The following is a 48,503-nucleotide window of genomic DNA, read 5'->3' as shown; positions in this document are numbered from 1 at the left end:
AAGATCAGGGAGGAACTTGGCTACGCCGACGTAGTCGATGAGAAGCTATCGATGATCCAGCTCGCCTCTTCAGTTGCAGGCTGAGCTACGGTCGCGCCATAGCCGACCTTCTGGAATCCACCCACTTCCGGTCATTCCCGGTAACCCGGAGTGCGCCCGATAGCGGACATTCCCGATTGCTTTGCCGCCCTCCCCGCCAAGACAAGCCCTGCTCTCGCTCCGCCAATGTGCTGCATCTGCGAAGCAGCGGTTTGACGCAGGCGGCTTTGGCTCTATGTCTCGCGCGATGGAATCGCGCTCCTGTCTTCCTGCCCCGCCGCGGCTGGCAAGCCTGCTGGTGGAGAGCCGCCTGGCGTTGTTCCTCGATTTCGACGGGACGCTGGTAGAGATTGCCGATGGTCCGGATGCGATTGCCGTGCCGCACGCGCTGGCGGAGCGGCTCCAACGCCTCGCTGCACGGGTGAACGGCGCGCTGGCGCTGGTGAGCGGGCGCAGCATCGCCAACCTCACCGATTTTCTCGGCCCGCTGCCGCTGCATCGTGCCGGGTCGCATGGCGGCCATGTGCTCGGCCCTGACGGCGCGCCGCTGCGCGAGGCCGAACCCCTGCCCGCGCCGGTTGTCGATGCGCTGGGCGCGTTCGCGCAGGGCAACGGCTTGCTGCATGAACGCAAGCCCCACGGCGGCGCGCTGCATTACCGCGCACGGCCTGATCTCGAAGACGAGACACGCCGCTTCGCCGATACACTGGCGAGCGAACACGGCCTCGCCACCAAATCGGGCAAATGCGTGATCGAACTGGTCTGGCCCGACGCGGACAAGGGCGGCGCGGTCGATCTGCTCACCGGCAGCGCGCCATTCGCAGGCGCGCTGCCGGTGTTCATCGGCGACGACGTGACCGACGAGGACGGCTTTGCCGCCTGCGTCCGGCACGGCGGCTTCGGCATTGCCGTGGGCGAGCGCGAATCCGCCGCCGCCCGTTATTCTCTCCCAAGTGTAAAGGACGTCCACGCGTGGCTGGAACTGTGACCCCCGATCTCGAACTCTGGCCGATCGGCAATTGTCAGGTCAGCGCGCTGATCGACCGCGAAGGCGCGGTGGTGTGGTCTTGTGTGCCGCGGGTCGATGGCGATCCGGTGTTCTGCTCGCTGCTCAACGGCGACCAGCGCGAAGCGGGCATTTGGCGGTTCGAACTGGTCGGGCAGGTCAGCGCGACGCAGGAATATATCCGCAACACCCCGATCCTCGTCACCCGGCTCGAAGCGGAGGACGGCAGCGCGGTTGAAGTGCTCGATTTCTGCCCGCGTTATGAACACAAGGGCCGGATGTATCGCCCGGTTGCGATCAGCCGGATCGTGCGCCCGGTGGCGGGCCATCCGCGCCTGCGTGTCGTCATGCGGCCGCTGCGCGATTACGGCGCGGCGCTGGCCGAGACCACCCATGGTTCCAACCACATCCGCTATCTGGTCGGGCTGCAAGCGCTGCGTCTCAGCACCGATGCGCCGGTCGGCTTTATCCTCGAACAGCGCACCTTCCGGGTGGAGGAGGACATGCATTTCTTCCTCGGCCCGGATGAGCCGTTCATGGGCAACCTGCGCGAGGAAGTGCGCCGGATGGAGCAGGCGACGCGCAAATACTGGCAGCATTGGGTGCGCAGCCTCGCCACTCCGTTCGAATGGCAGGAAGAGGTGATCCGCTGCGCGATCACCCTGAAGCTGTGCCAGCACGAGGAAACCGGCGCGATTGTCGCTGCGCTCACCACCTCGATTCCCGAAGCCCCGCATTCGGAACGCAATTGGGATTACCGCTACTGCTGGATTCGCGATTCCTATTACACGGTGCAGGCGCTGAACCGGCTCGGCGCGCTGGATGTGCTGGAGAAGTATCTCGCCTATCTGCGCAACATCGTCGACAATGCCAAGGGCGGGCAGATCCAGCCGCTCTATTCGGTGATGGGCGTGGCCGAACTTAGCGAGACCACCGCCAGCTGGCTCGCGGGTTATCGCGGGATGGGACCGGTGCGGCGCGGCAATGCCGCCTATCACCAGATCCAGCACGATTGCTACGGCCAGATCGTTCTCCCGACGGTGCAGGGCTTCATCGACCGCCGCCTGTTGCGCATGGCCGACGATCGCGATTTCGAAAGCCTGGAACAGGTGGGCGAAATGGCGTGGGCGATGCACGATCAACCCGATGCCGGGCTGTGGGAATTCCGCACGCGACAGGAAGTCCACACCTATTCGGCGGTGATGAGCTGGGCCGCCTGCGACCGGCTGGCGACAACCGCCGACTGGCTGGGCAAGGAAGATCGCGCAGCTCTGTGGCGGACACGCGCGGATGCGATCCGGGCCAAGATCGAGGCCGAAGCGTGGGTCGAGAATGGCGAAGAGGGCGGGCATTACGGCGCGAGCTTTGAAAGCGATTACCTGGACGCCAGCCTGCTGCAGATGGTCGAACTGCGGTTCCTCAGCCCCGACAATCCGCGCTTTCTATCGACCTTCGCGGCGGTGGAAAAGCACCTCAGGCGCGGCGACTTCATGCTGCGCTATGCCGCCGAGGACGATTTCGGCGCGCCCGAAACCGCCTTCAACGTCTGCACCTTCTGGTTGATCGAGGCGCTGCATCTGGCCGGGCGCAGTGAAGAGGCGCGGCGGCTGTTCACCACCATGCTCTCTCACACCACCGCATCGGGCTTGCTGAGCGAGGATCTCGACTACAACAATGGCGAATTGTGGGGTAACTTCCCGCAGACCTATTCGCTGGTAGGCGTGATCAACTGCGCAGGGCTATTGTCGAAACCGTGGAGTGAAGTGCGATAGAACGACTGGTCGTCATCTCCAACCGCGTGGCCGTGCCCAAGGCGCGCGGCGCGGCCGGTGCGCAGGGCGGTCTGGCGGGCGCGCTCAATGCCGCACTGAAGGATCATGGCGGCATCTGGTTCGGCTGGTCGGGGCAGGAAGGCGATGATACCGATTGCAACATCCACCTACAGCGCAGCGACGGCGTCACCACCGCCACCATCGACCTGTCGAGCCGCGATATCGACGAATATTACAACGGCTATGCCAATGCGACGCTGTGGCCGCTGTTCCACTACCGGCTCGACCTGACGCAATACGAGCGCGAGACCGCCAAGGGTTACGAGCGCGTCAACGAATTGTTCGCCGAATGCGTCAGCCCGCTGATCGAGCCGGACGATCTGATCTGGGTTCATGACTACCACCTGCTCCCGCTGGGCGAGCGGCTGCGCGCGCGCGGGATCAAAAACCGGATCGGGTTTTTCCTCCACATTCCCTGGCCTCCCACCCGCCTGTTCGTCTCGCTGCCGTTTCACGAGCGGCTAGTGCGCACCATGCTGGATTACGACCTGATCGGCTTCCAGAACGACGAGTGGCGCGAAAGCTTCCTGCATTACTGCCGCAAGGAACTGGGCGCGGAAGTGGATGATGCGAGCGGCACAATCCGCTTCGAAGGGCGCACCGCGATTGCCCGCGCCTATCCGATCGGGATCGACTGGGATCACTTTCAGGCGCAGGGCCGGACCGATGAAGCCGCGCATGCCGAACAGCGCCTGCTATCGTCCACCCGCGACCGCACCGCGATGATCGGGGTCGACCGGCTCGACTATTCCAAGGGTCTGCCCGAACGGATCGACGGTATCAGCCGGTTCTTCGACCAGCACCCCGAATGCGTGCGCGATCTGGTGTTCATCCAGATTGCCCCGCCCAGCCGCGAGGATGTGGAGAGCTATCAGCACATCCGGGCGCTGCTCGAACAGAAGGCCGGACAGATCAACGGCGCGCGCAGCGAAGTCGATTTGGTGCCGATCCGCTACGTCAATCGCGGCTATTCGCACGCCGAGCTTTATGGCTTTTTCCGTGCCGCCAAGATCGGATTGGTGACACCATTGCGCGACGGGATGAACCTCGTCGCCAAGGAATATGTCGCGGCGCAGGACCCCGATGATCCGGGCGTGCTGATCCTGTCCCGCTTTGCCGGGGCCGCGCAGCAGCTCGAAGCGGGCGGGGCCGGTGCAGTCATGGTCAATCCCTACAGCCCGGATGACATTGCCCAGGCAATCGGCCTTGCGCTGGACATGCCGCTACAGGAACGCAAGGCCCGTTACGCAGCGATGATCGGCACGATCCGGGCGGATAATGTGCAGGCTTGGACCGATCGCTTTTGCGCCGATCTCGCCGCGAGTCGGCCGGACTGAGCAAGGCCCGCGCGCCTTCGGCGATGTGACGAAAGCGATGGCTGCCGCATAGTCGGCTTTGTGCGATCTATCGCAGAAAACGGAAACGCAGCTTCCGACCCGATTTCGGTCGTCCAAAAAGTGTCAGGTCCTTGGCATACAGGACCAGATCGATTGGCGCTGCACCGGGTCGGCGCTCAGGTTCCGAACGGTGCGACGAGCTGCTGCGCGGACGCTTCGGCGATCAGCTTACCGTCGTCGCTGCGGAAATCAGCACGAACTGTAAGTAACTGCTTTGTTGTCGCCACGACCCGAGCTTCGATCGACATGGGGTGTGCCCTGCCGACCCTGATGAAATTGACCTGAAGGTTGATGGTCCGAAAAGCGGCATCGGGCGGCACCATGGTCATTGCAGCAAACGCGAGTGCTTGGTCAGCGAGGGCAGCTATGTAGCCGCCAAACAGAGAGCCATCGGAATTCAGCAGCTCAGGCGCTGGCGTCCAGTCCTTCTTGATCCACCCTTCGCCCCATTCCCGAAGGGTGCCAAGCCGCAGCGTCTCTACGACCGGCGGAGTAATCGCCGTGCCCGCAACAAGTGCGTCCAACCGCTCCATTGCCCAAGTCATCATCATCTCCCTTCCTCGACTTCGACAACGATATGAGCAAAGCTCCGCTTTTCTTACTCCAGTTCCAAGAGGGGCAAGGCATCGCGAGTATGAACGAACAAGTTGTTCCAGAGCAGAGGGTTAGCCCGCGCCAGCAGCGCTCAATGGCAACCGTGGACGTGATTATTGAGGCGGCGGCTCAGGTTCTGGAGATCGCGGGTGAGGCCGGATTCAACACCAACGCCATAGCTGAACGCGCCGGCGTGGGGATCGGCTCAATCTACCGCTATTTCCCGGACAAACATGCGATCCTTGTAGAGATGGGCAGGCGCGAGATGGCGCGCGTGGGCGCGGAACTCAGAATCGATCCGGGGCCCATAGCGGGCCGCCTTGCTGCCGACCGACAAGCGATCCGAACCTTTCTGCGCGCCTTCGGCGAACGAACACGTGCGCGGCGGGTGGTGGTGTTGGCGTTGTTGGGCCAGTTGTCAGCTGAAGAGTTGCAGACGGCCTTTGCCCAGGCTGAAGCGGGCCTGGCGAGCCGCATCGCAGCTCCGCTTGATCGGATCCAGCTTTTTGTGCTGAGCCGTGCCCTGCTTGGTGCGATGCGAGCTGCCGTGTTGGAAGATGCCGACTTCCTGTTGTCGCAAAAGTTCGAGGATGAACTCGTCCTGCTTTCCCGGACTTACGCCAGTGCTGCCAGTGGCAGACTCTCGGACTGATACGAGAGATTGCTGTCCTTCAGCAAACCACCCATCATCAGCCATCCACGCGGATCACCCCCGCAGCCCGAAAGCAGCCGCGCTACTGCGTCCAGCCTTCGCCCATCGCATCGGCCAGCACGGCGGCGCGCAGGGCGGCGATGCCCATGCCCTTTTCGGCGCTGGTCAGATGGATTTCGGGGTGCGCGGCGACGTGCTTCTTGGCTTCGGCGGCGGTTTTTTCGGTCACTACGGCAAGGTCGCTCGCCTTGATCTTGTCGGTCTTGGTCAAGACGATCCGGTATCCGACCGCGGCCTCATCAAGCATCTTCATCATCGCCCGGTCGACATCCTTCAGCCCGTGGCGGCTATCGACCAGCACCAGCGTGCGGCTGAGCACCTGCCGTCCGCGCAAATAGGAGTTCACCAGCGCCTTCCACTTGTCGACCACCTTGATCGGCGCCTTGGCAAAACCGTAGCCGGGCATGTCGACCAGCCGGAACAGCGGCAGCGCGCCCTCCTCTTCCGGGCGGCCCACATCGAAGAAATTCAATTCCTGCGTGCGTCCCGGCGTCACCGAGGCGCGCGCAATCGCCTTGCGGCCCGTCAGCGCGTTGAGCAGCGAGGATTTGCCAACGTTCGAGCGTCCGCAGAACGCGATTTCGGGCACCGCCGGTTCGGGCAGGAACTTCAGCTGCGGCGCGGACAGCAGGAAGTCCACCGGCCCTGAAAAGAGGCGGGATGCGGCTTCCTCGCGTGCGGCCTGCTGGATTGCGTCGATCTCGTCCACGCTAGCTCTTTGCCGCCTTCTTGGTCTCGGCCTTGTCCTTTTCCTTCGCGCTCGCTGCCTTCAGCTGTGGGTGCTTGGAGTAGAGGTAGCTCTGCTGGGCCAGCGTCAGGAGGTTCGACGTCACCCAGTACAGTAGCAGGCCCGCCGCGAACGGCGCCATCACGAACATCAGGATCCACGGCATGATCGCGAACATCTGCTGCTGGATCGGGTCCATCGCGGTCGGGTTGAGCCGGAAGGTCAGCCACATCGTGATGCCGAGCAGGATCGCCAGAGGACCGATCGCCAGGAAGCCGGCGACCTCGAACGGCAGCAGCCCGAACAGGTTGAGGATATGCGCCGGATCGGGCGCGGACAAATCGCGGATCCACAGCGCGAAGGGCTCGTGCCGCATCTCGATCGCCAGCACCAGCACCTTGTAGAGCGCAAAGAAGATCGGGATCTGAATCAGCATCGGCAGGCACCCGGACAAGGGATTGACCTTCTCGTCCTTGTACAGCTTCATGATTTCCTGCTGCTGGCGCTGCTTGTCGTCCTTGAAGCGTTCCTGGATCTCTTTCATCTTCGGCTGGACGGCCTTCATCGAGGCCATCGAGGCAAAGCCCTTTTGCGCGATCGGGAACATCAGGGCGCGGATGATCACAGTGAGCAGGATGATCGCCACGCCGAAATTGCCGACCAGCCCGTTGAGGGTACGCAGCAGCCACAGAATCGGCTTTTCGACGACTTCGAACCAGCCCCAACTGATCGCCTTGCCGAAATAGGTGATCCCTGCGTCCTCGTAGGCATCGAGAATTTCGCTGTCCTTCGCCCCGGCGTACAGACGGGTGGACTGCGTTACGCTGCCACCGGCCGGCACGGTGTCGGCAGCATAGATGAGATCGGAACGGAACAGGTTGTCACCCAGTGCGCGGAATCCGACACTGTCGGTTTCGCCGCTCGCCTGCCCTGCGGCACCGGGCACCAGCGCGCTCAGCCAATACTGATCGGTAAAGCCGAGCCAGCTGGCCGCACCTTCCGGTGTTTCGCGCCCGAGTTCGGCGAGTTCGCTGTAGGAATGGGGATCCCACAGCGTGCCGCCGAACACACCTACCGGGCCGGCATGGGCCACGAACTGATCGGGCGTGGCGTTGCGGTCGGTGCGCTTGATGAGCGCAAAGGGCTGGATGATCGCCGCAGTGCCGCTGGTGTTGGCTGCAGTCTGGGTGGCGGTAATCATGTAATTTTCGTCGACCGCAAAGCGGATCGAATAGGTGATCCCGTCGGGACCGGTGCGGGTCAGGGTGACGGGGCTTTCGGGCGTCAGCCTGCCGCCATCGGCCTGCCAGCGCGCATTGGAGGGCTGGCGCACTCCGCCAGTGACGAAGCCGAACTCCGCGAAATACTGATCCGGCGTCGCTTCTGGCGCGAACAGGCGGACGGGGCCGGAATCCTTGTCAACCTCCTGCCGGTAATCCTTGAGCACGACATCATCGATCCGTGCGCCCACAAGGTTGATTGAACCGGCGATGCGCGGCGTATCGATCGCCACCCGATCCGGGCTGGCAAGCGCGGCGGACAGATCGACTGCCTGCGCCGGTGCGGCATCCCCGCCCAGATCGCCCGCGACCGTGGTGGTGCCCGGCGCGCCCGCAGCGCTGGTCTGCGCGGCCGGATCCGCCTCGTCCATCGGGGCGGTCAACGAAGCCTGAGGATAGAAATACCCTACCCCGACTTCCCAACCGAGCAGGAGCAGGCCGGAAAGCACGACGGCGAGCAGGAGATTACGCTGATTGTCCAAGATAATGCCCTGAAAAAGTACGAGACGAGGTGTATTATGGGATTAGAACGGTTCGATTTCCAGCCCCAAGGGTCTGGCTACGGCACCGGATCGTGCCCATGCCCGCCCCAAGGGTGGCAGCGCATTAGCCGCTTAAACGCCATCCATCCACCCATTGCCGCACCATACTTGCCAATCGCCTGAATCGCGTATTCGCTGCACGAGGGTGCGTAGCGGCAGGAGGGCGGCAGAATGCGCGAAGGGCCAAGCTGCCAGCCGCGCGCGATGAGGATAAGAACGCGCTTCACCGCCCGCGATTCCCTTTACGCGGCCGCCGCCCGCCCGATGGATCGCCCTTGCCGTCGCGTGCGCGTTCCAGGGCGCGGCCAAGTTCTTCGGCCAGCAGCGCGAAATCGCGCTCCACCCCGCCCGCGCGGCCGATCAGCACATGATCGTGATCGGGCAGGCCTTGCGTCGGCAGCGCGGCGCGCAGCAGTTCGCGAAACCGCCGCTTCATGCGGTTGCGCACCACCGCGTTGCCGATCTTCTTGGTGACGGTGATGCCGAAGCGGATCCCCTGCCCGCCATTGGGCCGCGTCAGCAGCACAAACCCGGACCGCGCATTGCGGATGCCGGAATTGGCGCTGAGAAAATCGGCGCGTTTGGTCAGCGTCTTGATCGATGCAGTCGCGCTTGCCGTCTGAGTCATTTGTTTACGCCCTCAAACGCCGGGCGGCGAACATCCGTCCGCCTTGGCTTCGGCCTACCGGCCGGCGCGTCGTCACGCTTGCGAACCGCTGCGCGGTTCGAATCGGTCTGCCCATCGGTACCATAAACGCAAACGGGCTCCCAAGGGGAGCCCGCAAGCGCGACTGCGCGCCCGCAGCGACGCGGCCTTCAGGCCGCATGAGCGAGGAAATCGCACCCGCGGAGGCGGGTGCGGAACAAATTAAGCGCAGAGCTTCTTGCGGCCGCGGTTGCGGCGGGCACGCAGCACCTTGCGGCCACCGGGGGTCGCTTTGCGTGCAAAGAAGCCGTGGCGACGGGCACGCACGAGATTGCTGGGTTGGAACGTCCGCTTCATATCATCCTCGAAAAACTGGAGCCGGGAGTCCGGCGCGCGGCCACCGCAGGGCAGCCGGTATCAGGTGGGCGCGCTTATGGGAAAGCCGTGGGCGAGTCAAGCAGCGCAAATGGCGCAAGGGCAAGGCGTGGGGGCGGATCGGCCCAGAAATCGATAGCGGCAAACCATGGCAGCGCAGCCACGTGCTCGGCAACCAGCGCCAACGCAGCCTGCGCATCTTCGCCCAGCACGCAATGGTCGGGCAAGGCGGCGAGCAGCACAGGCTCCGCCAGCAACGGCTCAATCTGACTGGGTTCTTCGGTCGCCGGGACTGCTTGCGGCGCGATCCAATGCGCCATTTCGCTGCCCTTCAGCCACAATGCACTGGCATGCGGCACCGAATTGGTCATCGCGTAAAAGGCGCGGGCCTCTTCATCACTCATGCCCATTTCGGCATAGTAATCCAGATAGAGCCGGTTGGCGGGCGCATCGGAGGCGAAATCGGCGGGTTCGCGCCCGGCTTCGTCGCGCCAGGAATGCACCGCGAACAGCGCGCCCGGAGCCATGCTCCGACGGGTCCCGGCAAGGAACAGTTCGACCGCACCCGAGCGCGCCGATCCGCCTTCGGGCACATGGGTCGCCAGCCCGGCGGCGCGGATGGCCCGGCCCAGCTTGAGATTGGCCAGATCGTTGCGGGTACCGGGCGCATCGAGAAACTCGATCACCTCAAGCCCCGGATAGGCTGCCAGCATCGCGGCGAATGCTTGCGGCGAGCCAACGCTGGTCGAATCGACGAGCGCAGCGCGCCGTTGATCAAGCACGCTAAACGGGCCGAATTGCGCAAGACCCAGCTCCGCCGCCGCGCGCGGCACCGGACGGGCGATGAAGCGCACCGGCTCCTCGATCACGGTTTCGGTGACGGTCACTCCATCTGCATGAGTTTCCGCGCGGGTGACGGTGGCGGTGCCCAGATACGCCGCCGGAACGATGCTGGCGGGGCTTTCGTCCACCCGCACCCAACGTTCCGTCGCCGGATCCCATTCCTCGACCCAGCTGATGCGCTCCACCACCCGCGCTCCCGATTGGGCGAGCGCTGGCGCAGTGGGCAACAGCAGCGCGCAGGCGGCAAGGATCAAGGCAAGGGCGCGGTTCATGGCGGCACACTGGGCCTGCGCGCGTTCCGAAATTGCCAAGATTTATGCTTTAAAAAAGCCTTACCGACCGCCCCAAGCCGCTCGACAAGCCTCTCTGAAGGCTGCACTAACGCGGGCCGGGGGGGAATAGGGGGCAAGCAAATGGTCGCGCTGGTCAGAACCGTAGCCTATCTCGGGCTGGAGGCGCGCGCCGTCGAAGTGCAATGCCAGGTCGCGCCCGGCATGCCGCGCTTCACCGTGGTCGGCCTGCCCGACAAGGCGGTGAGCGAAAGCCGCGAACGCGTGCAATCGGCACTATCGGCGATGGGCCTTGCGCTGCCGCCCAAGCGGATCACCATTAACCTGTCGCCCGCCGACCTGCCCAAGGACGGATCGCATTACGACCTGCCGATCGCGCTGGCGCTGCTCGCGGCTATGGGCGTGACCGATGCCGAACAATTGGGCGACTGGATCGCGGTGGGGGAACTGGCGCTGGATGGCCGCGTGGTCGCCAGCCCCGGCGTGCTGATCGCCGCACTCCATGCGAGCGAACAGGGCACCGGGCTGATCTGCCCCGCCGAACAGGGGCCGGAGGCGCGCTGGGCCAGCGGCGTCCCGGTGCTCGCGCCGCGCGATCTGGTCAGCCTGCTGGGGCATCTCAAGGGCAGCCTCGTTCTCGACGAACCTCCGCGCGGGGCTGTCGCCGATGCCGCGATCGGCAATAATCTGAAACAGGTGAAGGGGCAGGAAACCGCCAAGCGCGCGCTCGAAATTGCGGCGGCAGGCGGGCACAACCTGCTGATGGTCGGCCCGCCGGGTTCGGGCAAGAGCCTGCTGGCGAGTTGCCTGCCCGGCATCCTCCCCGACCTCGCTCCGGCCGAGGCGCTGGAGGTGTCGATGGTGCAATCGGTCGCGGGCACGCTGGAGGCTGGCCGAATCAGCCGCGCCCGGCCGTTCCGCGCCCCGCACCATTCGGCCAGCATGGCAGCGCTGACCGGCGGCGGATTGAAAGTGCGCCCCGGCGAAGTCAGCCTGGCGCATCTAGGCGTATTGTTCCTCGACGAATTGCCTGAATTTCAACGCCCGGTGCTCGATTCGCTGCGCCAACCATTGGAAACCGGCAAGGTCGATGTCGCCCGCGCCAATGCGCACGTCACCTTCCCCGCGCGCGTGCAGTTGGTTGCGGCGATGAACCCGTGCCGCTGCGGTTATGCGGGCGATCCGGCGCGCAATTGCAACAAATATCCCCGCTGCGTGGGCGATTATCAGGCGCGATTGTCCGGGCCGCTGCTCGACCGGATCGATCTGCATGTGCACGTCGCGGCGGTCAGCGCGATCGATATGGCCCTGCCCCCGCCCGCTGAGGGCAGCGCCGAGGTGGCGCGCCGGGTTGCCGCCGCCCGCGCCTTGCAAACAGCGCGAGGCGTGCGCTCGAACGCCGAATTGGAAGGCGACAAACTCGATCAGTTCGCCACCCCGGACGAGGCGGGGCGCAAGCTGCTGTTGCAGGCGGCGGAAAAGCTGCGCCTGTCTGCGCGCGGCTATACAAGGATGCTGCGGGTCGCGCGCACCATCGCCGATCTCGCCGGGGCGGAGACCGTCAGCCGCGTGCATGTTGCCGAAGCGCTATCCTATCGGCTGACGACGGGTTAAGAGGCCGCGCACGGCCGCGCTCCCCTAACCCGTGGCCGATCAAGGGCGCATTGGCGATTACAGACGATCCTTCAGCAATGGTGGCCGAGCGGCCCGTCAGCGCGCCTGCCGCATGGGGCGGGCGGCGGCGGCAGCGTGCGATCAGCCTTGCCATCGCGCTGGCCATCGAGGCGCTGATCGTCGCGCTGCTATTCACTCTGGGTGCGCAAATTGCAGGCGATCCGGACAGCGAAACGGTGGTGACCGAATTCACCGCTGTCGAATTTGCCGCACCGCCCGAGCCGCAGCCCGAATCGCAGCCCGAGGAAGCGGCAGAGGCCGCGACCCCGCAGGAAACGCAGCCGGTCCCCGATCAAGCCTTGCCCCAGCCGCAGCCGCTTCGGCCTTCGCCGCTCGCGCTTGCGCCCCTGCCCGCTGCCCCGCCGCCGCCCGCGCCTGCACCGCCTGAGCCGGAAGCCCAACCCAGCCCCACCCCGCCCAAGATCGGAGCGCGGATCAGACCCAATCGCAGTTACGGCCCGGCGGATACCGGCGACCCGCGCAGTTCGGGTGACAGTCAGCAGGTCGGCACTGCGCCCAATGGCGAGCCGCTTTATGCCGCACGCTGGTATCGCGAACCAACGCGGCAGGAGCTTAGGGGCTATCTATCCACCGCGACTCCGCCGTCAGCGGCGCTGATCGCTTGCCGGACCGTGCCCGATTATTATGTCGAAGACTGCGTGCTGCTGAATGAAAGTCCGCAAGGCTCGCAGATCGGGCGCGCGGTGATGGCGGCGGCGTGGCAGTTCCGGGTGCGCCCCGCCCGCGTCGGCGGACGCGAACAGTTCGGATCATGGGTGCGGATCAGGATCGATTACGGGCTGGAGAGCCGCCCGCAGCGTTAGGCGCGCAGGTGATCGCGGATCACCGCGCAGAAATCCGCCCCCCAGGTCTCCAGCTTCTTTGCGCCAACGCCCGAGATCGTGCCCAGTTCGGCGAGCGTCTCCGGACAGCGATGCGCCATGTCGCGCAGCACCGAATCATGGAAGATGACATAGGCCGGGATGCCGTGTTCGCTGGCGAGTTCCTTGCGCCGGTTCCGCAGCGCTTCGAACAGGGGGTTGCCGACCGGGTTGGGCGCGCCCTCATCCCGCGTGCGCCGGCCACGGCGTTGCCGCACGGGCGGCTCGGCGATGGCGACGGCAGCTTCGCCCTTCAGAACGCTGCGCGCCTCTGGCCCCAACATCAGCCCGCCATGCTCGGTCGCCGCCAGGATTCCGCGCGCCGCCAGCGTCCGCGCGAGCGGGCGCAGCAGCCGCGCCTCTTGCGCGCCAACGATCCCGAACACCGACAATTTGTCATGAGCGCGGGACGTGATGCGTTCGTCATTTTGCCCGGTCAGCACCTTTTCGATATGGCCGATGCCGAAGCTCTGCCCGGTGCGATAGACCGCCGAGAGCAGTTTCTGCGCCAGTTCGGTCGTATCCACCACCTGCGGCGGATTGGCGCAATTGTCGCAATTGCCGCACTGAGCGGGTGGGTGCTCGCCAAAGTGCTTCAGCAGGATCGCTCGGCGGCATTCGGGCGTTTCGACCAGCGCAGCGAGGCTGTTCAAGCGCTCCTGCTCGCCCGCCAGCCGCTCTGGCTCGACATCGTTCAGCCATTGCCGCGCACGGGAAAAATCGCTCACCCCCCAGAACAGGTGCGCTTCGGCCGGGTCGCCGTCGCGGCCCGCGCGGCCGGTTTCCTGATAATAGGCCTCGATCGACTTGGGCAGGCCGGCGTGGATCACAAAGCGCACATCGGGCTTGTCGATCCCCATGCCGAAGGCAATGGTTGCGACCATGACCATGCTTTCCGATCGCACGAACGCGGCCTGCGTTTCGGCCCGGCGCTCAGGGTCGAGGCCCGCATGATAGAAAGCACTCTCCCGCCCGGTGCGCGCGATTTGAGCGGCGATATCCTCGGTCGCCTTGCGGCTCGGCGCGTAAACGATACCCGCCCCCGGCAGGCGCGCGAGCAGGTCGGCGATCTGGCGCGGGCCGTTATCGCGGGCTGTGATGGCATAATGGATATTGGGCCGATCGAACCCGGCGACGATCAGGCCAGCATCGGGAATGCCCAACTGGCGCAGGATATCCACCCGCGTCGCCGGATCGGCGGTGGCGGTAAGCGCGAGCCGCGGGACCTCCGGGAACCGATCGAGCACCGGGCGAAGGCTGCGGTAATCGGGGCGGAAATCGTGTCCCCATTCGGACACGCAATGCGCCTCGTCGATGGCGAACAGCGCGATTTGCGCCCGCTCCAGCAAGTTCTGGAAACCCGCGGTCGCAGCACGTTCGGGCGCAACATACAGCAGATCGAGCGCGCCTGATCGAAACGCCTCGGCGGTGGCGGCGTTGTCGGCATCGGCCGATGTCATCGACGCCGCGCGGATGCCCGCCGCGCTGGCCGAACGGATCTGGTCGTGCATCAGCGCGATCAGCGGGGATATGACGATTGCGGTGCCTGTCCGAGCGAGTGCCGGCACCTGATAACACAGGCTCTTGCCCGCGCCGGTCGGCATCAGCGCAAGGCTGTGCTGCCCCTGCATCACTCGCGCAATCACCGTCTCCTGCTGCCCGCGAAAGCCGGGGAAGCCGAAGGTGCGGCGCAGGATATCGTGACATTCGGAGGGAAGGGCCGCGCTCATTCCCGCCGCCCTAGCCGATGCGGCGGGCAGAAGGCACCCGCACCGAGTCGCTATCAACGGGTTATAGGGCGGCGGCTTTCTTTGCGGCTTCGAGATCAACCACGTCGCCCTGGCCCAGTTCCGCGCCGGGGTTTGCGATGGTTCCGTCCGCGCGTCGCCCGAGATTTTCCGGGCGGGTCAACCATAAATCATGATGGCCGAGGATTCGCCCGTCATGCGCCAGAATTGAGACCGGACCGATCGGCAACCGGTCACGCTCGTCGACGAGCACCGGGTCTTCGATGACCTGTTCGTTGCCGTATTTCTGGCCCCACTGGCGCAGCGCCAGCATCGCCGGGAGCAGATCGAAGCCCTTATCGGTCAGGCGATATTCGATCTTGCGGCGATCATCGGCACAGGGTTCGCGCTTGAGAATTCCGTGCTCGACCAGCTTGGCGAGGCGGTTGGAGAGGATGTTGCGCGCGATTCCGAGTTCGGTCAGGAATTCCTCGAAATGTTTCAAGCCATTGAAGCTGGCGCGCAAAATCATGAACGACCAGCGTTCGCCCATCACTTCCAGCGCCTGCGGCAATCCGCATTCGATCAGGTCACGCAGCGGTTCTCTCAAGTCGCCCATATATCAGTCCCTTCCCCGTCCGGGGTCATGTGTAACCGCTTTTGCGGGCAGTCACAAAAAAATTTCAATTTTCAGTTGCAATAAGAAACCTAGGAAGTTAGGTAGCGAATAGCAACTGGTTTCGAATTGAAATGTTGCATTGCAAAATAAGATAACAGAGGCCACAGGGCAACCCGCCCAAAACAATACAATGCAAAGGACAACCCCGATGACCAACACCCTCTCCCTGAACCGCACCGGCAAGCTTGCTGTCCTCGCCACCGCCATGGTCTACACCGGCCTCAGCTTCGGTGTTGCCACCGCGACCCCCGCGAATGCGGCCGCCAGCGCCTATTACACCGCCACGCTTTCGGCCCCAGCCGGTGAAAACCGTGCCGTCGCCGGCGGCGTTGCCTGGGCGTGCGAAGGCACCACCTGCGTCGCCAACAAGGCTCCCGCCCGCCCGCTGCGCATCTGCCGCGGCCTGAACCGCAAGTTCGGCGAAATCGCCACCTTCAAGGTCGATGGCGAGGAGCTGGCGGCTGAAGAGCTGGCGAAGTGCAACGGCTGATCCAGCGCCGCAACTGATCCCCGCCGTGCGTGCACCTCTCCAGCCCGCACGGCACTCCACGACCCCCGGCGCACCTTCCGCAAGGCGCGACCGGGGGTTTGTTTATACCGATACCAAACAGATCGGTGCTGACATCGAACCCCACGGGTTCGCAAGGCCACACGGCCACCCCGCAGCCGCTCGCTCGGCGCACGCGAAATAGCGGCGAAGACGTTCGCCCGGATCGGGCGAGCGAAAGACTTAGAGCAGGCCGGCGTCGGCCAGCGCTGCTTCAAGGTTCGCCGAATCGGTGAACAGGTGCGCGTTCCAGCCGCGCGCGCGTGCCGCGGCGATATTGGCGGGGTTGTCGTCGGTGAAGAACAGATCGGCGCCCCCCCGTCCGGTACGCTCCTCGACGATTTCGTAGATGCGTGGGTCGGGCTTGGCGACCTTCTCCACGCCCGACACGACGATGTCTGCGAACAGCTCGAAGATCGGCTGGGTCGGGCGGAACATGTGCCAGAACTCGTCGCCGAAATTGGTAAGGCAGAACAACGGCACGCCAGCCGCCGCCAACCGCTCGACAATTTCGTGCGAGCCGGCGACCGGTCCCGGCACTGTTTCATTGAATCGGCTCGCATAGGCGCGGATCAGCGATTCGTGTTGCGGAAACAGCGCAATCCGTTCGGGCACCATGTCCCCGAGCGCGCGGCCGCGGTCATGTTCGAAATGCCATTCCTCGGTCACGACATGGGCGAGGAACCAATCGAGTTCCTCAGCGTCATTGATCAGCTTTTCGAAAAGCGCGCGCAGTTGCCATTGAAACAGCACTCGCCCCACATCGAACACCACAGCGCGCCGCAAACCGTCATTCTCCACGTCGCCCACTCCACAAAAGTCCGCGGCCCGCACTCCGGTAAGGAGGCGGGCCGCTGAATTCACCGGCTACCGCATCGGCAGCCGCACCACGCATCAATCAGCCCTGGCGGGCCTTGAAGCGACGGTTGGTCTTGTTGATGACATAGGTGCGCCCTCGGCGACGGATCACGCGGTTGTCGCGGTGGCGACCCTTCAGCGACTTGAGGCTGTTGACGATCTTCATGGCTCAATCTTTCAAATGACAAGCGCGCCGGAACCAGTCCGACGCGCGGAAATCTGTGTGGGCCGATAGCGGCTGGTGGGCCTCGCGTCAACGCGAAGTATCGACCCTGGCGCCGCTCTCCCCCTCGCGCAGATCGGCCAGTTTACGCTCCCACGCTAGCGCATGGGCGATGATCGTGTCGAGATCGGCATGGGCCGGATCCCAGCCTAGAGTCGCGCGCAAGTGGCGCGAATCGGAGATCAACGAATCGGGGTCGCCTGCGCGGCGCCCCTGAAGGCGCCGGTCGAGTTGGCGATTCGTGACCCGGTCGACCGCATCGAGCACCTCCAGCACCGAGAAGCCCCGGCCATAGCCGCAATTCATCGTCAACGAGCGTGATGGCTCGGCAATCAGCGCCTCCAGCGTCAGCACATGCGCCGCCGCCAGATCGCTGACATGGATGTAGTCGCGCACGCCCGTCCCGTCCGGCGTCCCGTAATCGGTGCCGAACACCGCAACCGATTCGCGCATGCCGAGCGCCGCCTCGATCGCGACCTTGATCAGGTGCGTCGCGCCCGCCGTCGATTGCCCGCTGCGCGCATCTGGATCGGCCCCGGCGACGTTGAAATAGCGCAGCACGCCGAAGTTCATTGGATGCGCGGCAGCGACATCGGCGAGCATCTGTTCGGTCATCAGCTTGGACCAGCCATAGGGGTTGATCGGGCGCTGCGGGGTATCTTCGGAAACGGCGGCCACGTCGGGGATGCCATAGGTTGCCGCTGTGGAGGAGAAGATGAAGTGCGGTACGCCTGCGGTCACCGCTGCCTCTATCAGGGCGCGGCTGTTGGCGGTGTTGTTGCGGTAATACTTTAGCGGATCGGCGACGCTTTCGGGCACCACGATCGAGCCGGCGAAATGCATGATCGCGCCGCGCCCATCGCCCATGCCCTGTTCGTCGAAGATCCGCGCCAGCAGCGCGGCATCGGCGATGTCGCCTTCATACAGCGGCACATCGTCAGGGATCGCGAAGCGGAAGCCGGTCGACAGGTTATCGATCACCGCCACCGGCCAGCCCGCATCCTTCAGCGCGAGCACGGCGTGACTGCCGATATAGCCGGCACCGCCGGTCACCAGCACGGGAGGCTTGTTCTGCACCTTCATACGATCGGCCTTAGCACGGATTGCGGTTAGAAAATCTCAACCTGGAGCAGACAAAGCAGGCCTGTCCACATTCCGGTGCGACCTCTATAAGCGGTCGGCTACGAAAGGAACCCCGGCATGAACAGCACCTCCTTTATCCGCCTGCTTGCCCCAGCGATCCTGAGCGCTGCAGCGCTCGGCCTGTCGGCCTGCGCCACCACGCCCTATACCGGCCCCGTCGAAGTCACCCGCTTTGTCGCGCCCGATCCGGCCGGGCTGGGACAGGGGACGATTGCGCTGACCTTTCCCGATGAAATCGGCAACCCCGGCGCGCGCGCGGCCTTTGCCGCGGCGGTCGGAAGGGAACTGACCAGCCTCGGCTATACCGTAGTGCCCGAGGGCGTGCCCGCCGCGCAGACTGCAGCGATCCGCACCAGCCGCAACGGCATCGCCGCTGCGGTGGAAAATCGCCGCGGGCCGGTCAATGTTGGGGTCGGCGGGCAGACCGGCGGCTTTGGCTCGGGCGTGGGCATGGGCGTGGGGATCAATCTGGGCGGCGGGCGCGAAAGCCCCAGCGTGCTGACCGATCTTTCGGTGCGCATTTCCCGCACCGATGGCGAAACCCTATGGGAAGGCCGCGCGCAGATCGCCACCGGAGTCAAATCGCCCTACTCGCAAATCAACACCAGCGCCGCCACACTTGCAGCAGGGTTGTTCAGGGACTTTCCGGGTGGCAATGGCGAAATGGTGACGATCGACGCAAAGAAGCTTCAAGGAACCCAATGACCCCCATGTTTGTGGATGCCGCATTCGACAGCGGCAATATCGAGGTGATCGGCATCGAAGGCCGCACAGCGCGCCTTACGATCCGGCGCGATAGCGAATCCGAGTTTTTCCAGTGGTTCCATTTCCGCGTCGCCGCCAAAGCGGGCGAAGAGATCGTGCTCAAGATCACCGGCCTCAATGCCAGCGCCTATCCGGGCGGCTGGCCCGATTACGACGCCTGCGTTTCTGAAGACCGTGATTACTGGGCGCGTGCGGCAAGCACGTTCGACAAGGACGAGGATAACGGCACGCTGACGATCCGGTACCTGCCCGCGTCGGACGTGTGCTGGTTTGCCTATTTCGCGCCCTTTTCGACGGAGCGGCACCACGATCTGATTGCCGAGACCGCTGCTTGCGAGGGCGTGGATTATTTTCGGCTCGGCACCACGCTGGATGGCCAGCCGATCGATTGCCTCGAAATGGGCGAAGGCGAAACGCAGGTGTGGCTCTATGCCCGGCAGCATCCGGGCGAGACGCAGGCCGAATGGTGGATGGAGGGCGCGCTGGATTGCCTGACCGATCCTGCCGACCCGGTTGCGCGGACGCTGCGCAAGGCGTGCCGGATTCATGTCGTTCCCAATTGCAACCCAGATGGTTCGCGGCGCGGGCATCTGCGAACCAATGCAGTTGGCGCAAACCTGAACCGCGAATGGGCCGAGCCGACGGCGGAACGCGCGCCTGAAGTACTGGCGATCCGCAACCGGATGGATGCGACCGGCGTCGATTTCGCGATGGACGTCCACGCCGACGAAGCAATCCCGGCGGTGTTCATCGCCGGGTTCGATGGCATCCCGTCATGGACCGAGGCGCAGGGCGCTGGTTATAATCGCTACCAGCGCATCCTCGACCGGCGCACGCCCGATTTCCAGACCAAGCTGGGCTATCCGAAGGCGCGCGCCGGCTCCGCCAACCTTGCCATGAGCACCAATCAGGTGGCGCAGCGGTTCGGCGCGGTCGCGATGACGCTGGAGATGCCGTACAAGGATCTGGCCGATTTCCCCGAGCCCGAACAAGGCTGGTCGCCCGAGCGGTGCAGGCTGTTGGGCCGCGAATGCATGGCGGCGCTGGTGGAGTGGCTGGAAGGGCGCGACAGCTAGGCGAGCGCCCTAGCCAAGATGCGAAGGGCCGAAGGCGTGCGGCAGCAGCGCGGATAGCGCCACCCGCCGAACATCGTCCTTGCTGACGCACAGCACCAGCGGATCGGTTGCGCCCAATGCGGCGACCTCGTTCAATACCTGTCGGCAGCGCCCGCACGGCGTGATCGGCTGGCTATCTGCCTTCAACCCGACCACGGCGACCGCCACCAACCCGCCGCGCCGCCCTCCGCCCAGCGCCTTGGCCACCGCGACAGTCTCGGCGCACAACGCGAGGCCGTAGCTGGCGTTCTCGATATTGCAGCCGGTCAGGATTGCGCCGTCATCGAACAATAGCGCCGCGCCCACGGGATAGTCCGAATAGGGCGCATAGGCGTGTTCGGCAGCGGCAAAGGCTGCGGCGATCAGTGCCTGTTCCTGCGACGGCACAAGGCTCATTTCTGCACCACCACCCATTCGATCGGCTCCTCGCTTGCTGCGGTCATCCGCTGGCTGTTGGCGCTCCATAGCAGCCATGGACGCCCGGCATAGTCGGGCCGGGCGCGGTCACGCATCAGCCACAGGTCCCGGCTCAGCGTGTTTGCGGTGCGGTGGCGCAACTCGAACGCGGGCGAAAGCTTAAGGATCACCGGCTTTCCGGCATGCATCTCGATCTGGTTGATCAGCGTCATCAACTCGCTTTCAACCGCCGCATCGCTCACAGCCGGAGCGCAGCCGTCGGCAAGCCGGGCAAGGCCGATTGCGGGGGGCAGCAGATCGGGGTCACGCGGCACCATCTGCGCGAAAGCACCGCTTTGCCCGTCGGCCCGGACGCAAGGATCGAAATCGAGCACCACCCCGACCTGCAACCCCGCCTCGCGCGCACGCCGGAACCGTTCGGAGAACGCGATGCCTCCGTTGACGAAAGGTTCGGCGACCAGCGGAATATAGGCAAACTGCGCGCCGATGGCCTTCAGCGTCTCGAACTTCACAGCAGCAGTGCCGGCGGGCGCTACCGCGCCTTGTTCGGGATAGAGCGCTTCATCCGGGTGCCAATCGCGCATGTCCCACCACAGCCATGCGGCGAAGGCGAAGGCAACCAGCCCCGCCAGCGCAAATCCGCGCAGCATCCAGCGGCGGGTGGCCCCGTGCGGCGTCCCACGCGCCGAAGCGGTCCGTTTGCGAGCCATTGCGCCCCTCAGCCCTTGATGTGCAGCACGCAAATCAGCGTGAACAGCCGACGCGCAGTGGCGAAATCGGTGTCAACCTTGCCCTCCAGCCGTTCGAGCAGCAGTTCGGCGGCATTGTTGTGGATGCCGCGCCGGGCCATGTCGATCGTCTCGATCTCCGAAGGCGTGGCCTTGCGGATGGCCTGATAATAAGAATCGCAGATCGCGAAATATTCGCGGATCGGGCGGCGGAACCTCGCCATGCCGATCAGCAGCGTTTCCAGCAATTGCCCGCCTTCGTCGCTGACATCCATCGCCAGCCGTCCGTCATTGACCGACAGGTGCAGGTGATACGGCCCCTTGCCTCCACGCTCGGCGGCCCGCAGCGGCTTGAAGGTGTTTTCCTCGATCAGATCATAGATCGCCACCCGGCGTTCCTGCTCAACATCGGCGTTGCGCCACAGGATCGTCGCCTCGTCGAGCGTAACCTTCGCAATACGATAGGAACCCGAGCCTCCGGCGGCGGGCGAAATGGGCAGGGAATCGGGCGGCAGATCGGCCATATCGTCTGCCTTCGCAGATGGAGGGGCCGCACTTCAAGCACTTCGACGAAATCTCCACGCTATCCACAGCAAACGAAAAAAATATTGGCGGCTTTCGCCCTTGCCTGATGCCCCCTGCAAGGCGCATCAGGCGCGCATGGCCGAACCCGAAAAAGTCACTCCGATCAACCCTGCACCCCCCGCCCCGGACGCCGCGCCGCGCAAGCTGCCGTCCAATCTGGAGGCCGAGGCCGCGTTTCTGGGCGCGGTGCTGATCGATAACCGGGTGATCGAGGAGCTGCAGGTTCCGGTCCGGGCAGAACATTTCTTCGAACCGCTCCATGCGCGAATCTACGAGCGCGTGCTGGTGCTGATCGAGCGCAACGCCACCGCCTCGCCCGTCACCTTGCGCCCCTATTTCGAGGCGGACGAGGCGCTGAAGGAACTGGGCGGCACCAGCTATCTGGCGCAGCTTACCGCCAGCGGTGCGGGCCTGCTCGCCCCGCGCGAGCTGGCGCAGCAGATCTATGACCTAGCCTTGCTGCGCGAGCTTGTCAGCGTCGGTCGCGGGTTGGTCGAAGGGGCGCTGGATACCTCCGAAGACACCTCGCCGCTGGACCGCATCGCGCAGGCAGAGGCCGATCTGTTCCGCGTGGCCGAAGGCGCGGCGACGGGGCGGGAGGCGGCGAGTTTCCGGGATGCCGCGCTCACCGCGATCAAGATGGCCGAAGCGGCGATGCAATCAGGCGGCGGATTATCGGGCAAGACCACCGGGCTGGCCACTATCGACCAGAAAACCGCCGGCCTGCACAATTCCGATCTTATCATCCTTGCTGGGCGTCCCGGCATGGGCAAAACCTCGCTCGCCACCAACATCGCCTTCAACTGCGCGGAACAGCATCTCGAATGGCAGCGCGACGGGGGCGAGTTCAATTACGGCGCGCCGGTCGCCTTCTTCAGCCTGGAAATGAGCGCCGATCAGCTCGCCACGCGTATTCTGGCCGAACAGGCCGAGATTTCGTCCGAAGCGCTGCGCAGCGGTAAGTTGAGCCGCGAGGATTTCCAGAAGCTGAGCTTCGCCAGCCAGCGCCTTTCCGAGCTACCGCTTTATATCGACGATACCCCAGCGCTTACCATCGCGTCCTTGCGCACCCGCGCGCGGCGGATGAAGCGGCGGCACGATATCGGGCTGATCGTCGTCGATTACCTGCAATTGCTGCAAGGATCGGGCCGCGCCAACGACAACCGCGTGAACGAAATTTCCGAAATCAGCCGGGGTTTGAAGACGCTGGCCAAGGAATTGCAGGTGCCGGTGATCGCGCTGTCGCAGCTCAGCCGTGCGGTCGAACAGCGCGAGGACAAGCGCCCGATGCTGTCCGACCTGCGCGAATCCGGCTCGATCGAGCAGGACGCGGACATGGTGTGGTTCATCTTCCGCTCGGATTACTACCAGATGCTGGTCAAGCCCGACACGCCCGATGCCAACTCCACTCCAGATGTGCAGGAGAAATACCGCGCATGGGAGGAGAAGTTCGAACAGATGGTGGGCAAGGCGACGCTGATCGTTGCCAAGCAGCGCCACGGTTCAACCGGCAATGTGCCGCTCCACTTCCAGAGCGATATCACGAAGTTCACTTCGCCCAGTTTCAAGGACTATTCGGACTACGGGTACGAGTAAGGGGCGCCGCAGCGAAGCCGGGCAGCCCCTGCCTCAATACATATGCTGGCCGCCGTTGATGCTCATGGTCGATCCGGTCATGAATCCGCCATTTTCGCTGGTGAGGAAGGCGACCCCGCGGGCGATTTCCTCTGCCATACCCAATCGGCCGACCGGGATCTTGGCGACGATCTTTTCCAACACCGGCGCGGGCACCGCCGCCACCATGTCGGTATCGATATATCCGGGCGCGATGGCGTTGACCGTCACCCCGAACTTCGCCCCTTCCTGCGCCAGCGCCTTGGTGAAGCCGTGGATGCCGGACTTGGCGGCGGCGTAGTTGACCTGCCCGTATTGGCCCGCCTGCCCGTTGATCGAGCCGATATTGACGATCCGGCCCCAGCCGCGTTCCCGCATGCCGGGGAAGGTCGCCTTGGCCATGTTGAAACAACCGCCCAAGTTGACGCGGATCACCTCGTCCCAGTCGGCATAGCTCATCTTGTGGAGCGTGCCGTCGCGGGTGATTCCGGCATTGTTGACGACGATATCAACAGGGCCGAATTCCGCTTCCACGTCGGCGCAGCCGGCCATACAGGCTTCGTGATCGCCCACGTCCCACTTGCGTGCAGGAATGCCGGTGGCTTCGGAAAACGCGCGCGCCTTGTCTTCATTGCCGGCGAAATTGGCGATGACCGTGTGGCCCTGACGCTGGAGCCGCTGGCAGATCGCTTCGCCGATCCCGCGCGTTCCTCCGGTTACGATGGCTACCCGGCCCATGACATTTCCCCCTTGATGCGATTGCTTGTGTTCGCACACTAGCCTTGACGTAACGTCAGGGAAAGCAGGGAATAGCTATGCGCTGAGTGGATCGACTGGCGGAGATACAAGGTACGGCTCGCAGGAATATGAACGGACCCCCACGCTGCCCTGAGGTGTCAGAACTTGATCTGTGTCCCGACGTAGACCGCCTGGCTATCCTGCACCGAATTGGTAAGCGGGTCGAGCCGTTCGCGTTCCTGCGAATAGCGCACGCCCGCCGTCACGTTGAGATTGGGCGAAAGGCGGAAGCTACCGCCCACGCCCACCGTTTGTGCGCCAATCGCATCGAGCGTGTTGGGCGAACGCCCGGCAATCTCACGGTCTTCCAATTCGATCCGTGGCTGCAGGCGCGAGGGCTCATTGTCAGCCTTGGGACGCGAAGGTTCGAACTGCGCCAGATCGGGCAGCTCCATGCGCCGCACCTGGGAGGGCAACTCGATGGGGCGGGCAAAGCTCTTGTAACCGCGTGCCGTGCCGAGCTGGAACCGGCTTGCCTCAAGACCCGACAGCCCGGCGCCGCGCCCCGGGACGGCATCAATCGCCTTGCGAACGGAAATGGCACGGGCTTCTTCGCTGTCGACCCGCACTGCCACGGTCACCGTGCGTTCACCCGCAACCGGCGTCGCCCCGGCGGGCGTAAAGCGAATGCCGTGGGCCCGGGCCTTATCGGCCACGCGAGCGGCAAGTTCCGGATCAACCGAAGCCGGGGTAAAGACGTTGAGACCCAGCGCCTGGATTGAGGTCGCTGCGGACGGCACGCTCTTGTCCGCGAGCGCCCAACCCGCGCTCGGCAAAGCCAACGCCAGCACGCCGCACACAGTCAGCATCGGCAGCTTGCGCTGCACCTTTGCTGTAATGTGTAGCCCGTGTGACATCGCGTTGTTCGCTTCCCCGTTTGAAATGAATCGGTTGTCGCCGTTCATTCATGAACATGACCTTGACCGAGTCGTCCCGGCAAGCCCTTAAACTGTGATAGGCGCGCAAAGCTATGTTGCAATGGCTTTGCCGCCGGGGTCTCCGGATTCGCCGGTAATCTGTGGCCTCAGGCACACAGAATCTTCCTTCGTACGCCGCCAGCCTCAAGTTAAGCGGAGGTAAAGGGCATCAGGCCTCTGCAGGAGAAGGCAAGCGGATTGCACGCGCTCCGCCGCTCACCTGCGCATCGAAGCTTGCCGCGCAGGGCATGAGGGCTATAGAGCGTGGGCGATACAGATGATGAGGAAACCTCCCGCAGTGACACGCGCCAATTCCGTCCGCTCCCGTGCCCCCTTTGCAAGGGTGATGACCGCTGCTCTCATAGGCGGCGCAATGACGTTGCTCGCCGCTTGTGGAGGCAATGAGCGTCCGCGCACCGAATTACAGGCCGCGCAGCTCAACACCATCGGCGTGAACGCCTACCTTTGGCGCGCCGCGCTCGACACGGTGAGTTTCGCGCCGCTGCTGCAGGCCGACAGCAATGGCGGCGTGATCGTGACCGATTGGTACGCCAACCCCGCCAATCCGGGCGAGCGGGTGAAGCTGACGGTGACGATCCTCGATCAGGACCTGCGCGCTGATGCACTGCGGGTCGCGGCCAGCCGTCAGGTCAGCGAGACCGGCAACTGGGTCGAAGCCCCGGTACAGGCGGCGACCGTGCAGAAGCTGGAGGACATCATCCTGACCAAGGCGCGCGATCTGCGCCGCCAAGCGCTCGCTTCCTGAGCCCTGCTCGCTTTCTAAACGCCTTTTTCGGGCGCCTGCCCCACCGACGGAAAACCGTTCATGACCGACACCCGTTTCGACCCTGCCGTCGCCGATGAACGCTGGCAGCGCGCCTGGGCCGAGGCGGGCACGTTCACCGCCGATTCGAACAGTTCAAAGCCGAAAAGCTACATCCTTGAGATGTTCCCCTATCCCTCGGGGCGCATCCACATGGGCCACGTGCGCAATTACACGATGGGCGACGTGCTGGCGCGCTATCAGCGGATGCAGGGGTTTGAAGTGCTGCACCCGATGGGGTGGGACGCCTTCGGGATGCCGGCGGAAAACGCGGCGATGGAAAAGGGCGTCCATCCCGGCGGCTGGACCCGTCAGAACATCGCACAGATGAAGGCGCAGTTGCAGCGCATCGGCTTCGCGCTGGATTGGACCCGCGAATTCGCCACCTGCGATCCCGAATATTACGGGCACGAACAGGCGCTGTTCCTCGACATGTTTGCGGCGGGCCTCGTCTATCGCAAGGAATCGACCGTCAACTGGGATCCGGTCGACATGACCGTGCTCGCAAACGAGCAGGTGATCGACGGCAAGGGCTGGCGCAGCGGCGCCGAGGTTGAAAAGCGCAAATTGAACCAGTGGTTCCTGAAGATCACCGACTTCGCCGATGATCTGCTGGAAGGGCTGGGGAAGCTGGAAGACTGGCCCGAGAAGGTTCGTCTGATGCAGGAAAACTGGATCGGTAAGTCGCAGGGGCTCGAGTTCAGCTTTGACCTTTCCGACGGCGGAAATCTGCCGGTTTACACCACCCGCCCGGACACGATTTTTGGCGCGAGTTTCTGCGCGATTGCTGCCGATCACCCGATTGCCCAAGGGCTGGCGGGCGATCCCGAGGTCGCCGCCTTCATCGAACAGTGCAAGCGCGGCGGGACCAAGGCGGCAGAGGTCGAAACGGCGGAGAAGCTGGGGTATCGCACCGCGATCACCGCGCGCCACCCCTTCACCGGTGAGCCGCTGCCCCTGTTCATCGCCAACTTCGTGCTCATGGAATATGGCACTGGTGCGGTGATGGGCGTGCCGGGGCATGACCAGCGCGATTTCGAATTCGCCACCAAGTACGATTTGCCGATCATGCGCGTGGTCGCGACCGATCCGGCCAAGGCAGACGCACCCTTCGCGGGCGAGGCCGAGGCAGGCGACGGGGTGATCGTCAACTCCGGTTTCCTTGATGGCATGAGCGTTGAGGACGCCAAGCAGGCGGTCATCACCCGCGCCGAGGCTGGCGGCTGGGGCGAGGGTCGCACCGTATGGCGGCTGCGCGATTGGGGCGTGTCTCGGCAGCGCTATTGGGGCACGCCGATTCCGTTCATCCATTGCGATGCTTGCGGCGTTGTGCCGGTACCCAAGGACCAGCTGCCCGTCACCCTGCCCGAGGATGTCAGCTTCGACATTCCCGGCAACCCGCTCGAACGCCACCCGACGTGGAAGCACGTCGATTGCCCGCAATGCGGCAAGGCGGCGCGGCGCGAGACCGATACGCTCGATACCTTCACCAACTCCTCATGGTATTTCCTGCGCTTCGCCAGCCAGCCGGAAGACCGCCCCTTTGACCCGGAAGAGGTCGCCAAGTGGATGCCGGTGCAGCACTATATCGGCGGGATCGAGCATGCGATTTTGCACCTGCTCTACGCGCGGTTCTGGACGCGGGCGCTCGCACACATGGGCCAGATCGCGGTGCAGGAGCCCTTCGCCGCGCTATTCACGCAGGGGATGGTGACGCACGAGACCTACAGCCGCACCGATCCGGTGCGCGGCGCGCCGGTGTTCTTTGCGCCCGAAGAAGTCGATCGTTCGTCTGACGGGGCAATCCTGCTGACCGATGCCGCCCCGGTGGACGTGGGCCGCGTCATCAAGATGTCGAAGTCAAAGAAGAACGTTGTCGATCCGGACGCGATCATTGCTCGTCACGGCGCGGATGCGGTGCGGTGGTTCATGCTGTCGGATTCGCCGCCCGAACGCGATCTGCCGTGGTCGGACGCCGGGATCGAAGGCTGCGCGCGCTTCGTCCAGCGGCTGTGGCGCTTGTTCGCGGCCCATGACGCGGGCGCGCAAGGCGAGGACAAAAGCCTCGAGCGCAAGACCCACCAGACCATCGCCTCCGTTGCGTCGGACATCGAGGCGTTGGGCTTCAACAAGGCCGTGGCGCGCATTTACGAGCTGACCGGCGCAACCGAAAAGGCCGCGCCGTCGGCGAGCCGCAGCGCCGCCATCCGCGCGCTCGTCCACCTCGCCGCGCCGATGATGCCGCATCTGGCCGAAGAGGCCTGGTCGAAGATGGGCAACACTGCGTTGATGGCCGACGCCCCGTGGCCCGATGTCGATCCCGCGCTGCTGGTCGATGACGAGGTTACCATCGCACTGCAACACATGGGCAAGCTGCGCGACACCGTGACCGCGCCCAAGGGAGCGTCGAAGGACACGTTGGAAGCACTGGCGCTGGCTTCGGCCAACCTGCAACGCTCGGTCGATGGCGCGGCGATCCGCAAGGTTATTGTCGTGCCCGACCGTTTGGTGAATATCGTCACCTGATGCGCGCCATTCTCGCCCTCCTCGCCTGTCTCGCGCTGCCCGCCTGCGGGTTGTCGCCGATGTATGCGGGCGGCGGCGATGCGGCGGTGGCGCAGGGGCTGGCGGCGGTCGAGGTGCCTGCGATCCCCGGACGGGGCGGCTGGCTTGTGCGCAATGCCCTGCAGGACCGCCTCGGCATCGCCGGAGACGCGCCTACGGCCTACCGGCTCGATGTGCGGCTCGACGATACGCTCGAAGCGCTGGGCGTGCTCAACGACGATACCATCAGCCGCGAGCGCCGCATCCTGCGGGCGCGCTACCAATTGGTCGATGCCGCGACCGGCGCGATCCTGCTCGACGCCACCGCCGGTTCGGATGCCGGCATCGACGTGGTCAGCAGCGAATACGCGACCATTGCAGCCGAGCAGAAGGCATTGGAAAACCTTGCGCGCGCAGTGGCCGAACAGATGGCGACGCAAGTTTCGCTCGCACTGCGGGCGCGCGGCGCTCCGCCGCAATGAAGGCCAGGAACAGCGATTTCGTCCGCGGCCTGCCCACCGGGATTGAACGGCTGGCAATGTTCTTCTTTTGCGGCCCCGATGAAGCCGGAGCAAGCGCCGCAGCCGACCGGTTGGCCGCTGCCCTGCCCAATGCAGGTGACCGGGTCGAATTGTCCGGCGCCGAACTGAAACGCGACCCCGCGCTGCTCGGCGACGAGGCGCGCTCCACCTCGCTGTTCGGCGGCAAGCGGCATATCCATGTGCGCGCCAGCGGCGACGAGGCGCATGATGCCTTGCAGGTCCTGATCGAGACCAGCGAGGCTGGGGCGGGCGCCGCCGCGCCGGTGATCGTGGTCGCCACCTCCGCCACTGACAAATCGCGCACCGCCAAACTGCTGGAAAAGCGCAAGGATGCGCTGGTAGCGATGTTCTACCAACCCGATCTTGGCACCGTCGCCAGCGCGGTGCGCGCGATGGCGGATGCGGCGGGCCTGCGGCTCGGCGGCGATCTGGCCGAACGCATCGCCCGCGGCGCCGGGCTGGACGTGCGGCTGGCGCAGTCGGAAGTCACCAAGCTCGCGCTCTATTGCGATGCAGACCCGCAATCGCCCAAATCAGCCACCATCGAAGATCACGCCGCCATCGGTGCCGCAACGGAAGAGGACGGGTTTGCCCCGCTGGTCAACGCAGTGCTTGGCGGAGAACTGGGCCGGGTGAGCGGCGAGATCAGGCGAATGCGCGAACTCGGGCTCAATCCGGTGGGTCTGGCGCTGGCGCTGGAACGGCGGACGGCACAACTGGCGCAGATCGTCGCCTATATCGGCCCGCGCGGTTCATTTGACCGGCTGGACAAGGGCGAGCAGGCGCGGCTCGGCATCTTCTTCAAGGAGGCGCGCGAAATCCGGCAGCAATTCGACCGGTGGCGCCAGCCTGCCCAGCGCGGTACGCCCGAAACGCGGCTGGACCGGCTGATCCCGCGGCTCACCGAGTTGCACCGGACATTGCTAGCCAACAGTCAGGCCGCCGAGCTGCTATTGGCGCAGGAACTGGCGGAAATGGCGCGCTTCGCCGCCAAGCGATAGCAAAACGTGACAGGCCGCATTTCGCAGTCGCACAATTGTCCCTTTTCCCTGTAAGGATTCATACCTATGGAGTGGCTCTTAAGGGCCGCGCCTTTGGGGGAAGGTTTGAATGAATCGGGTAACGCCGAAACTTCTGGAATCGGTCAGGCATACCGCTGTCGAAAGCAAAGTCGCGCCATCGCTGGAGCGGCGGCGGCTGCGTACCTACGCTCTGATCCTTTTGGCCGACGGCGCTCTGTTCAATCTCGCTTTCGCGCTCGCCAGTTTGGTGTGGGAAGATCGCTGGGCCGAACCGCGCGCCATGCTTGCCGCACAGGCAATGCTGCCAGCGTTCTACACGATAGCGCTATATAATGGCTCCTACGGGCTGAAAGCCCTGTCCGACTGGTTGTTCGCCGCCCGCCAAGCGCTGGTTGCGCTGGTGATTTCAGCCGGCCTTATCAACTTCCTTGCGTTCTATACCAAGTCGAACGAGGATTTCTCACGTGCGGCGGTGACGCTGGGGCTGATTTTCACCGCGCTCCTGCTGGTGCTGCTGCGGCGTGCCATCACCGGCTTCATCGATTGGCGCTGGAATGGGCGGATCGCGAACCGTCTGGTGATCGACGATGGTGGATCAGACTTCGCTTACCCCGATGCGGTCACGATCTCGGCAAGGGAATTGGGCCTCGATCCCGGAAGCCACGACCCCTTCATGCTCGACAGGCTGGGCAAGCTGCTCCGCAATCAGGATCACGTCGTCGTCAGCTGCCCGCGCGAACGGCGTGAGGAATGGGCCTTGCTGCTCAAATCGGCAGGGATTTATGGCGAGATCGTCAGCGAACCGGCCCACAGCCTCGGCGCGATCGGCGTTCATCGCTATGACGTGCTGGATCGCACCACGCTGGTCGTTTCAACCGGACCACTGCGGCTGCGCTCGCGCATCATCAAGCGCCTGTTCGACATCGCCACCGCGCTGGCGGGGCTACTGGCATTGTCACCGCTGCTGATCGCGGTGGCCATCGCCATCAAGCTGGAAGATCGCGGCCCGGTGCTGTTCGTGCAGCGCCGTCTGGGCCGCGGCAACCAGTTCTTCGACATGTTCAAGTTCCGATCCATGCGCGAGGAAAAGCTCGACCGGAACGGGGACAGATCGACCGCCCGCGATGATGACAGGATCACCCGCGTCGGCGCGTTCATCCGTCGCACCAGCATCGACGAACTCCCGCAGCTCATCAACGTGCTGACGGGCGACATGTCGATCGTCGGCCCGCGTCCGCATGCCATCGGCAGTCAGGCGAACAAGAAGTTCTTCTGGGAGGTCGATCGCAAATACTGGCAGCGCCACTGTCTCAAGCCGGGCCTGACCGGCCTTGCGCAGGTGCGCGGCCATCGCGGTGCGACCGAGGTCGAAAAGGACCTTACCGACCGGCTCCAGTCCGATCTCGAATATATCGCCAAATGGTCGCTGTTGCGGGATATCAAGATCGTACTGAAGACCGTAATGGTGCTAAAGCACAATAACGCATACTAGCCACCTGCGCGACGAGCCGTGTTTGGCGCCGAAGCTCCGGAGATCCGATCGACTGCCCGCCTAGGGCTCGTCCTCATCCCGCTGGGGCACGGTAAAGGAACCCGTAACCCGGCCATCCGCCGGAGCGCCGGGGACGGTGCCGGCGGCGCTGCCATCCACGCTCGACAGCCCCGTCTGCAGATCGATCACGAGCCGGCCGCCATTCAGCGTGTCGCCGCCCCGGCGCAGGCGAACATCGCCTGCCATGGTGATGATCCGGCGGTTGAAATCGTAGATAGCATTATTGCCGGTAGCGCGCTCGTCGCCGCGGTCGATGGTTACCCCGCCGGTGGCAGTAATGCGCTGGATCTCGAGCTCGCCAGAATCGGTGAAATTGACCAGCATCCGGTCAGATCGAATAGTGAGATCGGCTTGAGAAACTGTCACTCCGCCGCTGAGGATCACCCGGTTGGCGCGGTCGTCGAGCACGATCCGTTCCGCATCATAGGTCACCGGTGCGCGCGAATTGTGGCCTGCGATGCTCTGGGCCTGCGCTGTCATGCCGCCCACAAACGCGGCGGCCAAGGCAACGCCGCCCAGCCCCCAGACAAGGGCAAGACGGTTCATTGCGCGACGACAGGGAGCGGACTGGTGCATCACGGCATCCTCAACTGGCCGGGGACCATGGTCAGGCGGGCATTGCCCTCCAACGTGATAGTACGCGCGCCCAAATCGGCGCGCATGGTGTCAGCAGAAAAGGTACCAGCCGGTATTTCGCCCGAAACGCCGTCATCGCCGCGCACTTCCCGCGCCTTGAGATCGACTCCAACTCCGCGCGCGACCATGGAATAGCCATCGCTTGCGGTGAGTTGCACCGGACCGTTCACCGCCACGGTTTCTTCGTCGATATCGTAGACCCCGCCCTCGGCGCTCAGCCGCGCCGGACCTTCCGTCAGCATCATCTGCGCGACCAGATCCTGCATCCGCACCAGCCCTTCGATGGTGGAACGCTGCACCGCCTCACCCGCCATCAGCGAGAACGGGCGGCCGCTATCGTCACGTCCACGATACATCGCATTGTCGACGCTCAGCCGTTCGTCGATCAGCGCGACCTTGTTGCGATCGAGCAAGAAACTTACCTCCCCGCGGGGAGAAAGCGGGGTGATGATCATTAGCGCCGCGACTAGCCCGACACCCATCGGCAGCGCACGCGCAAGAAAGCCCACCAGCCGGTCGTGCGATCCGCCCGGCGCAGCGAAATGCTGGCGGCGACTGCGCAGGTCGCGGGCCTCGCTGGTTTCGATCCGGGTATGGCTGATCACCATGGCGCGCCTGCCGTCATGCGTGGGCGAAGATATCGGCTTCGGGCCAGCCAGCCAGATCGAGCAGCGCGCGGGCCGGCAGGAAATCAAAGCATGCCTGCGCCAATTGCATCCGCCCTTCGCGTTCGAGCCGCACCGTCAGTTCATCCCGCAGCCGGTGGAGATAGCGCACGTCGCTGGCGGCGTATTCACGCTGCGCGTCGGACAGCACCGGCCCGCCCCAGTCGCTCGACTGCTGCTGCTTGGACAGGCTTTCCCCCAGCAGTTCCTCGACCAGATTCTTCAGCCCGTGGCGATCGGTATAGGTGCGGATCAGGCGGCTGGCGATCTTGGTGCAGAACACCGGCCCTGCCGTCACGCCGAGATAGTGGTGCAGCGCGGCCAGATCGAAGCGGGCGAAATGATAAAGCTTCACCCGCGAAGCATCGCCCAGCACCGCCTTGAGATTGGGCGCATCATAGCTGCTGCCGGGGCCGAAGCGCACCAGATGTTCATCACCCGACCCGTCGGACAATTGCACAACGCACAGCCGGTCGCGCGGGGTGACGAGCCCCATGGTCTCGGTATCCACCGCAATCGCGCCGCTCCCGGCGAGCACGCCGGGGGGCAGGTCTTCCTCGTGAAAATGCACAGCCATGGCTCACGCCCTACGCCGATTGGGGAAAGAGGGAAAGGGCAGAGTGGCGTCCTTGCCGCCGCGAGGTGTAGCTGTGACCCCATGACAGCCGAGACCATCCCCGATAGCTGGCGCGCAGCGCTCGAACCCGCACTCGCCACGCCCGAGGCGCGCAGGCTGGGCGGCTGGCTCAAGGCGGAAGAAGACGCGGGCAAGGCGATCTACCCCCCGCGCGGCACACGTCTCGCCGCCCTCGCCCTGACCCCGCTGGAAGCGGTGCGCTGCGTCATCCTCGGACAGGATCCCTACCACGGGCGGGACCAGGCGCATGGCCTCGCCTTTTCGGTGCAGGACGGGGTGCGGCCGCCGCCTTCGCTGGTGAATATCTACAAGGAGCTGGAAAGCGATTGCGGCCTGCCGCGTGCCGCAACCGGCGATTTGACCCCATGGGCGCGGCAGGGCGTGCTGCTGCTCAACAACACGCTGACAGTCGAAGCCGGGCTGGCAGGCAGCCATGCCGGGCGCGGATGGGACGCGATCACCGATGCCTGCGTGGCCGCCGTCGCATCGCGCGAGGAGCCGACGGTGTTCATCCTGTGGGGCAGCCATGCGAAAAAGAAGGCCAGCCGCATCCCCGCGCTGGGTCGCAGCGAAGGTCATCTGGTGCTGACCTCTCCCCATCCCAGCCCTCTGTCGGCGCATAACGGCTTCTTCGGATCGCGCCCGTTCAGCCAGACCAACGCCTTCCTCGAGAGCCAGGGGCGCGGCACGATCGACTGGCAGGTGTGACGCCCCGCGCCCGAAACGCGACGAACCGTTTGCGCTTCGCGTGGGCAACACCTCGCAACCACGCAACACTAGTGACTTGGGCAGGCCGCCTCGCCTAGTGTGGGTCGGAATGACCCTGCTGATATTCTATGTCGCGCTGGCGCTAGTCGTCTCTTTCCTGTGTTCGCTGCTCGAAGCGTCGCTGCTGACGATCACGCCGTCGAACATCCGTTCGGCCGAGGATCGGGGGGCGCGCTGGGCCGTGAAGATGCGGCATCTCAAGGACGATGTCGAACGCCCGCTGGCGGCGATCCTGACGCTCAACACCGTCGCGCACACGATGGGAGCGGCGGGTGCTGGTGCGCAATATGCCGCGATCTACGGCGCGGGCGGCGAAGCGGTGTTTGCCGGTGCGCTGACCCTGGCCGTGCTGGTAATCACCGAAATCATCCCCAAGACGATCGGCGCTCGCTACGCTGGAGGGCTGGCCCCGTTCACCGCATGGCTGCTGCCGATCCTGATCACGGCGCTCGCGCCGCTGGTCTGGGCGTCGCGCCAGATCACCCGCGTGATCACTTTCGGCAAGCCCGCCGAATTGCCGCGCCACCGCGAGGAATTGATGGCGATTGCAAGTCTGGGCCAGGCATCGGGCCAACTTCAGCAGGATGAAGTGCGGTTCGTGCGCAACATGCTGCAGCTCCATGCGATCAAGGCATCCGACATCATGACGCCGCGCACGGTGGTCTTTAGCCTGCCGCTCGACACGCCGCTCGACGAGTTCGCGAATCGTATCAAGGGCTTGCCCTATACCCGCGTGCCGGTGCTCGATCCCCGTTCGGACAATATCCGCGGCTTTGTCATCAAGCACGAAGTGCTGGGCGCAATGGCCGGGGACGACGACGGGAACGATGCTGCCGGTGGTATCGCCGGGCTGGTGCGTGCGTTGCCGGGCGTGCTGGACGAAGTGCCGGTGGATCGCCTGTTTCGCAGGATGATTTCCGAGCAGCACCAAATCCTTGCCGTGATGGATGAATTCGGCACCTTTCTTGGTCTGGTGACCCTTGAAGACGTACTGGAGACGATCTTCGGTTTTGAAATCGTCGACGAGCTCGATGAAGTTCCCGACCTGCAGGCCTTCGCCCGCGAACTGGCGCGGCGGCGCGCATCGGGCGCTGGACGGGTCGCGCCTAGCGGGCAGAAAAGCGACTGACGCGGTAATCGGCCAGCGCCAGCATATAACTCAGCCGCCACCGCAACCGGGTCAGGAAAGTCGCCTCGCGCACATACCAGTGCGGGGTGATCGCCTGACTGCCGTTTTCGAGATGGTCGATCAGTTCGCGCAGGCGCGCGGCCAATTCCGCATCCTCGATCCGCACCATCAGTTCCACGTTAATGCGGAAGGATCGCTTGTCGAGATTAGCGCTGCCGAAATAGCTCGCATCATCCACCACAAGCAGTTTCATGTGCAGTTTGCAGGGGCCGAATTCGAAGATCTTCGCGCCCGCCGCCAGCAGCTGCTTATACAGCAACCGCGCGACATCGATGGCCGCGCCAATATCGGACTTGCCCGCCATGATCATCCGCACCTGCCCGCGCCGGGCGACCTTGGCGAATTGGCGGCGGAAACTGCGCGGCGGGGAGTAATAGGCCGAAACCGTATCGAGCCGCTTGGCCGAAACCAGATCTTTTCGAAGTTGCCTCGCCCAGTGCCCGCGCCGCACGAGTGGGCCACCGACCAGCAGGCGCACCGGGCCGCCATTTCCATCAACCCCGCCGTCCCAATTCTTGACGATGTCGCGCAGCTTGCGCAGCTTGCCGATGCGTCCATGGTCCTCCCCGTCGACCCATTGGCTGACCAGCGCGAACCATTCGACGAACTTAGCCACCACCGGGCCTTCGATCACAACCGACAGATCACACCAGCCGTTGTCGGAGGGTGGTGCAAAATAATGATCCGAAATGTTGGCGCCGCCGGTCATCACCCTTGTTTCATCGGCAATCGCGATCTTCTGATGGTTGCGCACCAGATAGCGCGTGCTCCAGCGCGAAGAAAACACCGCGAAACTGCCGCCCGCCTCGACCAGCGGATCGAAAAAGTCACGGCCTGCATCATTGCCGAAATCATCGACGATCAGACGCACCGCCACCCCGCGCCGCGCCGCCATGATCAATGCATCGCGCACGCGATTGCCGACGCTGTCGTCATCGAACAGGTAGTAGAACAGATCGAGGCGTTGCTCCGCAGTATCGATCAGGTCGATCAGGGCTTCCATGCGATCTTCGCCGTGCGGCAGGAATTTGAAGTCGTGACCTTGCGCGGTGACCCGAAACGGCTTCGCATCGCTGTAATTCTCGTACATGCGGGCCGGGGCCGCATCGGGGCTCTGATCGTTCATGACAGCAACATAGAACAAAAGCGGGCCCGCCGCATTATCTTGACTTGCAGCCTGCGCATCCCTAGCTGAGCATCCTTCCCGATCATTGCGAATCCAAAAGGGCCGCCCATGGCACGCGTTACCGTTGAAGATTGCGTCGACAAGGTTCCCAACCGCTTCGACCTCGTCCTGCTCGCCGCTCAGCGCGCGCGGGAGATTTCCGGCGGCAGCGAACTGACCATCGATCGCGATCGCGACAAGAATCCGGTCGTGGCGCTGCGCGAAATCGCCGAACAGACGGTACGCCCTCGCGACCTGCACGAATCGGTGGTCGTCAGCCTGCAGAAAATCCTGCCGGATGATGAGGACGAAGCGGATGAAATCGGCTCGCTCAGCCAGTCGGCCGAAGCTCTGCGGATCACCGCCTCGGCCCCTGCTCGCACCACCTCGCTCGGCAGCGATTACGACGGGTAGTCCGGGCAAATCAGGGGTTCGTGCGCGTTCTGTCTTTGATGCTCGACTGAAGCGAAGCCGATTTTCGCTGAATTCGGTCCGCATCTCCGCCGATTTGACTGCTTCTTGACCGTGTTCCGGCGGTGCTTGCCATTGCGATGTGGCGCGCTATCGCTTGTTGCTGTAATCAAACAGTAACATGGGAGCGGTCCTGCAGCATGGCATCGATTGCGGTCTACAGCGTCAAGGGCGGAGTGGGAAAGACGACCCTCGCGGTCAATCTGGCCTGGTGCGCAGCGAGCATTTCGCGGCGCAAGACCCTGCTGTGGGATCTCGATGCGGCCAATGGCTCAGGCTTTCTGCTTGGAATCGATCCGAAGAAAAAGCGCAGCGCGGATAGCGTGTTCGCCGATGGTGTCGATCCGCTTAAGCTGATCCAGCCGACCGGCCACGCCAATCTCGACCTGCTGCCTGCGGACGAGAGCATCCGCACGCTGGGCCGCCAACTCGACCGGTTGGGCAAGAAGAAACGACTCGCCAAACTGGCTGAGGCGCTGGCCCGCAATTACGACCGGATTATCTTTGATTGTCCGCCTGTTCTCAACGAGTTGAGTGGGCAAGTCATGCGCGCCGCCGATCTTGTGATCGTCCCCTTGCCCCCCTCCCCACTCTCCGCCCGCGCCTTCGACGTGGTGGTCGAGGAAGTGCGCGGCAGCGGCAAAGGCCATCCGCCGATCTTGCCTGTATTATCGATGATCGACCTGCGCCGCACACTCCACCGCGAAGCGCGCGAGGCCAATCCCAAATGGCCCGCAATCCCGCTGGCGAGCGCGATCGAGCAATGCGCGGTCGAGAGGAAGCCCGTAGGTGCCTTCGCCCCGCGTGCCCCCGCCGCACGCGCCATTGCCCAGCTCTGGACTGCGATCGAGCGCAAACTCGCCGCCCGCTGAAAGCCCGCGCGCGCATAAGCTACTGGCCTCCTTCCGGCTTTGCCGTCATAGTCGCGGACCGGATGCAGGCTAAAAAGGCGCGGGGCATGAACGGTTTGGGCGAAGGGATCGGCGCAGCAATCGAAGGCGCGCTGTACAGCCGCGCAGTCGAACCAGTGCACGGAACCCAGGCTACACACACGGCACCGGCTCCCTCGCAATGCGCCAATTGCGGTGCGATGGTGAGCGGGCATTACTGCGCGCAATGCGGTCAGAAGGCGGATGTCCACCGCAGCCTTGCAGCGATCGGCCACGATATCATGCACGGCGTGCTGCACCTTGACGGCAAGCTTTGGCACACACTGCCGTTGCTCGCCTTCAAGCCCGGCAAGCTGACCCGCCGCTACATCGAAGGCGAGCGCGCGAAGTTCGTCAGCCCGATGGCGATGTTCCTGTTCAGCGTGTTCGCGATGTTCGCGGTTTTTCAGGCGGTCGGCCTCTCCGCACCTACCGAGATGCCCACCGGTATGCTCGGCACAGGCGAAAACAGTGCCTTTCAGAGCAATATCCGCGAACAGATCACCCAACTCGAACGGGAGCGTGATAGTCTGGCCAAGACGGACCCACGCCTGGCCGAGATCGACAGCGAGTTGACCGGACTCAACATGCTGCTCGGCAACAGCCCCGTGGAGGTCGGCGGGGCCGGCTCGGTGAAATTCAACGTCACCGGAATCGACTGGCTCGACGATGGCATCATCGAAAAGTGGAAGAGGAACCCGGGCCTGATGCTCTACAAGATGCAGGCCAATGGCTACAAGTTCAGCTGGCTGCTGATCCCGTTATCGATCCCGTTCGTATGGCTGCTGTTCGCGTGGCGGCGCGAATTCAAGGCCTATGATCACGCGGTGTTCGTGACCTATTCGCTCAGCTTCATGTCCCTACTGTTCATCGCCATGTCGCTGCTCAGCACGGTTCGCGATGGCGCCGGCTGGGCGGCAGTTCTGTTCGCGATTGCCGCCCCGCTGCATGTCTACAAGCAATTGCGTTACGGCTACGGCCTGACGCGGTTCTCGGCTTTCTGGCGGTTTTGCGTGCTGTTCGTATGCATCATGATCGTGACAGTGCTGTTCCTGCAATCGCTATTGGTGCTGGGCGCCTTCTAAGATCGGCGCGATAGCAGGTGCCAAAGCAAAGGGCGCCCGGATTACTCCGGACGCCCCTTCTGGTGATGTGGTGAAGTGGTTTGCGAGGATCAGGCGCCCTGCGGTGCCTCGTCGCTTCCGGTTTCCTTGGACCCGCCGAAACGCTTGCCGGCCTTCGGAATGGCCGAGCCCCGCACCGGCGTCGGTAACGGGCCGCGCGGCGCATCCGGACGATCGACCTTGCCGTTTTCGAGCAGCTGGCGAATGTCCTCCCCGGTCAGCGTTTCATATTCCAGCATGGCTTGCGCCAGCAGGTGCAACTGATCCTCATGCGTTTTGAGGATGTCAGTCGCCCGCTTGTGCGCGCCTTCGACCAGTGCCTTGATCTCGGCATCGATCAGCTTGTTGGTCTCGTCCGAAGCCATGGTGCGCATGGTCTGGCCCATACCGAGATAGCCATCCTGGCTCGATTCGTACTGCAGCGGGCCGAGCTTTTCGGACATGCCCCAGCGGGTCACCATGTTGCGCGCCAGATCGGTCGCATACTGAATGTCGGACGATGCGCCCGAACTGACCTTGTTGTGACCGAAGATGATTTCTTCCGCCACACGTCCGCCCATGCTGACCGACAGGTTCGCGTGCATCTTGTCGCGGTGGTAGGAATAGCTGTCCCGCTCAGGCAGACGCATCACCATGCCCAGCGCGCGGCCGCGCGGAATAATCGTCGCCTTGTGGATCGGGTCGGACGCTTCTTCGTGGACCGAGACGATCGCATGGCCGGCCTCGTGATAGGCGGTCATCTTCTTTTCGTCGTCGGTCATCACCATGCTGCGGCGTTCCGCGCCCATCATAACCTTGTCCTTGGCGTCCTCGAACTCCTGCATCGCCACCAGCCGCTTGTTACGGCGCGCGGCGAGCAAGGCGGCTTCGTTGACAAGGTTGGCCAGATCCGCGCCCGAGAAGCCGGGCGTGCCACGGGCGATCACGCGCGGGTTCACGTCAGGCGCCAGCGGCACCTTCTTCATGTGCACGCCGAGGATCTTCTCGCGTCCGTCGATATCGGGGATCGGCACCACGACCTGGCGATCGAAGCGGCCCGGACGCAGCAGCGCCGGATCGAGCACGTCGGGGCGGTTGGTGGCGGCGATGATGATGATGCCTTCGTTGGCCTCGAACCCGTCCATCTCGACCAGCAGCTGGTTCAGCGTCTGCTCGCGTTCGTCGTTCGAATTGCCCAAGCCATTGCCGCGCGAACGGCCCACAGCATCGATTTCGTCGATGAAGACGATGCATGGCGCGTTCTTCTTGGCCTGTTCGAACATGTCACGCACGCGGCTCGCGCCGACGCCGACGAACATCTCGACGAAATCCGAACCCGAGATCGTGAAGAACGGCACGCCCGCCTCACCCGCAATTGCACGGGCGAGCAGGGTCTTGCCGGTGCCCGGCGAGCCGACCAGCAGCGCGCCCTTGGGAATCTGTCCGCCGAGCTTGGAGAAACGCTGAGGATCGCGCAGGAACTCAACGATTTCCTGCAGTTCCTCGCGCGCTTCGTCGATCCCGGCGACATCGTCGAAGGTGACTTTGCCCGATCGTTCAGTCAGTAGCTTGGCCTTGGATTTGCCGAATCCCATCGCACCGCCGTTGCCGCCCTTCTGCATCTGGCGAAGCGCGAAGAAAGCGATACCGAGGATCAGCAGGAACGGGAGCGAATTGAGCAGGATGAACAGCAGAACACTTTGCTGTTCGCGCTGCCTGCCGGTGAACTGAACACCATTCTGTTCCATCAGCTGGGTGATTTCGGTGTCATTGGGCACCGGGACGGTCGAGAACGTCTCTCCGTTCTTGAGCGTGCCAGTGATGAGTTCCGCGCCCATCTGCACGTCCTGCACCTCACCCTCGGCCACGGCTTCACGGAAGTCCGAATAGCGGATCGAGGTGCCCGGGTTCTGCCCGGCATTGCTGAACAGGGTGACCACCAGGAGCAGCGCAAGGAAGATTCCGCCCCAAATCATCAATTGTCTGATCCACGGGTTGGGACCATCGCCCTGCGGCTGCGGATCGTTCTGCTCGCTCATCGGCTGGATTCCTTTCGTGCCCCATAATGTAGGACTGCCTGAGTGAATGGCAAGATAATGCCGGCCCGGGCCAATGATGCTAATTTTCGAACAGGGTGATGCGCATTATCGATGCGGCACCGGTTCGTCGGGCACGCCATAGGCCGCGAGAAACACGTCGACCGCACCGGCGATCCGGCGCATCCTTTCATCCTGCGTGACCTCTCCACCGAAGCGGCGTTCGAGATCGCCCATACCCTTGCACAGCGAAACGAATTGTTCGGCGGCGAGTTCGGCATCCCCGATCATCAGATCACCGGCAGCGGCTGCGTGCTGGAGGTACGCGGCAAATCCGTTCTTCATCCGGCGCGGCCCGGCGTCGAGAAAAGCTACGCCGATGGCCGGTTCATGTTCGGTCTCGGCAGCAATGCGCCGTTCGAACTGGATCATTTCGGGGCGGAACAGGAAAGCGAAGATCGCCTCTCCGATGGCAGTCAGTCGTTCGCGGATCGTGCCCGCAGGCATCGATTCCAGCGAGAAGTGCCCGCGCATCTTTTCGCATTCGCATTCCACTGCGGCGGCAAACAGCGCACGTTTTTCGCCGAAATGGTTGTAGATCGTGACCTTTGATACCCCGGCCTCGGCAGCAACCTGCTCAATCGAGGTCGCGGCGTAGCCATGATGCATGAAGAGGTGCGCCGCGGTATCGACAATCGCCTGCCGCTTAACCGCGTCCAAGGGGCGACCTGCACGGCGCGGGCCGGATAACACTGATTTCCCCGATGAATCGCGGATTGACAAGGTGAACGACTCCGTTCATTTAAACGATACCGTTCAAGAATGCGCTGATTCGTCAGCTCACGCAACCCTGCCCGCTTGCAAAAGGTCTCCCGCGTGCTTTGGATCGCCATCAGAATGCTCACTGGCGATGCCCAGAAGTTCTACGGGCTATTGTTCGGAATCGCGTTTTCCACCTTGCTCATCACCCAGCAGCTGACGATTTTCGTCAACCTTGTCGAACGCGGGGCAAGCGGCGTTTACAATGCGCCCGAGGCCGAGGTGTGGGTGATGGACCCGGTCAGCCGCACCACCGATGTCAGCTATGCGATGCCATCGACCGCCCTCGACAAGGTGCGTTCGGTCGAAGGGGTGGAATGGGCCGTTCCGCACCTGCGCGCCCAGGCCAATGTGCGCACCAAGGAAGGCGATCTCGAGGGCGTGTCGGTGATCGGAGTCGATGATGCGACGCTGATCGGTTTGCCCGCGCGGATGGCCGAGGGCGATAAATCGGTGTTGTTCGGCCCGAATTCGGTCGCGGTCGACGATACCGGGGCGCTGCGGTTCTTTCCGCCCGGGATCAGCCCGGTCGGTGAACGGCTGGAACTTAACGATCAACGCGCGGTGATCCGCGGCATTGCCGATGCCATCCCCAGCTTCACCAGCACGGTGGTGCTCTACACCCGCTATTCCAACGCCCTCAATTTCGTTCCTGGCACGCGCAACCGGCTTAGCTTCGTTCTGGTCGGAGTGAGCGATGGACAGGCCCCGCACGAGGTCGCTGCGCGAATCGAACGCGAAACCGGCCTCAAAGCGAGAACCCGCAATCAGTTCGCGCGGGCGGGTGTTGACTTCATCATCGAGAACACCGGCATCCCTACCAATTTCGGCATAACCGTGGTCCTCGGGTTCGTAGTCGGGGTCGCCATCGTGGGCCTGACCTTCAGCCTGTTCATCCGCGACAACATCAAGCAGTTCGGCGCGCTAAAGGCGATCGGTGTCACCAATGGCAAGATCATGCGCATGGTGGCGGCACAAGCCGGACTGGTCGGACTGATCGGTTATGCGCTGGGGGTAATCGGGACGGTCGCATTCATCAGCGCCTTTTCCAGCAATCCCTTCTTCAAGGGGTTCTACATCCCTTGGCAGATTCCGCTTATGAGCCTCGTAGCGGTGGTGATCATCCTCGCCATCACCGGCCTGCTCGCGATCCGCAGCGTGCTGAAAACCGAACCGGCGGCAGTGTTCCGGTGAGCGAGGCCGCCATGATCAACGCCAAAACCGCCCCGTGCGACGCCGAAGCCGCAATCTGCGCACGCGGTATCATCCGCGAATTCGAAGCCGGGCAGACCACCATCCGCGTGCTCCACGGGATCGATACCGACATCCGATCGGGAGAGTTGACCTATGTCGTGGGCGAAAGCGGATCGGGCAAAACCACGCTGATCTCGATCATGTGCGGCATCCTGTGGCCGACGCAGGGCGAGGTGAAGGTGTTCGGCACCGATATCTACAAGCTCAGCGATACCGAACTGGTCAACTTCCGGCTCGACAATATCGGATTCATTTTCCAGCAGTACAATCTCATCCCGTCGATCGATGCCGCCGCCAATGCCGCAGTTCCGCTGATCGCCAAGGGCATGCCGGTTGCCGAGGCGAGAGAACGGGCCAAGGTGCTGCTGGAAAAGCTCAACATCCTCGATCAGGCCGATAAGCTGCCGCGCCAGCTTTCGGGCGGGCAACAACAGCGCGTGGCGATCGCCCGCGCATTGGTGCACGAGCCGCGGCTGGTGGTGTGCGACGAACCGACTGCCGCGCTCGACGCCCGGTCGGGCCGCCGCGTGATGGACCTGCTACGCGAAGTTGCGGTCGCTCCCGACCGCGCCTGCATCATCGTTACCCACGACAACCGTATCTTCGACCTCGCCGACCGGATCATCGTGCTGGAAGACGGGCGCGTCACCCATGACGGGAAGGACATGCCCGATGATCACTGATGCTGTCTCACTCTCCCTATCCCTTTAATCTCTGAACCCGCTGAGGACATCATGCTGCGCCCAATGCTTAGCAAATTGAGCTTTGCCCGCCAGATCCTGCCGATTGTGGCGCTGATCGGTGTGGCCTTTGCAGCCTATCTGATATTTTTCGATCTGCCTGACCGTTCGACCACCCAGCCTGTCGAACAGCCGCCCAAGGCCGTTGGTGCGCTCGCCAACGCCCCGCGCGTGGCCGGGGCGGGCATCGTCGAGCCCGCGAGCGAGTTGATCGACATCGGCTCGGCGTTATCGGGCCTCGTTACCGATGTGCGGGTCAAGCCGGGAGACAAGGTCGCGCAAGGCGAGGTGCTGTTCCTCGTCGATGCGCGCGCCGCCCGGGCCGCCCTTGCGCAGTCCGATGCCGCGATCAGTGAGGCGCGGGCTGCCATCGGTGAGGCTGTGGCGGCCCAGCGCACCGCCCGCCAGCAGCTCGACCTCTATCGCAGCCTGACCGATCCCGCCGCCGTCAGCCGGGCCGAAGTGATCCGCGCCGAGGGCGAGGAAGCCGCGGCCACCAGCCGCCTCGGCCTTGCCCGCGCACGTCTTGCCGCAGCACAGGCTGCTACCGCCGCAGCGCGCACCGAGATCGATCGCCTGACCGTGCGCGCTCCGATTGCCGGAGAAATCCTGGCGGTCAACATCCGCCCCGGAGAATTCGTTGCGACACAAGGCGGCGGCAACAGCCAACCCTTCATCCAGATGGGCCAGACCGATCCGCTTCACGTGCGCATCGACATCGACGAAAACGAAGCCGCCCGGGTCAAGCTCGGCGCGCCAGCAGTCGTCAGCCCGCGCGGAGCGGCCGAACTCCATGTCAACGCCGTCTTCGTGCGCGCCGAGCCGCAGGTGGTGCCCAAGCGCTCGCTCACCAACAGCGCCGCCGAGCGCGTCGATGTGCGGGTGCTCCAACTGATCTACGCCCTGCCCGAAAGTGAAGATTTCCGTGTCGGCCAGCAGGTCGATGCCTTCATTCCGGCGCGGGACACGGCGGCTGACGAAGGGAACTGAGGCGATGCGCGTAGCCCCTCCCCGCTTCCGCCCGCTGGCCGTGGCAATGCTGTTGCCACTGGGATTGACGGGCTGCGTCATGCAGCCCGCGCCCGAGATCGCCACGCCTGCGCCGAATCTTCCGGCAGCCTTTTTCTTCGCGCCCGACAGCAGCACAGGGGCCAGTCTTGCCGCGCTCATGCCGGTGAACGACCCCGCCTACCGCTCGCTGTCCGAAACGGCGATGGCCGATGCGCCAAGCCTTGCCGAAGCCGCCGCCCGGATCGAGGCAGCGCAGGCGGGAGCCCGCCGCGCCGGGGCCGAGCGCCTGCCCAACGTAACCGCCGACGCCGGCGTCACCCGCAATCGCATCAACCCTGCACAGTTCGGGCAGGCGGGGCAGCAGGGCTTCATCCCGCGCGAACAGACCTCCTATGGCGCCAATATCGTGGCGAGCTGGGATCCAGACATCTTCGGCCGGCTGAAGGCGCAGGAACGGGCCGCGCTCGCCCGGATCGATGCCGTCAATGCGCAGGCGCAGGGAATCCGGCTGGCGCTACTGGCCGAGATCGCCGCGAGTGTAACAGATTGGCGGACGCTCGATGCACGCGCGGTCGAGATCAATACCGACGTGGCCGCAGCGCAAGCGCTGGCAAGGCTGGCAAAGGTGCGCGAGGATGCGGGCATCGCCCCGGGTTTCGATCGGGTGCGGGCCGAAGCAACCGCCAGTTCATCGCAGGTGCGGCTTGCCGCTCTCGAAAGCGAACGGGCGCGCCTGATCGGGCGGATGGTGACACTGACCGGGCAGAATGCGGCGACTATTCGCGCCGCACTGGCTGCACCAGTGTCATCGCTGATGCTTGCCGATGCGCCCGCTGCGCTGCCTTCGGAACTGCTCGCCAACCGTCCTGACGTCGCCGCCGCCGCGGCCAACCTCGCCGCCAGCGATGCCGAACTCGCCGCCGCCGCGCGCGCGCGCTTCCCGCGGATAACCCTGTCCGGCGTGATCGGTCTGCTGGCGTTCGACCCCGAGGACTTTTTCAACGATTCGATCGTCGGCACGCTGACCGCCGGGATCGCCGGGCCGCTGCTCGACTTCGGGCGGGTGGGCGCCGGGATCGACGCTGCCGCCGCCGACAAACGCGCTGCCTTCGCCGCTTATCGCGGGGCCGTGTTTCAGGCGCTGGGCGATGCGGAGGCCGCCTATGGCGTGGTCGCTGCCGCCGATACCGAAGCGCGGTTGGCGGTCGACGAACACGGCCAACTGACCAGAGCCGCGAGCCTCGCTGACACCCGTTTCCGCGCGGGGCTGGCGAGCTTCCTCGAAGTGCTTGAAGCCCGCCGCGCCGCCGATGCGAGCGGCGAGCGCGCTGCCGCGGCACTGGGCCGTGCGAGCCGCGCACGCATCCTGCTATGGCAGGCTCTGGGCGGGGATGCCGATGCTTCAGGCGCGCCGGTGGAGCAAGGCTGACCGCTCGCACCGGCACACCACCTCGCCGCGCTGATTCCACATCTCGTGGACGAAGGTGACGATCCCGGCATCCGGGCGCGACTTGCTGGCGCGGAGTTCCTTGATCTCGGTCACCGCGCGCAGGGTGTCGCCGATGAACACCGGGTTGGGGGTCACGACATTGTTGAACCCGAGGTTGGCCACCAGCGTGCCCAACGTGGTGTCGCCGACTGAAAGACCGACCAGCAGCGAAAAGGTGAAGGTCGAATTCACGAGGATTTGTCCGAACCCGCTGGCCTTGGCCGCCTCGACATCGAGGTGCAGGGGCTGCGGATTATGGGTCATGGTCGAGAATAGCAGATTGTCGGTCTCGGTCACGGTGCGGCGGATCTCGTGCTCGATCCGGTCACCCACCTGCCATTCGTCGAAGAACTTGCCGGCCATCAGGCGCCAGCCTTCCAGCGCGTGATCACATCGGCGCCGTCGTCCGCGCTGGATCGCACTGCGCCCGGCGTGCGGCTGAACCGCGGCGCGGGCGCGGTATGCCATTCGCCGTCATGTTCGACATAGGCGCCGCGCGCTTTCATGTGCGGATGGTTACGGGCCTCGTCCAGATCGAGCACCGGGGCGAAACAGGCGTCCGATCCTTCGAGTAGGTCGCACCATTCGGCTTGCGTTTTCGTCGCGAACAATGCCGTTAGCTGGTCCGTGTACTCACCCCAATTGGCCGTGTTCATCTGCCCCTGCGCCAAATCCGCCCGGGCGCCCGCCTTGGCTAGCAGCTCGGCATAGAACTGCGGTTCGATCGCCCCCACAGAAATCTCCTTGCCATCGGCGCAGGTGAAGCAGCGATAGAAATGCGCCGCGCCGCTCAGCATTCCCTGGCCGCGTTCGGATGTCATGAAGGGGCTGCCGCGCATTCCGAAAAAGAAGCTCATCAGGCTGGTCGTACCGTCGACGATTGCGGCGTCGACCACCTGCCCCTTGCCCGATCGTTCGCGTTCATACAGCGCCGCCATGATTCCGAAGGCGCAATACATCGATCCGCCGCCGAAATCGCCGACAAGGTTCTGCGGCGGGGTCGCCGTCTCACCCGACTTGCCGATGGCCGACAGCGCGCCGGTTATGGCGATATAATTGATGTCGTGTCCGGCGGCAGCACTGAGCGTACCGTCCTGTCCCCAGCCGGTCATTCGGGCATAGACGAGGCGCGGATTGAGGCGGAGCAGTTCCTCGGGACCCAGCCCCAGCCGCTCCATCACGCCGGGTCGGAAACCCTCGATCAGCACATCGGCTTTAGCTACCGCTTCGCGGCACAATGCACGGCCTTGGTCGCTTTTCAGATCGACCGCCAGTCTGTGGCGTGCGCGCTCCACCACCGGATTCGAAACCTGCGTGCCGGGCCGCTCGACCCGCACCACCTCGGCACCGAGATCGGCGAGCAGCATCGCGACATGTGGCCCCGGCCCAATCCCGCTGAATTCGATGACCCGGAGGCCGGAAAGCGGCCCTGATGGCTGGTTCATACATCTCTCCCTTTCGGCGCGTCTCTGGCGTGTCGCATGGCGCAGAGCAAGCCTCGTCATTGGCCTCGACCCTGCTCGCAGGCCGACTGAGCCCGCTTCAAGCCCGGCCATGCGACCGCAAAGGCAAAATTGCTTGTGGCGCGCGTCGCAGCGTATAGTTGCACTCGCATGCGCAATCTGACCCATCTTGAGCGGCTCGAAGCCGAGAGCATCCATATTTTCCGCGAAGTCGTGGCCGAGGCGGAAAACCCGGTGATGCTCTATTCGGTCGGCAAAGACTCCTCGGTCATGTTGCATCTGGCGCGCAAGGCATTCTACCCCGCGCCCCCGCCCTTCCCGATGCTGCATGTCGCAAGCGGGTGGGACTTTCAGGATTTGCTGACGCACCGCGACCGTACGGTTCAGGAATATGGCCTGCGGCTGATCATTGCCGAAAACGAAGAGGCAGAGGCGCAGGGGATCAACCCGTTCGACACTGGCAGCGCGCTCTATTCGCAGGCGCAGCTGACCGACCCCTTGAAACGTGCATTGACGGCGCACGGGTTCGATGCGGCCTTCGGCGGCGGTAGGCGCGACGAGGAAAAGGCGCGCGCGAAGGAGCGCATATTCAGCTTTCGCACCGCAGCGCACCGCTGGGACCCGAAGAACCAGCGCCCGGAGCTGTGGAACCTTTACAACGCGAAGAAAACCAAGGGCGAGAGCATTCGCG

50 protein-coding genes (1 of these 50 cut by a window edge) are annotated in these 48,503 nt (G+C 64.2%); 25 read left to right on the top strand and 25 right to left on the bottom strand.

Features of this window, described 5'->3' with window-relative positions; all coding sequences use genetic code 11:
• The first annotated feature begins 286 nt into the window (after nucleotides 1-286).
• Genes otsB through J3454_RS11620 form a run of 3 tightly spaced genes read left to right on the top strand, consistent with a single transcriptional unit; the run spans nucleotide 287 to nucleotide 4,214 of the window.
• A complete protein-coding gene (gene otsB, locus J3454_RS11630; RefSeq protein ID WP_349513909.1) occupies nucleotides 287-1,027 on the top strand; it encodes a trehalose-phosphatase in 741 nt (246 codons plus the stop codon).
• On the top strand, nucleotides 1,012-2,817 hold the full coding sequence (locus J3454_RS11625) for a glycoside hydrolase family 15 protein (protein WP_349513908.1): 1,806 nt from the start codon (nucleotides 1,012-1,014) through the stop codon (nucleotides 2,815-2,817). Before otsB ends, J3454_RS11625 begins: the two co-directional genes overlap by 16 nt.
• Entirely contained in the window at nucleotides 2,814-4,214 is a 1,401-nt protein-coding gene (locus J3454_RS11620) for an alpha,alpha-trehalose-phosphate synthase (UDP-forming) (protein ID WP_349513950.1), read from the top strand. Before J3454_RS11625 ends, J3454_RS11620 begins: the two co-directional genes overlap by 4 nt.
• Nucleotides 4,215-4,390: 176 nt before the next feature.
• On the opposite strand, the gene J3454_RS11615 is transcribed toward J3454_RS11620, so the two are convergent.
• Complete coding sequence (locus J3454_RS11615; RefSeq protein ID WP_349513907.1) at nucleotides 4,391-4,825, bottom strand: PaaI family thioesterase; 435 nt, start codon at nucleotides 4,823-4,825, stop codon at nucleotides 4,391-4,393.
• An 83-nt stretch (nucleotides 4,826-4,908) separates the two neighbouring features.
• Here J3454_RS11615 and J3454_RS11610 point away from each other — a divergent pair, with 83 nt between their 5' ends.
• Entirely contained in the window at nucleotides 4,909-5,520 is a 612-nt protein-coding gene (locus tag J3454_RS11610) for a TetR/AcrR family transcriptional regulator (RefSeq protein WP_349513906.1), read from the top strand.
• Between the two features lie 82 nt (nucleotides 5,521-5,602).
• Here the strand turns inward: J3454_RS11610 and yihA are convergent, their stop codons facing one another.
• The 6 genes from yihA to J3454_RS11580 all read right to left on the bottom strand — a co-directional run bounded on the left by yihA (nucleotide 5,603) and on the right by J3454_RS11580 (nucleotide 10,265).
• Nucleotides 5,603-6,289: a ribosome biogenesis GTP-binding protein YihA/YsxC gene (gene yihA, locus J3454_RS11605; protein ID WP_349513905.1), complete on the bottom strand. Its 687-nt coding sequence runs from the start codon at nucleotides 6,287-6,289 to the stop codon at nucleotides 5,603-5,605.
• A gap of 1 nt (nucleotide 6,290) precedes the next feature.
• Entirely contained in the window at nucleotides 6,291-8,069 is a 1,779-nt protein-coding gene (yidC, locus tag J3454_RS11600) for a membrane protein insertase YidC (RefSeq protein WP_349513904.1), read from the bottom strand.
• 77 nt (nucleotides 8,070-8,146) lie between these two features.
• Complete coding sequence (gene yidD, locus J3454_RS11595; protein ID WP_349513903.1) at nucleotides 8,147-8,356, bottom strand: membrane protein insertion efficiency factor YidD; 210 nt, start codon at nucleotides 8,354-8,356, stop codon at nucleotides 8,147-8,149.
• Nucleotides 8,353-8,757: a ribonuclease P protein component gene (gene rnpA / locus J3454_RS11590; protein WP_349513902.1), complete on the bottom strand. Its 405-nt coding sequence runs from the start codon at nucleotides 8,755-8,757 to the stop codon at nucleotides 8,353-8,355. The genes yidD and rnpA overlap by 4 nt, the downstream gene beginning before the upstream one ends.
• 240 nt (nucleotides 8,758-8,997) lie before the next feature.
• Complete coding sequence (gene rpmH, locus J3454_RS11585; RefSeq protein WP_036801591.1) at nucleotides 8,998-9,132, bottom strand: 50S ribosomal protein L34; 135 nt, start codon at nucleotides 9,130-9,132, stop codon at nucleotides 8,998-9,000.
• Nucleotides 9,133-9,206: 74 nt separating this feature from the next.
• The gene (locus J3454_RS11580) at nucleotides 9,207-10,265 is read right to left on the bottom strand and encodes an alpha/beta hydrolase (protein WP_349513901.1); all 1,059 of its coding nucleotides are present in this window, start codon (nucleotides 10,263-10,265) and stop codon (nucleotides 9,207-9,209) included.
• Between the two features lie 141 nt (nucleotides 10,266-10,406).
• Here J3454_RS11580 and J3454_RS11575 point away from each other — a divergent pair, with 141 nt between their 5' ends.
• Complete coding sequence (locus J3454_RS11575) at nucleotides 10,407-11,897, top strand: YifB family Mg chelatase-like AAA ATPase (protein WP_349513900.1); 1,491 nt, start codon at nucleotides 10,407-10,409, stop codon at nucleotides 11,895-11,897.
• A 50-nt stretch (nucleotides 11,898-11,947) separates the two neighbouring features.
• The gene (locus tag J3454_RS11570) at nucleotides 11,948-12,781 is read left to right on the top strand and encodes a hypothetical protein (RefSeq protein ID WP_349513899.1); all 834 of its coding nucleotides are present in this window, start codon (nucleotides 11,948-11,950) and stop codon (nucleotides 12,779-12,781) included.
• On the opposite strand, the gene recQ is transcribed toward J3454_RS11570, so the two are convergent.
• Both recQ and J3454_RS11560 read right to left on the bottom strand, forming a co-directional pair.
• The gene (recQ, locus tag J3454_RS11565) at nucleotides 12,778-14,568 is read right to left on the bottom strand and encodes a DNA helicase RecQ (RefSeq protein WP_349513898.1); all 1,791 of its coding nucleotides are present in this window, start codon (nucleotides 14,566-14,568) and stop codon (nucleotides 12,778-12,780) included. The two genes, J3454_RS11570 and recQ, sit on opposite strands and share 4 nt — an antisense overlap.
• Before the next feature lie 61 nt (nucleotides 14,569-14,629).
• Nucleotides 14,630-15,184, bottom strand: a complete 555-nt coding sequence (locus J3454_RS11560) for a winged helix-turn-helix transcriptional regulator (RefSeq protein WP_349513897.1) — start codon at nucleotides 15,182-15,184, stop codon at nucleotides 14,630-14,632.
• Nucleotides 15,185-15,392: 208 nt separating this feature from the next.
• Here J3454_RS11560 and J3454_RS11555 point away from each other — a divergent pair, with 208 nt between their 5' ends.
• Nucleotides 15,393-15,734 carry a DUF8200 family protein gene (locus tag J3454_RS11555; protein ID WP_349513896.1) on the top strand — a complete coding sequence of 114 codons (342 nt, stop codon included), beginning with the start codon at nucleotides 15,393-15,395 and terminating at the stop codon, nucleotides 15,732-15,734.
• A 240-nt stretch (nucleotides 15,735-15,974) separates the two neighbouring features.
• Here the strand turns inward: J3454_RS11555 and J3454_RS11550 are convergent, their stop codons facing one another.
• From J3454_RS11550 to galE, 3 genes are all read right to left on the bottom strand, one after another.
• Complete coding sequence (locus J3454_RS11550; RefSeq protein WP_349513895.1) at nucleotides 15,975-16,592, bottom strand: HAD-IA family hydrolase; 618 nt, start codon at nucleotides 16,590-16,592, stop codon at nucleotides 15,975-15,977.
• 97 nt (nucleotides 16,593-16,689) lie between these two features.
• Nucleotides 16,690-16,815: a type B 50S ribosomal protein L36 gene (gene ykgO, locus J3454_RS11545; protein ID WP_029724010.1), complete on the bottom strand. Its 126-nt coding sequence runs from the start codon at nucleotides 16,813-16,815 to the stop codon at nucleotides 16,690-16,692.
• A gap of 87 nt (nucleotides 16,816-16,902) precedes the next feature.
• Nucleotides 16,903-17,955: a UDP-glucose 4-epimerase GalE gene (gene galE / locus J3454_RS11540; protein ID WP_349513894.1), complete on the bottom strand. Its 1,053-nt coding sequence runs from the start codon at nucleotides 17,953-17,955 to the stop codon at nucleotides 16,903-16,905.
• Between the two features lie 117 nt (nucleotides 17,956-18,072).
• On the opposite strand from galE, the gene J3454_RS11535 reads away from it, so the two are divergent.
• Together J3454_RS11535 and J3454_RS11530 are read left to right on the top strand one after the other, a co-directional pair.
• Complete coding sequence (locus tag J3454_RS11535; RefSeq protein ID WP_349513893.1) at nucleotides 18,073-18,720, top strand: hypothetical protein; 648 nt, start codon at nucleotides 18,073-18,075, stop codon at nucleotides 18,718-18,720.
• Nucleotides 18,717-19,856 carry a M14 family metallopeptidase gene (locus J3454_RS11530; RefSeq protein ID WP_349513892.1) on the top strand — a complete coding sequence of 380 codons (1,140 nt, stop codon included), beginning with the start codon at nucleotides 18,717-18,719 and terminating at the stop codon, nucleotides 19,854-19,856. Before J3454_RS11535 ends, J3454_RS11530 begins: the two co-directional genes overlap by 4 nt.
• A 9-nt stretch (nucleotides 19,857-19,865) precedes the next feature.
• Here the strand turns inward: J3454_RS11530 and J3454_RS11525 are convergent, their stop codons facing one another.
• From J3454_RS11525 to J3454_RS11515, 3 genes are read right to left on the bottom strand one after another with little or no spacing between them, the layout of a single operon-like run.
• Nucleotides 19,866-20,309: a cytidine deaminase gene (locus tag J3454_RS11525; RefSeq protein ID WP_349513891.1), complete on the bottom strand. Its 444-nt coding sequence runs from the start codon at nucleotides 20,307-20,309 to the stop codon at nucleotides 19,866-19,868.
• Entirely contained in the window at nucleotides 20,288-21,022 is a 735-nt protein-coding gene (locus J3454_RS11520) for a glycoside hydrolase family 25 protein (protein WP_349513890.1), read from the bottom strand. Before J3454_RS11520 ends, J3454_RS11525 begins: the two co-directional genes overlap by 22 nt.
• An 8-nt stretch (nucleotides 21,023-21,030) precedes the next feature.
• Complete coding sequence (locus J3454_RS11515) at nucleotides 21,031-21,564, bottom strand: UPF0262 family protein (protein ID WP_349513889.1); 534 nt, start codon at nucleotides 21,562-21,564, stop codon at nucleotides 21,031-21,033.
• Nucleotides 21,565-21,700: 136 nt separating this feature from the next.
• Between J3454_RS11515 and J3454_RS11510 the strand changes: the two genes are divergently transcribed.
• Nucleotides 21,701-23,221, top strand: coding sequence for a replicative DNA helicase (locus J3454_RS11510; protein WP_349513888.1), 1,521 nt, complete (start codon nucleotides 21,701-21,703; stop codon nucleotides 23,219-23,221).
• A 33-nt stretch (nucleotides 23,222-23,254) separates the two neighbouring features.
• Here the strand turns inward: J3454_RS11510 and phbB are convergent, their stop codons facing one another.
• Together phbB and J3454_RS11500 are read right to left on the bottom strand one after the other, a co-directional pair.
• Nucleotides 23,255-23,977 (bottom strand): acetoacetyl-CoA reductase, encoded by a 723-nt coding sequence (phbB, locus tag J3454_RS11505; protein WP_349513887.1) that lies wholly within the window; start codon nucleotides 23,975-23,977, stop codon nucleotides 23,255-23,257.
• A gap of 158 nt (nucleotides 23,978-24,135) precedes the next feature.
• Nucleotides 24,136-24,894 (bottom strand): hypothetical protein, encoded by a 759-nt coding sequence (locus J3454_RS11500; protein WP_349513886.1) that lies wholly within the window; start codon nucleotides 24,892-24,894, stop codon nucleotides 24,136-24,138.
• Between the two features lie 433 nt (nucleotides 24,895-25,327).
• Here J3454_RS11500 and J3454_RS11495 point away from each other — a divergent pair, with 433 nt between their 5' ends.
• The 5 genes from J3454_RS11495 to J3454_RS11475 all read left to right on the top strand — a co-directional run bounded on the left by J3454_RS11495 (nucleotide 25,328) and on the right by J3454_RS11475 (nucleotide 31,377).
• Nucleotides 25,328-25,720 carry a DUF3576 domain-containing protein gene (locus tag J3454_RS11495; protein WP_349513885.1) on the top strand — a complete coding sequence of 131 codons (393 nt, stop codon included), beginning with the start codon at nucleotides 25,328-25,330 and terminating at the stop codon, nucleotides 25,718-25,720.
• Nucleotides 25,721-25,780: 60 nt separating this feature from the next.
• Nucleotides 25,781-28,303: a leucine--tRNA ligase gene (gene leuS / locus J3454_RS11490; protein WP_349513884.1), complete on the top strand. Its 2,523-nt coding sequence runs from the start codon at nucleotides 25,781-25,783 to the stop codon at nucleotides 28,301-28,303.
• A complete protein-coding gene (lptE, locus tag J3454_RS11485; RefSeq protein WP_349513883.1) occupies nucleotides 28,303-28,803 on the top strand; it encodes an LPS assembly lipoprotein LptE in 501 nt (166 codons plus the stop codon). Before leuS ends, lptE begins: the two co-directional genes overlap by 1 nt.
• Entirely contained in the window at nucleotides 28,800-29,864 is a 1,065-nt protein-coding gene (locus J3454_RS11480) for a DNA polymerase III subunit delta (RefSeq protein ID WP_349513882.1), read from the top strand. Before lptE ends, J3454_RS11480 begins: the two co-directional genes overlap by 4 nt.
• 109 nt (nucleotides 29,865-29,973) lie before the next feature.
• A complete protein-coding gene (locus tag J3454_RS11475) occupies nucleotides 29,974-31,377 on the top strand; it encodes a sugar transferase (RefSeq protein WP_349513881.1) in 1,404 nt (467 codons plus the stop codon).
• Between the two features lie 60 nt (nucleotides 31,378-31,437).
• Here J3454_RS11475 and J3454_RS11470 read toward each other — a convergent pair whose 3' ends face one another.
• The 3 genes from J3454_RS11470 to J3454_RS11460 are packed head-to-tail and all read right to left on the bottom strand — an operon-like array spanning nucleotide 31,438 to nucleotide 33,315.
• Complete coding sequence (locus J3454_RS11470; RefSeq protein ID WP_349513880.1) at nucleotides 31,438-31,983, bottom strand: LptA/OstA family protein; 546 nt, start codon at nucleotides 31,981-31,983, stop codon at nucleotides 31,438-31,440.
• Nucleotides 31,984-32,012: 29 nt separating this feature from the next.
• The gene (gene lptC / locus J3454_RS11465; RefSeq protein WP_349513879.1) at nucleotides 32,013-32,681 is read right to left on the bottom strand and encodes an LPS export ABC transporter periplasmic protein LptC; all 669 of its coding nucleotides are present in this window, start codon (nucleotides 32,679-32,681) and stop codon (nucleotides 32,013-32,015) included.
• Nucleotides 32,682-32,694: 13 nt separating this feature from the next.
• Nucleotides 32,695-33,315 carry a ribonuclease D gene (locus J3454_RS11460; RefSeq protein ID WP_349513878.1) on the bottom strand — a complete coding sequence of 207 codons (621 nt, stop codon included), beginning with the start codon at nucleotides 33,313-33,315 and terminating at the stop codon, nucleotides 32,695-32,697.
• A gap of 81 nt (nucleotides 33,316-33,396) precedes the next feature.
• Here J3454_RS11460 and ung point away from each other — a divergent pair, with 81 nt between their 5' ends.
• Together ung and J3454_RS11450 are read left to right on the top strand one after the other, a co-directional pair.
• Nucleotides 33,397-34,083 (top strand): uracil-DNA glycosylase, encoded by a 687-nt coding sequence (gene ung, locus J3454_RS11455; protein WP_349513877.1) that lies wholly within the window; start codon nucleotides 33,397-33,399, stop codon nucleotides 34,081-34,083.
• A gap of 109 nt (nucleotides 34,084-34,192) precedes the next feature.
• Nucleotides 34,193-35,272, top strand: a complete 1,080-nt coding sequence (locus J3454_RS11450) for a CNNM domain-containing protein (protein ID WP_349513876.1) — start codon at nucleotides 34,193-34,195, stop codon at nucleotides 35,270-35,272.
• Here the strand turns inward: J3454_RS11450 and J3454_RS11445 are convergent.
• Nucleotides 35,250-36,458, bottom strand: a complete 1,209-nt coding sequence (locus J3454_RS11445; protein WP_349513875.1) for a phospholipase D-like domain-containing protein — start codon at nucleotides 36,456-36,458, stop codon at nucleotides 35,250-35,252. The two genes, J3454_RS11450 and J3454_RS11445, sit on opposite strands and share 23 nt — an antisense overlap.
• A 108-nt stretch (nucleotides 36,459-36,566) precedes the next feature.
• Between J3454_RS11445 and rpoZ the strand changes: the two genes are divergently transcribed.
• The 3 genes from rpoZ to J3454_RS11430 all read left to right on the top strand — a co-directional run bounded on the left by rpoZ (nucleotide 36,567) and on the right by J3454_RS11430 (nucleotide 38,982).
• On the top strand, nucleotides 36,567-36,911 hold the full coding sequence (gene rpoZ, locus J3454_RS11440) for a DNA-directed RNA polymerase subunit omega (protein WP_349513874.1): 345 nt from the start codon (nucleotides 36,567-36,569) through the stop codon (nucleotides 36,909-36,911).
• Nucleotides 36,912-37,108: 197 nt separating this feature from the next.
• On the top strand, nucleotides 37,109-37,840 hold the full coding sequence (locus J3454_RS11435) for a ParA family protein (RefSeq protein WP_349513873.1): 732 nt from the start codon (nucleotides 37,109-37,111) through the stop codon (nucleotides 37,838-37,840).
• 86 nt (nucleotides 37,841-37,926) lie between these two features.
• Nucleotides 37,927-38,982, top strand: a complete 1,056-nt coding sequence (locus J3454_RS11430) for a DUF3667 domain-containing protein (RefSeq protein WP_349513872.1) — start codon at nucleotides 37,927-37,929, stop codon at nucleotides 38,980-38,982.
• A gap of 89 nt (nucleotides 38,983-39,071) precedes the next feature.
• Here the strand turns inward: J3454_RS11430 and ftsH are convergent, their stop codons facing one another.
• Nucleotides 39,072-41,039, bottom strand: coding sequence for an ATP-dependent zinc metalloprotease FtsH (ftsH, locus tag J3454_RS11425; protein WP_349513871.1), 1,968 nt, complete (start codon nucleotides 41,037-41,039; stop codon nucleotides 39,072-39,074).
• Between the two features lie 105 nt (nucleotides 41,040-41,144).
• A complete protein-coding gene (locus tag J3454_RS11420; RefSeq protein WP_349513870.1) occupies nucleotides 41,145-41,756 on the bottom strand; it encodes a TetR/AcrR family transcriptional regulator in 612 nt (203 codons plus the stop codon).
• 156 nt (nucleotides 41,757-41,912) lie between these two features.
• On the opposite strand from J3454_RS11420, the gene J3454_RS11415 reads away from it, so the two are divergent.
• The 4 genes from J3454_RS11415 to J3454_RS11400 all read left to right on the top strand — a co-directional run bounded on the left by J3454_RS11415 (nucleotide 41,913) and on the right by J3454_RS11400 (nucleotide 46,289).
• Nucleotides 41,913-43,049: an ABC transporter permease gene (locus tag J3454_RS11415; RefSeq protein WP_349513869.1), complete on the top strand. Its 1,137-nt coding sequence runs from the start codon at nucleotides 41,913-41,915 to the stop codon at nucleotides 43,047-43,049.
• Nucleotides 43,050-43,060: 11 nt separating this feature from the next.
• Nucleotides 43,061-43,792 (top strand): ABC transporter ATP-binding protein, encoded by a 732-nt coding sequence (locus tag J3454_RS11410; RefSeq protein WP_349513868.1) that lies wholly within the window; start codon nucleotides 43,061-43,063, stop codon nucleotides 43,790-43,792.
• Nucleotides 43,793-43,855: 63 nt separating this feature from the next.
• The gene (locus J3454_RS11405; protein ID WP_349513867.1) at nucleotides 43,856-44,839 is read left to right on the top strand and encodes an efflux RND transporter periplasmic adaptor subunit; all 984 of its coding nucleotides are present in this window, start codon (nucleotides 43,856-43,858) and stop codon (nucleotides 44,837-44,839) included.
• Between the two features lie 4 nt (nucleotides 44,840-44,843).
• Nucleotides 44,844-46,289 carry an efflux transporter outer membrane subunit gene (locus tag J3454_RS11400; RefSeq protein ID WP_349513866.1) on the top strand — a complete coding sequence of 482 codons (1,446 nt, stop codon included), beginning with the start codon at nucleotides 44,844-44,846 and terminating at the stop codon, nucleotides 46,287-46,289.
• On the opposite strand, the gene J3454_RS11395 is transcribed toward J3454_RS11400, so the two are convergent.
• Nucleotides 46,263-46,712 carry a MaoC family dehydratase gene (locus J3454_RS11395; protein ID WP_349513865.1) on the bottom strand — a complete coding sequence of 150 codons (450 nt, stop codon included), beginning with the start codon at nucleotides 46,710-46,712 and terminating at the stop codon, nucleotides 46,263-46,265. The two genes, J3454_RS11400 and J3454_RS11395, sit on opposite strands and share 27 nt — an antisense overlap.
• Nucleotides 46,712-47,794, bottom strand: coding sequence for a CaiB/BaiF CoA transferase family protein (locus tag J3454_RS11390; RefSeq protein WP_349513864.1), 1,083 nt, complete (start codon nucleotides 47,792-47,794; stop codon nucleotides 46,712-46,714). Before J3454_RS11390 ends, J3454_RS11395 begins: the two co-directional genes overlap by 1 nt.
• Before the next feature lie 168 nt (nucleotides 47,795-47,962).
• Between J3454_RS11390 and cysD the strand changes: the two genes are divergently transcribed.
• Nucleotides 47,963-48,503 carry the 5' portion of a sulfate adenylyltransferase subunit CysD gene (gene cysD / locus J3454_RS11385; RefSeq protein WP_502878586.1) on the top strand. 362 nt of this gene lie beyond the right edge of the window, so only the first 541 of its 903 coding nucleotides appear in the window; the start codon lies at nucleotides 47,963-47,965; its stop codon lies beyond the right edge, outside the window.

Source organism: Erythrobacter sp. NFXS35 (genome assembly GCF_040148725.1).
Taxonomy (GTDB): domain Bacteria; phylum Pseudomonadota; class Alphaproteobacteria; order Sphingomonadales; family Sphingomonadaceae; genus Erythrobacter.
This window is presented reverse-complemented; position numbering and strand designations above follow the sequence as displayed.

Excerpts from the sequence above, each read along its gene's own strand:
- otsB (WP_349513909.1), top strand. The coding sequence starts at position 287 with ATGGAATCGCGCTCCTGTCTTCCTGCCCCGCCGCGGCTGGCAAGCCTG.
- J3454_RS11615 (WP_349513907.1), bottom strand. The coding sequence starts at position 4,825 with ATGATGATGACTTGGGCAATGGAGCGGTTGGACGCACTTGTTGCGGGC.
- J3454_RS11610 (WP_349513906.1), top strand. The coding sequence starts at position 4,909 with ATGAACGAACAAGTTGTTCCAGAGCAGAGGGTTAGCCCGCGCCAGCAG.
- rnpA (WP_349513902.1), bottom strand. The coding sequence starts at position 8,757 with ATGACTCAGACGGCAAGCGCGACTGCATCGATCAAGACGCTGACCAAA.
- rpmH (WP_036801591.1), bottom strand. The coding sequence starts at position 9,132 with ATGAAGCGGACGTTCCAACCCAGCAATCTCGTGCGTGCCCGTCGCCAC.
- J3454_RS11580 (WP_349513901.1), bottom strand. The coding sequence starts at position 10,265 with ATGAACCGCGCCCTTGCCTTGATCCTTGCCGCCTGCGCGCTGCTGTTG.
- J3454_RS11575 (WP_349513900.1), top strand. The coding sequence starts at position 10,407 with ATGGTCGCGCTGGTCAGAACCGTAGCCTATCTCGGGCTGGAGGCGCGC.
- recQ (WP_349513898.1), bottom strand. The coding sequence starts at position 14,568 with ATGAGCGCGGCCCTTCCCTCCGAATGTCACGATATCCTGCGCCGCACC.
- J3454_RS11560 (WP_349513897.1), bottom strand. The coding sequence starts at position 15,184 with ATGGGCGACTTGAGAGAACCGCTGCGTGACCTGATCGAATGCGGATTG.
- J3454_RS11555 (WP_349513896.1), top strand. The coding sequence starts at position 15,393 with ATGACCAACACCCTCTCCCTGAACCGCACCGGCAAGCTTGCTGTCCTC.
- ykgO (WP_029724010.1), bottom strand. The coding sequence starts at position 16,815 with ATGAAGATCGTCAACAGCCTCAAGTCGCTGAAGGGTCGCCACCGCGAC.
- galE (WP_349513894.1), bottom strand. The coding sequence starts at position 17,955 with ATGAAGGTGCAGAACAAGCCTCCCGTGCTGGTGACCGGCGGTGCCGGC.
- J3454_RS11535 (WP_349513893.1), top strand. The coding sequence starts at position 18,073 with ATGAACAGCACCTCCTTTATCCGCCTGCTTGCCCCAGCGATCCTGAGC.
- J3454_RS11530 (WP_349513892.1), top strand. The coding sequence starts at position 18,717 with ATGACCCCCATGTTTGTGGATGCCGCATTCGACAGCGGCAATATCGAG.
- J3454_RS11525 (WP_349513891.1), bottom strand. The coding sequence starts at position 20,309 with ATGGGTGGTGGTGCAGAAATGAGCCTTGTGCCGTCGCAGGAACAGGCA.
- J3454_RS11520 (WP_349513890.1), bottom strand. The coding sequence starts at position 21,022 with ATGGCTCGCAAACGGACCGCTTCGGCGCGTGGGACGCCGCACGGGGCC.
- J3454_RS11515 (WP_349513889.1), bottom strand. The coding sequence starts at position 21,564 with ATGGCCGATCTGCCGCCCGATTCCCTGCCCATTTCGCCCGCCGCCGGA.
- J3454_RS11510 (WP_349513888.1), top strand. The coding sequence starts at position 21,701 with ATGGCCGAACCCGAAAAAGTCACTCCGATCAACCCTGCACCCCCCGCC.
- phbB (WP_349513887.1), bottom strand. The coding sequence starts at position 23,977 with ATGGGCCGGGTAGCCATCGTAACCGGAGGAACGCGCGGGATCGGCGAA.
- J3454_RS11500 (WP_349513886.1), bottom strand. The coding sequence starts at position 24,894 with ATGTCACACGGGCTACACATTACAGCAAAGGTGCAGCGCAAGCTGCCG.
- J3454_RS11495 (WP_349513885.1), top strand. The coding sequence starts at position 25,328 with ATGACGTTGCTCGCCGCTTGTGGAGGCAATGAGCGTCCGCGCACCGAA.
- leuS (WP_349513884.1), top strand. The coding sequence starts at position 25,781 with ATGACCGACACCCGTTTCGACCCTGCCGTCGCCGATGAACGCTGGCAG.
- lptE (WP_349513883.1), top strand. The coding sequence starts at position 28,303 with ATGCGCGCCATTCTCGCCCTCCTCGCCTGTCTCGCGCTGCCCGCCTGC.
- J3454_RS11480 (WP_349513882.1), top strand. The coding sequence starts at position 28,800 with ATGAAGGCCAGGAACAGCGATTTCGTCCGCGGCCTGCCCACCGGGATT.
- J3454_RS11475 (WP_349513881.1), top strand. The coding sequence starts at position 29,974 with ATGAATCGGGTAACGCCGAAACTTCTGGAATCGGTCAGGCATACCGCT.
- J3454_RS11470 (WP_349513880.1), bottom strand. The coding sequence starts at position 31,983 with ATGAACCGTCTTGCCCTTGTCTGGGGGCTGGGCGGCGTTGCCTTGGCC.
- lptC (WP_349513879.1), bottom strand. The coding sequence starts at position 32,681 with ATGGTGATCAGCCATACCCGGATCGAAACCAGCGAGGCCCGCGACCTG.
- J3454_RS11460 (WP_349513878.1), bottom strand. The coding sequence starts at position 33,315 with ATGGCTGTGCATTTTCACGAGGAAGACCTGCCCCCCGGCGTGCTCGCC.
- ung (WP_349513877.1), top strand. The coding sequence starts at position 33,397 with ATGACAGCCGAGACCATCCCCGATAGCTGGCGCGCAGCGCTCGAACCC.
- J3454_RS11450 (WP_349513876.1), top strand. The coding sequence starts at position 34,193 with ATGACCCTGCTGATATTCTATGTCGCGCTGGCGCTAGTCGTCTCTTTC.
- J3454_RS11445 (WP_349513875.1), bottom strand. The coding sequence starts at position 36,458 with ATGAACGATCAGAGCCCCGATGCGGCCCCGGCCCGCATGTACGAGAAT.
- rpoZ (WP_349513874.1), top strand. The coding sequence starts at position 36,567 with ATGGCACGCGTTACCGTTGAAGATTGCGTCGACAAGGTTCCCAACCGC.
- J3454_RS11435 (WP_349513873.1), top strand. The coding sequence starts at position 37,109 with ATGGCATCGATTGCGGTCTACAGCGTCAAGGGCGGAGTGGGAAAGACG.
- J3454_RS11430 (WP_349513872.1), top strand. The coding sequence starts at position 37,927 with ATGAACGGTTTGGGCGAAGGGATCGGCGCAGCAATCGAAGGCGCGCTG.
- ftsH (WP_349513871.1), bottom strand. The coding sequence starts at position 41,039 with ATGAGCGAGCAGAACGATCCGCAGCCGCAGGGCGATGGTCCCAACCCG.
- J3454_RS11410 (WP_349513868.1), top strand. The coding sequence starts at position 43,061 with ATGATCAACGCCAAAACCGCCCCGTGCGACGCCGAAGCCGCAATCTGC.
- J3454_RS11405 (WP_349513867.1), top strand. The coding sequence starts at position 43,856 with ATGCTTAGCAAATTGAGCTTTGCCCGCCAGATCCTGCCGATTGTGGCG.
- J3454_RS11400 (WP_349513866.1), top strand. The coding sequence starts at position 44,844 with ATGCGCGTAGCCCCTCCCCGCTTCCGCCCGCTGGCCGTGGCAATGCTG.
- J3454_RS11395 (WP_349513865.1), bottom strand. The coding sequence starts at position 46,712 with ATGGCCGGCAAGTTCTTCGACGAATGGCAGGTGGGTGACCGGATCGAG.
- J3454_RS11390 (WP_349513864.1), bottom strand. The coding sequence starts at position 47,794 with ATGAACCAGCCATCAGGGCCGCTTTCCGGCCTCCGGGTCATCGAATTC.